The organism is Rathayibacter sp. AY1E2, assembly GCF_002932325.1.
Classification (GTDB): domain Bacteria; phylum Actinomycetota; class Actinomycetes; order Actinomycetales; family Microbacteriaceae; genus Rathayibacter.
This window is the reverse complement of record NZ_PSVO01000022.1, coordinates 1-53,752: the sequence shown is the minus strand read 5'-3', so window position 1 is coordinate 53,752 and position 53,752 is coordinate 1. Positions and strand designations below refer to the sequence as shown.

The window sequence follows — 53,752 nt, the reverse complement described above, 5'->3', positions numbered from 1 at the left end:
GGCTCGGTGCGGGGGCGGGTGGCCCGGGTGTGGGGCGCGAGGAGGCGCCGCGAGTAGTAGGAGATCAGTCGTGCCAGGGCGAGGTCCGGTGCGGCGGTGGCGAGGGACTCCCCCCCCGCGTGCAGCGGAGCGAGCCGAGGCCGAGGGCGACAGCACCTCCCGAGAGCAGCAGCCAGGAGCCGGTCTCCACCCCAGTGGAGGGGAGGCCGCCGGGGCCGGTCGGCGCGGTGATCGGCGCGGCCGTGGCGGTCGGTCCGGCCGTCGGCACGACGGTGGGCTCCGGGGTCGACGTGGGCTCGGGGCTCGCGGTCGGCTCGGGCGTCACGGTCGGCTCAGGAGTCGCCGTCGGCTCGGGAGTCGCGGTCGGCTCCGGTGAGCCGGTCGGCTCCGGCGTCGGCGTGGGCTCCGGGGTCCCCGGCAGCTCGACGGCGGCGCCCTCCGGCGCCACGGCGAGCAGCGCCCGGGCGACGTCGCTGAACGCTCCGACCGGGTGGTTGCGGAACACCGGCGAGGTGCCGAAGAGGAAGCCCTCGGTGCCCGACTCCGTCGAGAACGAGACGGCCGAGGCCTGCCCGGCCGCGTCGATCCGGGACTGCCCGTCGGAGTCGACCCAGTGACCGGCGACGAACGTGCCGTCCTCCGAGTAGCTCTGCTCGACCGCGACCGACTCGTCGAAACCGGCGAACCACAGTGCCGGCGAGACGAACGCGGTGTCCTGCGGGTAGTCGCCGAGGACTCCGCCGGCGGGCGTCTCGACCGAGACGATGCCGTTGGAGCCGCTGGTGCCGGTCTGTGCCGTCAGCTCGGCCAGGCCGAAGTCGGACACGAAGGCCGCTCCTGCGCCGCCGCGGCCGACGACGTCGCCGCCCGCCGCGAGGAACTCCTCGACCACGGTGCGGCCCACGGTCTGCTCCGCGGTGAAGGAGAGGGCGCGTCCCACGTAGAGCACGTCGGCGCCCTCGAGGGTCGCGGTGCCCGCGGTGAGCGCGGCCGCGTCGACGGCGACCGCGTCGGCGAAGCCGAGCTTGGCCAGCGCGTCGCGGTCCTCGTTCGTGCCGGAGTAGGCGACGCGGAGGGCGTCGAGCGCCTTCCCGTCCTCGGCGCGCACGCGGTCGGCGGTGGTCGCCGTGAAGTCGACGCCGAAGACGGCGGCGGCTCCCTCGGCGGCCGCGAGCCCGGCGGCGTCGGCGCGGAGGGCGATCGTGCCGTCCTCGAACTGCTCGAGGGCGACGCCGTCGGCCAGCAGCGCGTTGACGGCCTGGTACTCCAGGACGCCGCGCGGCTCGAAGGCGAGGTAGTCGGCGCCTGCCGGGACGGAGCCGACCGGAGCCACGGCGGTCACCGGCTCCAGGCCGACGGCCGGGAGGGCGTCGGTGGTGGAGCCGATCGCCTGCACGTCGGCGCCCCAGAGGAGCGAGAGGCTCCAGGCCGAGACGTCGTACATCTCGGGCACGCGGCTCGAGATGTCGCTGCCGTCGGCGAGGAGGACGTTGGCGAGGCCGCGGACCGACTGGTGCATGTCGACCAGGTAGGTGCCCGCGGGGTAGGAGACTCCTCCGACGCTCGTGGCGGCCGTGGTCCGCGACACCTCGACGCCGTGGGCGAGCAGCTGCGCGACGAGGGTCTCGGCGTCCGAGACGGAGCGCTGCGTGCCGTCGACGGGGATGCCGTAGGCGCGCGGGTACTCGGTCGTGTAGACGTCGGTCTCGTCCCAGATCTCGGTCCACTCGGTCGGCACGCCCGCGGGCAGGTCGGCCGCGGAGACGTCGGCGGGGATCTCGATGGCGGGGGCGCCGGTGACGCCGCGCTCGAAGATGGCGACCTGGTTGCTCAGGAGCGCGTCGCGGTTGGCCTCGATGTAGTCGACGGAGGCGTCCATGACGATCCCGGCGACCTCGACGTCGATGTCCGCGTTGGCCTGGCCCTGGGCGATCTCCTCCGGAGTGCTGTTGGCCGTGCGGCCGAGCGGAAGCTCCACCGTGTTGGTGATCGCGCCCTGGAAGGCGACGTACTGCGGGGCGAAGATGGGGGGCCAGTCGTCCCAGCCCGCGCGGATGTCGCGGTAGGGGATGAGGATCTTCCCGGTGTTGTCCGTGGTGGCGCTGCCGTCCTCGGCGAGGTAGGTGTTGCCGGGCACGTCGGCCTCGACGACGCGGCGCTCGATCTCGAGCGCGGTCGCGTAGGCGTGCGGGAGGAAGAGGTCGTACTCGTAGTTCTCGCCGTGCGGCGGGCCGCAGGGCTCGACCTGGAGGATCCCGGTGTAGCCGTGGATGTCGATGAAGTACGTGGGCTGGAGCACGCTCGAGAGGTCGCGGATCACGGCCGCCTCGCTGGTGGCTCCGGTGATCATGTCGCGGTTCGGGTCGTAGCCCGCGGCGACGGCGCGCTGGCCGAGGGCGCGGCCGTCGGGGTTGTTGGTGACGGTGAAGTAGAGGCGGTTGCCCTCGAGCAGCGCCTCGGTCTCCGCGTCCTCGGCGGTGGCGACGCCCTCGATGTACTCGAGGATCGCGTCGCTGCCCTCCCACTCGTTGCCGTGGATGTTGCCGTTGAACCAGACCGGCACCTTGTAGCCGTCCATCAGCTCGGCATCGGCGGCCGCGGCGGCGGGCTCGTACTTGAGCCGGTCGCGCCACTCGGCCTGCTGAGCCGTCTCGGCCTCGGTCTCGGGGGCGGTGACGGTGACCAGGTAGATGTCGCGGCCGAGGCCGGACTTCCCGACCACCTGGGTCGAGACCCGGTCGGAGCGGGCGGCGAGCGCGTTCAGCTGCGGCGCGATGGCGTCGTAGGGGGTGACTCCGCGCAGGAGCGAGGCGTCGGTCGGGTCGACGGGCACCTCGGTCAGCGGGGTCTGCTGCGGGTAGCTGGTCGGCACCGCGATCGGAGCGGACGGCGGACGCACGATGTCCACGCGGGTGTAGTCGGCGGGTGCTGCGGTCGTGGCGGTCGCCGGCGGGGCGACCAGGAGACCGCCGGCGGCGAGCGCGAGCGCGGCGCATCCGGAGGCGAGGGCGGTTCGAGATCTCAAGCGGAGTTCTTCCCTTGTCGAGGCGTGACGGAACGGATCGGGCCCCCGTCGGCGTCTGGATCTCCGAATCGGATGTGAACCCTCTCAGGAAGATAGAGGCTCCATGTTTCCGTCACGTGTCGGCCGGGTCACCTCCGCGAGATGCCTCGTCGGAGGCCTCGCGCGGCGAGTCGAGTGCCGGAGCGGCATCCGACGAGAGGAGGAGGGAGGGCCCGGTCAGAGGAAGAGGGAGAGGACGAGCGTGGCGCCGAGCGCGAGGACGGAGGCGAGGGAGACGCCGACGGTCACGGACTTGAGGGCGCCGCGGACCGACTGGCCGAGGAAGCTCTGCAGCAGCCAGAAGGTGTTCGAGGTGACGTGGATGCAGAACAGCGCGCCGGAGCCCGCGGCGAGTGCGATCAGCAGCGGGTCGAGGCCGAGTGTCGCGGCGACCGGCGCGACGACTCCGGCCGCCGTGATCGCCGAGAGGGTGACCGAGCCGACCGCGATGTGCAGCACGGCCGCCATCACCCAGACGAGCAGCAGCGGCGCGGTCGCCGAGGTCGAGAAGTAGCCCTTCAGGATCTCGCCGAGGTCGCCCTGGGCGATCACCGCGGCGAGCGCCCCGCCGACGCCGGTGAGCAGGAAGATCTGCCCGCCGTCCTGGAAGCCTTTGGCGACCGCCTTCTCCATCCGCGCGGTTCCCACGGTGGACCGGCCGACCACTCCGGTGCCGATCACGGCGAGGAGGAGCGCGATGACGGGGTTCCCGAGGAACTGCAGCACCGGCAGCTCGATCCCGGAGACGGTGAGCACCGCCTGCGCGGCGATGAGCAGGAGGGCGAGGAGCATGGGCGCGAAGAGGAGCAGGAGCGGGCGCTCGCGGGCGGGGTGGGCGTCCTGCGCCTCGGCGGGACCCGCCGCGTCCTCGACGGACGAGCCGGACGAGCCGCCCGATGCCGCTCCGACTCCGCTCGAGGACGCCCCGCCGGTCCCCCGCGCTCCGAACGACGGCAGCCGTCCGCCGTCCGCGGCGGGCGACGCCCCCACCGTCGCGAGCCCGGTCGTGTCGTCGCGCACGACCAGCTGCTCGTCGCGCGCCGGGTCCCAGAAGCCGAGGCGGAACGCGAGCGACATCAGCAGGATCGTGACCACGACCGTCGGCGCCACCACCGCGAATCCGCCGAGCATCATCACGCCCAGCGGCACTCCGAGCAGCCCCGCGAGCGCGACCGCGGCGAAGCCGGGCACCATCATCACGATGCCCGTCTCGAGCCCGACGGCGAAGGTCACGGCGACGATGCCGGTGCCCGCGCGCCCCAGCCGCGGCGCGATCCGGCGCGCGAGCGGGGCCGCGATCACGATCAGCGCGTCGACGAAGATCGTCTGCAGGTAGGTGGCGAAGGAGAGGCCCAGCGCATAGGGGATCCCGCGGCGGCCGAAGACACGCAGCAGGCCCTCGACGAGCCGGACGACGGCGCCCATCTCGTTGAGCATCGCGCCGATGAGCACGCCCCAGCCGATCAGGAGGCCAGCCTCCATCATCACCTCGCCGAAGCCGGTGGTCATCGTGGAGACGGTGTCGACGGGGCCGAGCCCGGTGAGCAGGCCGATCGCGGCGGCTCCCACGGCCAGCGCCAGCACCGGGTTGAACCGGAAGCGCACGATCGCGACGACCACCACGACGATCACGAGGGCGACGACGCCCAGGGTGTACCACTCGGGCATGACGTCCTCCTCCGCCCGCGACTGCGCGTGCCGTCACACCCTAGGGGACCGCCGCGCACCCCCTCGCCCCCGCCGGGCACGGGGCCCTAGCGTGGACGCATGGCACTGACGCTCCCCGAGCCCCGACTCCCCTCCCTCCTCGACTCCCCCGTCCTGCGCTGGGGGGTGATCGCGCCCGGCTCGATCGCCGGCTCGTTCGTCGAGGCGCTGCAGAAGCACACCCGGCAGCGCGTGGTCTCGGTGGGCTCCCGCTCGCTGGAGCGCGCGGAGCGGTTCGCGAGCCGGTTCGGGATCGAGCGGGCCTCGGCCGGCTACGAGGCCGTGGTCGAGGATCCGGAGGTCGACGTGGTCTACATCGCCTCCCCGCACTCGGAGCACGCCCGCCAGGCACTGCTCGCCATCGCCGCGGGCAAGCACATCCTGGTCGAGAAGCCGTTCGCGCCGACCCCGGGCGAGGCCGAGATGATCGTGCACGCCGCGCGCGACGCCGGAGTCTTCGCGATGGAGGCGATGTGGATGCGCTACCTGCCGCACATGGACGTCGTACGGCAGCTGCTCGCCGACGGGGCGGTCGGCGCGCCGGCCGTCGTCTCGGCCGACTTCGGCGCCGCCTTCGACTTCGACCCCTCCAGCCGCATCTTCGACCCGGCGCTCGCGGGCGGCGGCCTGCTGGACGTCGGCGTCTACGCCTCCTCCTTCGTCTCGATGGTGGCGGGCACGCCGCAGAGCACCGTCGTCGCCGGCAGCATGACCTCGACGGGCGTCGACGCGACCGCGACGATCGTCGGCAGCCACGCGCACGGGGTGCAGTCGGTGGCCACCTCGACCGTGCTGGCCGACACCCGCCACGCGGCGAGCGTCGCGGGGCGGGCGGGGCGGATCGACGTGCACCCGTCGTTCTGGACGCCGGGCGGCGTGACGCTCACCCGCGGCTCCGAGAGCGGGTCGTGGATCGACGAGACGCCGCTCCAGGGCGGCGAGGGCCTCGCCTGGGAGGCGCTGCACGTCGCGCAGTACGTGACGGAGGGGCGCACCGAGTCGCCGCTGCACCCGCTCGACGAGGTGGTCGCCGTGGTGCGGACCCTCGACGACGCGCGCCGCCGGCTGGGCGTCTCGGTGTAGGGCGGGCGGCGGGAGACCGCCGCCCCGGCCCTCAGCCCGCCGGCAGCTCGACGCGGAAGCTCGTGCGCCCCGGCTCGGACGCGACGAGGACGCGCCCGCCGTGGGCGTCGACGACCGCCGCCACGATCGCCAGGCCCAGCCCCGTCGATCCGGTCGTGCGCGCTCGGGAGGAGTCGCCGCGGGCGAAGCGCTCGAACAGCACCGGCACCAGCTCCGGCGCGATGCCCGGGCCGGAATCGGTGACCGTGACGACCGCGATCGGCCGCCCCTCCGACACCTCCTCGGCGAGCGCCGCCACGACCCGGGTGCCGGGGGGCGTGTGCACGGACGCGTTCCGCAGCAGATTGGCGACCACCTGGTGCAGCCGGAAGCCGTCGCCGCGGATCTCGATCGGCTCCTCGGGGAGCTCGAGGTCCCACTCGTGGTCGGGGCCCGCGGCGTGCGCGTCCGACAGCGCCTCGATCACGAGCAGCGTCAGGTCGACGGACTCCTTCTCGAGGTCGCGGCCCTCGTCGAGGCGGGCGAGCAGGAGGAGGTCCTCGACCAGCGAGGTCATCCGGGTGGCGGCGGACTCGATCCGATCGAGGGAGTAGGCCGCCGACTCCGGCAGCTCGGTCCCGCCGCGCCGGGGCAGCTCCGCGTAGCCGCGGATCGCCGCGAGGGGAGTGCGCAGCTCGTGCGAGGCGTCGGCGACGAACTGCCGCACCTTGTCCTCGCTCGCCTGCCGCGACTCCAGAGCACCGGTGACGTGGTCGAGCATGCGGTTGAAGGCGGCGCCGACGCGGCCGACCTCGGTGCGGGTGTCGGCGTCCTCCTCCGGGACCCGCTCGACCAGCTCGACGGCGCCGCGGTCCAGCGGCAGCTCGGCCACGCGGGTCGCCGTCGCCTCCACCCGCTCCAGGGGCCGGAGGGCCACGCGGATGATCGCGGTGGCGACGAGGGCGACCAGCAGCATCGCCAGCAGCACCACCACGACGACCACCCAGGTGAGGGAGGCGAGCGTCTCGGCGACCTCGCCCAGGGGGACGCCGACGACGACGACGGAGCCCTCGACCGCCGCCGCGCGCACGCGGTAGGTCCCGAGACTCCCGGGCAGCTCGATGGTCGCCTCCTCGCCCCCCGCGGCGACGGCCGCCGCGAGCACCGAGTCGGCCGGGTCCGAGAACTGCCGGCAGACCCCGTCGGCGTCGACGTAGGCGCCGATGAAGGAGCCGTCCGAGCCCTGGACGGCGGTGATGGTGCTGAGGTTCTGGCTCGGGCCGCCGCCGAAGGATCCGCTGGGGCAGGTCGTGGCCTGCTCGATCGCGCTCGACCCGCCGAAGCGGCTCGGCCCGTCGAAGTCCTGGAGGCGCGTGACCGACTGGCTGAGCGACGCGTCCGTGCTGCCGTAGAGGATCGAGCGGGCGGAGAGCACGCTGACCGCTCCCACGACGCCCGCCGTCACCGCGACGAGCGCGACCACGGCGACGACCATCCGCCGCCGCAGAGTCCACGGCGCGCGCCGGCCGCGGCGGGAGCTGCGGAGGGCGGAGCGGGTCGCGAAGTCGCCGAGCGACGGGCGGCCGGTGCGGCTCACTGGTCGGCGGGCTTCAGGAGGTAGCCGGCGCCGCGCACGGTGTGGATCATCGGCGAGCGGCCGGCGTCGATCTTCTTGCGCAGGTACGAGATGTAGATCTCGACCACGCTCGACTTGCCGCCGAAGTCGTACGACCAGACCCGGTCGAGGATCTGGGCCTTGCTGAGCACGCGGCGCGGATTGCGCATCAGGAAGCGCAGCAGCTCGAACTCGGTGGCGGTCAGCTCGATCTCGTCGCCGCCCCGGCGGACCTCGTGGCTGTCCTCGTTCAGCACCAGGTCCCCCACGACGACCTCGGGGTCGTCCGCGTCGTTGGCGAGCAGGGTGCTGCGGCGGATGAGGCCGCGCATCCGGGCGACCAGCTCCTCGAGGGAGAAGGGCTTGGTGACGTAGTCGTCGCCGCCGGCGGTGAGCCCGGCGATCCGGTCGTCGAGCGCGTCCTTCGCGGTGAGGAAGAGGACCGGGGTCTCGCTGCCGTCCGCGCGGACCCGCTGCAGGACCTGGAGGCCGTCGATGTCGGGGAGCATCACGTCGAGCACGATCACGTCGGGCCGGAACTCGCGGGTGATCGTGATCGCGGCGCGGCCCTCGGCGGCGGTGCGCACCTCCCAGCCCTCGTAGCGCAGAGCCATCTGGAGCAGGTCGGTGAGGGTGCTCTCGTCGTCGACGACGAGGACGCGGATCGGCGTCCCGTCGGCCCGCTTCAGGCGGGTGCGCTGCGCGGGGGCGAGGTGCTTCGAGGGGGCCGGGGTGCTCATGACTCCAGTATCGGGAGTTCCCTATGGATCGGCTATGACCGGCCGATGCCGTCGCTGTGCGCTTCCGATGCGTCCTCCGCGGGATCGGCGTCGAGCTCCTCCGGAGCGATCGCCGCGGTGCGCGCATAGCCGCGGACCCGCCGGTCGATGAAGGTCGCCACCCAGAGCAGGACGCCGATCACGAGCAGCACCCCCGCGATGCCGTACTGGGCGGTGTCGCGTCCCGAGGTGATCGGCAGCACCAGGTAGACGCAGGCGATCGTGCCCAGCACCGGCAGCACGGTGGGGGTCCGGAAGTGACGGTGCTCGACCGGCTGCCGCCGCAGCACCAGCACGGAGACGTTGACGACGGCGAAGACCGCCAGCAGGAGGAGCGACGTGGTCCCGCCCAGGAGCACCGCGATGGGGTCGGAGGGGTCGCGCGACACGTAGGCGGTGAGGAGCAGGGCGATCACCGTCGTGAAGAGGATCGCCGCCCACGGCGTGCGCCGTCCGCGCAGCACGTTCTGCAGGAACGGCGGCAGCACGCCCTGGCGGCTCATCCCGTAGAGCAGGCGGCTGGCCATCATCATGTTGATCAGCGCGCTGTTGGCCACGGCGAAGAGCGAGATGAAGGGCAGGAGCGTCGAGATCGGGAAGTCGGGCGCCGCGGCCTCGACGACCGTGACGAGCGGAGTGTCGTTGCCGGCCAGCTCCCCCACGGGGACGATCGCGACGGCGAGCGTGGACACGAGCACGTAGACCACGGCGGTGATGCCGAGACCCGTGAGCATCACGCGCGGGAAGATGCGGCTGGGCTCCTTCGTCTCCTCCGCCATGTTCACCGAGTCCTCGAAGCCGACCATCGCGAAGAACGCCAGCGAGGTCGCGGTGCTCACCGCGAGCAGCAGCGACTTGTCCTCCGGCGCCTCGAACGCGACCACCCGCGAGAAGTCGGCCTGCCCGCCGAACACCGCGAAGAAGCAGACGAAGATCACCAGCAGCAGGCCCGAGAGCTCGATCAGGGTGAGCACCACGTTCAGCCCGACGCTCTCGGCGACACCGCGCAGGTTCACCAGGGCGATGCAGACCATGAACACCAGCGCGATACTCAGCCGCGTCCCCGCGCCGTCCCCGAGCCCGAAGCCGATCGCGAAGTTGCTCGCGAAGGCGCCCGAGGCGGCGGAGGCCGAGGTGATCCCGCTCGCCATCACGGTGAAGCAGACGAGGAACGTGACGAAGTGGATCCCGAACGCCTTGTGCGCGTAGAGCGCGGCGCCCGCCGCCTGCGGGTACTTCGTCACCAGCTCCAGGTAGGAGCAGGCGGTGAGCGTGGCGACGACGAACGCGATCACGAAGGGGAGCCACGCGGCCCCGCCCACCTCGGCCGCGACCTGCCCGGTGAGGGCGTAGATCCCGGTCCCGAGGATGTCGCCGACCACGAACAGCAGCAGCAGCTTGGGGCCGAGCACCCGCTTGAGCTCGGGCGGGGCGGACGTCTCTCTCGTGGCGGTCATCGTCGGCCCCTCCATTTGCGGATGAGCGCGAGCCTACGACCGCGGGCACCGCCCCGGGAAGAGCGGGCGCCCGGAGAGCAGGAGCCGACGACACCCACCACTCTGCCGTCGCGCCGTGCGCAGCGCAGCCTCCACCTCGCCGGCGGGAGGCTGCGCGAGGCCGGCTGACCGGATGCTGCCACGGCCGGAGCCTGCCCGGACGTCCCGTGGGCCCCCGACCCTCCGCCCCGCGCGGAGCCGAGGGTCCGCCGCATGTCCGGATGCTGCCGTGCCCGGATGCTGATCTGGTGCCGCCGACGGGCCTTCGCGAGGCTCGGAGGACCACGACGAGAGGACGCACCATGACCGCCACTGCACCCGCCGCCACCCCGCACCTCGGCCCCGTCGCCGCCGGAGGCGCCCTCGCCTGGGCCGCGCTGGCCGCGCTGCTCCTGCTCGGGGAGCCGCACCCCGCGGCTGTCCTCGTGCTCGTGCTCGCGGCCGCCGCCGCGACCTCGCTGAGCGTCGTCGCCGTCGCCCGCCGGCAGCCCCCCGCCCGCCGCACCGGCGTCGTGATCGGTCTCCTCGCCCCCCTCCTCGCGAACGCCGGTCTCACTCCGCTCGCCGCGCTGGTCGGCCCGGCCGTGTTCGGAGCGGTGGCGCTGGTCCTCGCCGGTGAGCTCGCCGTCGTCGCGGTTCTCGCGCGGCGGCGCTGAGTGCGCGCCTCCTACACTCGGGAGGGTCGGGAGAACGGGGGGCCGCCGGTGCTGAGCGAGAACGCGATCGCGCTGTACCTGCACGCGTCCGTGCGCGGAGACTGGTCGCTCGAGAGCGCGTCGGACGAGCTCGGCGTCACCGTCGACGGCCTCCGCGAGGCGCGCGACGAGCTGATCGGGCTCCGGCTGCTCGCTCCGCTGCACGCGGGGGCGGAAACGCTTGCCACGGCCGCACCGGACATCGCCCTGGCCGAGCTGATCGCCGAGGACGAGCGGCGCCTCCTCGAGCTGCAGACCGGGATCACCCGCCGCCGCAGCGAGCTGATGGCCCTCGTCCCCGCCTACCGGAGCGCCCGCAGCGCCCTCGCCGCCGCGGAGCAGGTGGAGGTGATCGAGGACCCGGCGACCGTCCTCCGGCTGCTCCTCGACCTGCAGCGCGGAGCCTCGGAGGAGGTGCTGATCGCCGCTCCCGGCACCAGCAGCGTGGAGCGGCACGAGGCGAGCGACGCCGTCGACCGCGAGCTGCTCGGGCGCGGCATCGCGAGGCGGACGCTGTACCACGACCGCCGCCGCGACAACGCGGCCCTCCGGCGCTCGGTCGCGGAGCTCGAGCCGCTGGGCGCGCGGTTCCGGACCCTCCCGACGCTGCCCTTCCGGCTGGTGGTCTTCGACCGCTCCCTCGCGATCGTCGCCCGCTCCCGCGACGAGGACGACCGCGCCGCCCTGATCGTCCGCTCCCCCGAGCTCGCGGCGACCCTGGCGCGCGTGTTCGACGCGGCGTGGGAGTTCGCAGCGCCCCTGCACGCGGCAGGTGCCGAGGAGGAGCCCTCCCTCTCCGCGGTGCAGCGGTCGATCCTGCAGGGCCTCGCCGCCGGGCTCACCGACGAGGCGCTCGCGGCACGGCTGGACCTCAGCGTGCGCACCTGCCGTCGGCACGTCGCCGGTCTCTTCGATCTGCTCGGCGCCGAGAGCCGCTTCCAGGCGGGCGTGCTCGCGGCCCGGCGGGGCTGGCTGCCGGTCCGACCGCGCTGACTCAGGCCGTCGGCGAGCTCAGCGCCGCGGAGCCGGGCGCCGTCCGTCGAGGGCCCGCTCAGCCCGCGTGCGCTCCGAGGAACGCGAGCGCCCGCGGCCAGGCGTCGGTCGCCGCCTCGGCCTGGTAGGTCTGCTCGTTCGCGTCGTTGAAGAAGGCGTGGCCCGCTCCTGGGTAGACGACGACCTCGACGTCCTTGCCCTCGGTCGCCTCGCGGATGCGCGGCACCTGCTCGACGAGGGGAGCGTCCTGATCGCCCAGGAACGCCAGCACCGGCACCTGCAGCGCGCCGAGCTCCTCGGCGGACGCGGTGACGTGCCCGTAGAACGGCACGGCCGCCGCCAGCCGCGGCTCGGCCAGCGCGAGCGCCCACGAGAAGGTGCCGCCGTAGCAGAACCCGGTGACGGAGACGCTGGTCGCGCCCTCCTGGCGCAGGAGCCGCTCGACGAGGGCGCGGAGAATCGCGACGGTGCGCGTCGCGTGCTCCGGAGTGAAGACGGGGGCGAAGAAGGTGCGCAGCTCGACCTGGCGCGGCAGGCGCCGCACCGGGTGGTCGTAGTCGGCGCGCTGCTCCTCGTCGAGCTGCTCGAGCAGGCCGCTGTCGGCCAGGAGCTCGGGGGCGACGACGCTGTAGCCCTCGGCCGCGTAGCGGTCGGCGACCGAGCGGATGTGCCCGTCGACCCCCCAGACCTCGTGGATCAGGATCAGCGCGCGGCCGCCCTCACCGCTGCGGTACACCGGTACGTCGTGCTCGGCCAGGGTCCAGGTCTCATCGCTCGTGGGCATGCTCGAACCCTAGCCCCGGACCCCGGGAGCACGCGTCGTCAGAAGTCGTACTCGCAGTTGCGGAGGTTCGCCACGTCCTCGGTGAGCGTCGGCTCCCCGCCGAGCAGGAACGCGTAGTTCTTCGAGTTGGAGGCCAGGAAGCGCAGCGTCGAGTCGTGCACGCAGTCGCGCTCGGTCAGCAGCACGGACGAGCCCAGGGCCGCCGCCGTCGTCGCTCCCGAGAGGGCGTCGGCGAAGGAGGACCCCGCGGCGAGGAAGACGCTGTCCTGCAGCAGCGACTGGGGGTAGGCGCTGTTCAGCTCGACGCTGGTCTCGTAGCGGTCGCGGCCGGCGATCCTCGAGACCGAGGGGGCGAGGCCGCGACGCGCGAAGTCCGCCACGTACTTGTCCCGGATCGAGGGGTCGCCCCCGAGGAACTCCACGTGCTCCGGCGCCAGGGCGCGCACCGCGGTCGCGGTCGCGGAGTCGGCGCCCGAGGTCGCACCGTCGACCAGCAGCACGGGCTGCGCACGCCAGCCGGCGATCGGCGCGGCCGACAGGGCGTCAGGGAAGTTCGTGCCGGTCGCGACGAACATGTTCGAGTAGGGGCCGGTGCCGAAGGCGTCCGCGACGATCCGGCGGGAGGTGTCGTAGCGGTCCGTCCCGCCGATCCGCTCGGTGCCGCCGACGATCGAGCGGATCTCGGACAGGACCCCGGGGCTCACGCTCAGCTCGCTGCCGACGACCACGACCCGCTCCGGGCGGAGGCGGCGGATCTCGTCGGAGACGACCCGAGGCAGGCGGTCGGGATCGGTGAGCAGGAGCGCGCCTCCGAGGGCGGCGGCGGCCGGGCCGGCGCTCAGCGCATCCGGCCAGTTCGCCCCGCTGGCCACGTAGAGCACCGGGATGCCCGGGGAGAAGTAGCCCGTCGCCTCCACCGAGGTCGCGTAGCGGTCCGATCCGGCGAGGCGGCCGGTGTACTGCTGGTAGTCGCTGCTCAGCGAGAGGTCGATCCCGGCGGCCGATCCGCCCACCGGGACGCGCACGTCGCCAGCGTCGCCCGAGCGGAGGACGTGGTCCCAGTAGCTGTCGTCGATCACGTCGTCGCGGCTCGACGCCCGGACGAGGTAGTCGCCGGGGACGACCTGCTGGAACGAGTACGGGTTGTCGCCGCCCGTGATCAGGTCGAGCTCGCCGGTGCGGAAGTAGCCGTCGGTTCCCGGGTCGCGGTACCAGATGTCGACGCGCTGGTCGCCCGCGACGCCGCTCAGGCGTCCCTCGAGCGAGCCCAGCCGTGCGGTGCGCAGCTGCACGCCGGCCGCAGGGGCCTGGAGCGGCTCTGCGCTGCGGGCGACGGCGCTGCCGCCGGACCAGAGGTCGGCGTACAGGTCGGCGTCGTCCTTGATCAGCAGGTAGTAGGTCTGCCCGGCGGTGAGCCCGTCGATGCTGAAGGTGAGGTCGCCGGCGACGGAGTGGTTCCCGAGGAGCCCCGCCTCGCTCGACCAGACCTCGACGTTCAGGAGGGCGCCGCGGGGAGTGGTGGTCGCGATCGAGCCGTCGGCCTCCTCGACCACGACACGGCCGCTGATCGACGCCGCAGCGCTCGCACGGGCGGCGCTCGGCGCCTCGTCCGGCACGGCGGGCAGGGGGGACTCGGCGCTGGGCTGCCAGAGCGGCTGCCCCTCGGGGAGCACGATCGAGCGGGGCGCGTCGGAGGCGGCGCCGAATGCGGCGACGGGGGCGGCCGACGGCGCGGCCGCCGATGCGGCGGAGGCGAGCGGGCTGGAGGTGATCGCCAGGGCGGCGACGAGGACCGCGGAGGCGGCGGACCTCAGAACGAGCGGGGACACGGCGGAGTGCCTGCTTCCAGGAGGAGGTCGCCCTGCGGCCGACCCGGCGGAGGGGATCGCGCTCATGCTAGCGGCGGCCCGCGCCCCGTCGTCCTCCCCGATCAGGGGTCAGGAGACAGGCGGCGCGACGAGGATGTCGTCCCACTCCAGAGCGCGCTCGAACCGGAAGCCGTGCCGCTCGTAGAGGCGGCGGGCGTCGCTGCGCTTCAGCACGTCGAGCCGGAAGGGCAGACCCGGCCGCGCCTCCTCCGCCATCACCCGGCGCAGGACGGCGCCGCCGACTCCGCGTCCCTGTGCGTGCGGCGCCAGGTAGAAGTGCTCGATCCAGACCGCGTCCGGCTCGACCCGCGCGGCGATGCTCCCGGCGAAGGCGCCGTCGAGCTCGATCACCCGGGTGAGCTCGGGCCGGTAGCCGTCGAGGAAGCGGTGCCGCACGCGGTGCTCGTCGTAGCGGTCGAGCGTCTCGAGCGACGGGCGCATGACGACCGCGCGCAGCTCGGCGATCGCTGCGGCGTCCTCCGCGGTGGCGGGGCGGAGCGACCAGCCGGCGTCGTCGGCCACGGTCAGCGGCCGCGGGGCTTGCGGGTGCGCCGCACCGCCGGCGCGGACGCCTTGGCGCGGGCCGGCTTCTTCTTGCCGCCGCCGGCCCTCTCCGCCTTCTCGCGCGCCTCCCGCGCCTTCGCCTTGGCGGCCTTCGCCCGCGACTCGACCTTCGGCGTCGCGGCGGTGCCGCGCGTGGTGTTCGCGCTGCGGCCGCGGACGACTCCGATGAAGTCCTCGACGTCGTCGCCCTTGTCGTCCGTCACCCAGGCGAGGCGGACGGAGGAGGGAGCGACGCCGGTCACCGGCACCGCGGTGACGTCCTTGCGGCTGTGCACGCGCGCCACCGACTGCGGCACGATCAGCACGCCCACGCCGGCCGCGACCTGCTCGACCGCGTCGTCGAGACCGGCCATGCGCGGCAGCGGGCGCCGCGAGCCGTCCGCGAGCTCCTCGGCGACCGCGGCCCACTCGGGCACGTCCTCCGGGTCCTGGAGGAGGTGCTCGCCGGCCAGCTCGGCGACGTCGAGCTCCTCCGCGGCGGCCAGGGCGTGCTCGCGGCCGAGGACGGCGACGGGCTGCTCGTCGTAGAGGTGGATGGAGCTGAGGGCGGAGGAGGAGACGTCGCCGCGGACGAACGACAGCTGCGCGCGGCCGTCGAGCAGCGCCTGCTCCTGATCGCGCTCGGCGACGACGGTGATGCGCAGCGGGAGATCGGAGCGGCGCTGGCCCCAGACGCGGGTCCACTTGGTGGGGGTGACGCCGGGCACGAGGGCGACGGCGAGCACGGGGCCGGCGGGGACGGCGTCCTCGGCGTCGGAGTCGGCGTCGTCGGAGTCGGCGGCGTCGTCGACATCGCTGTCCCCGGCGTCGCTGTCCTCGGCGTCGAGGTCGGCGGAGTCGAGGTGGTCGGAGTCGAGGTCGTCGGAGTCGCCGTCCTCGGAGTCGCCGTCGGCGTCGTCCGACTCGGTTCCGGCTCCGGCGCCGACCGCACCCGATCCGGCCGACGCGTCGTCCGCCGCCGCGTCCGCCCCGCCCTCCGGACGCCCCTCCGCCTCGGGAGCGGCCTGCGGGTCGACGGTCTCGGGCTGCTCGCTCATCCCCTCAGGGTAGGTGGTCCGCGCCGCGCCGGTAGGGTTGCCGCATGGCCAAGGCGACACAGACGATGAAGGCTGCGACCGCGGCGAAGAAGCTGCAGGTCTACCTGCCCGCGACCCCGGAGGAGTTCCAGGAGTCGGCGATCACGCGCGAGCAGTACGACGAGCTCGCCGCGAACCCGCCCGCCTGGCTCGTGCAGCTGCGCGAGGAGGGGCCGCACCCCCGCTCCGTCATCGCCTCCCGGCTGAACGTCTCCATCTCGGGGCTCGCCCGCGGCGGCGTCACCGAGGCGCTGACCACTCCCGAGATCCAGGCCCTGCTCGACGAGGTCCCCGAGTGGCTGCGCGTCGAGCAGAACCGCTACGCGGAGGTCCGCCGCGAGCAGGCCCGCATCAAGTCCGAGCGCGCCGCCAAGGCCGCCGACTGACCCCACCCCCGCCTGCAGGACCCCGATCCGGCGCGGGCGACGTGGCCTGCGGACCGGAGCGGGATCCCGCCGAGGGGAGCCGCGCGGCTACTGGTTCGAGAACGCGGCGTCGAACGACGCGGTCGGGGTCCTCCAGAGCAGCGAGCGGATGAAGCCGACGGCCTCCTTCGCGCCGTGGAGGCGGTCCATCCCGGCGTCCTCCCACTCGATGGAGATCGGGCCGGAGTAGCCGATCGACTCCAGCGCCCGGAACGCGTCCTCCCACGGGACGTCGCCGTGCCCCGTCGAGACGAAGTCCCAGCCGCGGCGCGGGTCGCCCCAGGGCAGGTGCGAGCCGAGCACGCCGGCGCGGCCGTTCTTCGGGCGCAGGCGGGTGTCCTTGCAGTCGACGTGGTAGATCCGGTCCTTGAAGTCGACGATGAAGCCGACCGGGTCGATGTCCTGCCACATCATGTGCGACGGGTCCCAGTTGAAGCCGAAGGCCGGGCGGTGCCCGATCGCCTCGAGGGTGCGCACGCTCGACCAGTAGTCGTAGGCGATCTCGGACGGGTGCACCTCGTGCGCGTAGACCACGCCGTTCGCGTCGAACTCGTCGAGGATCGGGTTCCAGCGGGTCGCGAAGTCCTCGTACCCTTCGTCGATCACGGAGGCCGGCACCGGCGGGAACTGCGCCACGTAGGGCCAGATCTTCGAGCCGGTGAAGCCGACGACCACGTCCACGCCGAGCTTGCGGGCGACCCGCGCCGAGCGCTTCATGTCCTCGGCGGCGCGCTGACGCACCCCCTCCGCGTCGCCGTCGCCCCAGGTGTAGTCGCGCACGAGTGCCCTGTGGCGGAAGTCGATCGGGTCGTCGCAGACGGCCTGGCCGGTGAGGTGGTTCGAGATGGCGAAGACCTCGAGGCCGTAGCGGTCGAGGATCTCCAGGCGCGAGGCTGCGTAGGCGTCGTCCTCGTCCGCGCGCTTGAGGTCGAGGTGGTCGCCCGAGGCCGCGATCTCGAGTCCGTCGTAGCCCCACTCGGCGGCGAGTCGGGCGACCTCCTCGAAGGGCAGATCGGCCCACTGGCCGGTGAACAGCGTCACGGGGTGGGTGGCGGGGTAGGTCTTCTCGTCGCTCATGCGGCGATCTCCGTCCGGTCGTCGGCGGCGGGCACGGTCACCCAGGCGCCTGTCTCGGCCGCGTCGAGCACGGCCTCGGTGATGCGCGCCGCGCGGAGGCCGTCGGCGAAGGTCGGCAGACCCTCCACGGCGGCGCCCGCCACGGCGGCGTAGGTGTCGCGGGCGAACGCCGTGAAGGCGTCCTGGTAGCCCATCGGATGACCACTCGGCACGATCGAGAGCCGGGCCGCATCGGGCGCGAGGATCGAGGCGTCGCGCGGCACCAGCAGGGCGCTGTCGCGCCGGCCGACCCACAGCGTCTCGGGGAGCTCCTGCTCGAAGCGCAGCGACTCCTCCAGCCCGGACACCTCGAGCACCAGCTCGTTGCGGTGGCCCGCGGTGACCTGCGAGACGAGGAGCGTGCCGACGGCGCCGCCCTCGAGCCGGACGATCAGGCCGGCCACGTCCTCGGTGCTCACCGGGCGGCCGCCGCGCTCGGCGTGGACGGTGCTCGTGATCGCGGCGAGCGAGTCGATCCGGTCGCCGGTGACGAACTCCAGCAGGTCGACCAGGTGCGAGCCGATGTCGCCGAAGGCGCGCGAGCGGCCGCCGGCGGCCGGGTCGACGCGCCAGTTGTCGTCGGAGGCGCCCAGCAGCCAGTCCTGGAGGTAGCTCCCGCGGACCGTGACCAGGCGGCCGGTCTCGCCGGAGGCGACGCGGGCACGGGCCTCGCGCACCATCGGGTGGAAGCGGTAGGCGAACGGGACGGTCGCCACCACGCCGGCGGAGGACGCGGCCGCAGCGAGCGACTCCGCCTCCCGCAGCGTCGCGGCGAGCGGCTTCTCGCACACCACGTGCTTGCCCGCCTCGATCGCCGCGAGCGCGAGTGCGGCGTGCGTGGCGTTCGGGGTGCAGACGTGCACGAGGTCGATGCTCTCGTCCTCGATCAGGGCCCGGGCGTCCGGGTAGGCGCGCTCGACGCCGAGCTCGGCCGCCGCCCGCTCGCCCTTCTCCGGGGTGGAGGAGGCGACTCCGGCGAGCACCGCTCCGGCGCTGCGGGCCGCGCGGCTGTGCACGGCCGCCATGAAGCCGCCGCCGAGCACGCCGACGCGCAGGGGCGCGGGCATCAGGAGAGGGTCGCTTCGGTCGGGTCCCAGCTCTCGGGCAGTGCGGGGCGGGGCGTCACGGAGCTGGTGACGAGGACCTTCTCGCCGGTCTCGGCGGCCTCGAGCAGCGAGAGCATCACGTCGGTGACGTGATACGCGAGGTCTCCGGAGGCGGCCTCGGGGCGGTCGGCCCGGATCGCGCGGGCGAGCTCGAGCACGCCGGTGCCGCGGGAGGCGGTCGAGCCGGTCGCCGCGATGACCTCAGGCTCGGCGGACCCGCGGCGGTGCAGGGTGATCTCTCCGTCGTGCTGGTTCGGGTCGGGGAGGACGAGGGTGCCCTCGGAGCCGTTGATCTCGACGAAGCCGGTGCGCGGCAGGCTCGACTCGAAGCTCCACACGCCCTGGGCCGAGGCCCCGGACTCGAAGCGGAGCAGCCCGCCGATGTGCGTCGGGATGGTCACCGGGAACTCGGTGCCCTCCTTCGGGCCGGAGCCCACCACGCGGGTGGCGCGGGCCTGGGACGAGACGGCGGTGACGCTCTCGACGGGGCCGAGGTTCTGCACGAGCGTGGTGATGTAGTACGGGCCCATGTCCAGCAGCGGTCCGCCGCCCTCGGCGAAGAAGAACTCCGGGTTCGGGTGCCACGACTCGGGGCCGGGGCCCTGGAAGAGGGTGAGGGCGGAGAGCGGCGTGCCGATGGCTCCGCTCTCGATCACGCGCTGCGCCGTCTGGAGGCCCGCGCCCAGGAAGGTGTCGGGAGCGGTCGCGACGCGCAGCCCCTTGTCCTTCGCCAGCGCGAGCAGCTCGATCCCGCTGTCGCGGTCGAGCGAGAAGGGCTTCTCGGTCCACACGTGCTTGCCCGCCTCGACCGCGCGGCGCGCGACCTCGACGTGCGCGGCCGGGATCGTGAGGTTCACGACGATCTCGACGCCCTCGTGCGCGAGGAGCTCCTCGACGGTGCCGGAGGCGGGGACGCCGAAGGCCTCGGCCTGGGTCCTCGCCCGCTCGAGGTCGATGTCGGCGACGAAGAGCACCTCGAGGTCGGGGAAGACGGTGAGGTTGGTCAGGTACTGGGTGCTGATGTTGCCGGCGCCGATGACGCCGACGCCCACGCGGCCGGTGCCGCTCATGCGCCGAGCCCCGAGACGTAGCGGTGGGCCGACTCCAGGCCCTCGAAGATGTCGCCGGCGTAGGCGTCGAACTCCAGCACGGGCAGGGCCTGAGGAGCGGCGGCGAGGATCGCCGGGACGTCCATCGCGCCCTCGCCCGCGGGCAGCTGCTCCTGGGTGTCGGCCGAGATCGGGCCGTCCTTCACGTGCAGGAAGCGCACCTGGTCGCCGAGGCGTCCGAGCACCTCGACCGGGTCGTCGCCGCCGACGGCCGCCCAGTAGGTGTCGAGCTCGAGGACCATGCGCGGGTCGAGCAGGCCCGCGAGGTGCTCGAAGGCGCTGCGGCCGTCGACGCGGTTCTCGAACTCGAAGGCGTGGTTGTGGTAGCCGAGCACCAGGCCGCGGGCGGCGGCGGAGTCGACCAGCGCGTTCAGCTCGTCGGCGATGCGGGCGACGTCGTCCGCGGTGGTCCAGCGGGTCGGGTCGACGAAGGGGTCGATCACGGTCTCGACGCCGAGCGAGGCGGCCGTGTCGAGGATCTCGTCGACGGTGGCGTCGCCCTGCGGGCCGAGGAGGCGCGCGTGGGCGCTGGGAGCGCGCAGTCCGCTGGCCGGGAGCGCCGCGCGGTAGGCGTCGGCCAGGTCGACGAACCCGAAGAGCTCGACCGTGGTGAAGCCGATCGCCGCGAGGCGGTCGAGGGTGGCGGGCAGATCGGCCGCGAGCGGCTCGCGCACCGAGTACAGCTGGACAGAGAGGTCTGGGGGTGTGGCCACCGGTGGGGCTCCTGATCGCATCGGAAGGTGTGCCTCGAACCCTACGCGGACTTTTGCTCACGGACAAGCAAAACTAGCCCTGCGCGCCCGCCGAGTCGGGCACCCGCCGCACAGAAGCACGGGCGCTGTGGTTGACTCTGGCCATGTCCCCGCGCCGCCGCATCACCGTCAGCGCGGTCGGCGAGCTGCTGCTCCTGCTGGCCGACGGGGCGCCCCGGACGCGGGCCGACGTGGTCGCCGAGACGGGCCTGCCGCGCGCGGCCGTCTCCGCCCAGCTCGACGTCCTCACCGCCTCCGGCCTGGTCGCCCGGCAGGATGACGCCCCCTCCTCCGGAGGCCGCCCCGCCGCCCGCGTGGCCTTCGACCCCCGGGCGCGCAGCCTCCTCGCCGTCGACCTGGGCGCCGCGCACGCCGTCGTCGCCCTGACCGACCTCGACGGCACGGTCCTCGCCCGCCGCCGCGAGAGCATCGCCATCGCCGACGGCCCCCTCGCCGTCCTCGGCCACGCCCTCGACGTCGCCGCGGCCCTGCTCGGCCGGACTCCGGCGGCCGGCCCGCTCGCGGGAGTCGGCGTCGGCGTCCCCGGACCCGTCGAGCACGCGACGGGCCGCCCGGTGAAGCCGCCGATCATGCCCGGCTGGGACCGCTTCGACATCCCGGAGTTCGTCGGCCGCCGCCTCCCCGTGCCCGTCCTCGTCGACAACGACGTGAACCTGCTGGCGCTCGGCGAGCACGCCGACCACTACGCCGACGTCGACGACCTCCTCTACGTGAAGGTCTCCACCGGCATCGGAGCCGGGATCGTCAGCGGCGGCGCCCTGCAGCGCGGAGCCCTCGGAGCGGCGGGAGACCTGGGCCACGTGCAGGTCCCCGGCGACCGCGGCGAGGCCGACCTCGAGGCGATCGCGAGCGGCTCGGCGATCGCCCGCCGCCTGACCGAGTCCGGGATCGACGCCGCCAGCACCTCCGACGTCGTCACCCTGCTGACCGGCGGGGACCCCACCACCGTCGAGCTCACGCGCGCCGCCGGCCGCGACATCGGCGAGGTGCTCGCCACCTGCGTGAACCTCCTGAACCCGTCCGTCATCGTCGTCGGCGGCAGCATCGCCCAGGCCAGCCACGAGGTCCTCGCCGGGGTCCGCGAGGTCGTCTACCGCCGCTCCCTCCCCCTGGCGACCCGCGCGCTCGACATCGTGCAGGCCGCGGCCCAGGGCGGAGGCGTCCGCGGCGCCGCCCTGATGGTCCGGCGCCACCTCCTCTCCCCCGCGCACGTCGACGCCTTCCTCGACGCCTGAGCCGCCGGCGCGGGCCGTCGCGCCCCGGTGAGACGCCGCGGGTCGGCGTGCCGATTCGACCGGGCGCCGCAGGGGGCAGAGAATGAATCGGTGCCCGACCTGCAGCTCTCCTTCCCCTGGGAGACGCAGCCCGTCTTCACGGACGCCGAGCCCCCGCACCTCCGGAGGGTCGTCGCCGACTCCTCGGACCGCGTCGCCTGGCTCCGCGCCCGCTCGCGCGGCATCACGGCGACCGACGTCGCCCGCCTCTCCTCCCCCGCCGCGATCGGCAGGGCCGCGCTCGACAAGCTCTACGGCACCGGCTTCGGCGGCAACGCCTTCACCGACCACGGCCGCGCCCGCGAGCCCGAGATCGCCGCCTGGGTGCGGAGCGAGCACGCGATCGAGCCCAGCAGCACCCTCTTCCACGCGAGCCAGGAGCGGCGCCACCTCGCCACGCCCGACGGCATCGGCCTCCGCGAGGACGGCCGGCTCGAGCTCTGCGAGATCAAGACCACGACGAAGCCGTGGCGGAGCATCCCGCGCCACTACCTGCGGCAGGTCTTCTGGCAGCAGTACGTCCTCGGCGCCGAGCGCACGCTCGTCGTCTGGGAGCAGCACCGCGACTTCGTGCCGATCGAGGGCGAGCCGAACTCCCGCTGGGTCGACCGCGACGAGGACGAGATCCACATCCTCGTGCGGCTGGCGGGGATGCTGATGGCCGAGCTGCACGAGCGGACGCGCGCCCGGTGACGGTCCTCCTCCTGCACGGCCTGGGCGGCGACCGCTCCCAGCCCCTGGGGCTGCTGCGCTCCGCCCTCCCCGCCGGCAGCGAGGTCATCGCTCCGGACGTCCGCGCCCACGGCGCCTCCGAGCTGCTCGGCGCGCCCGGCGACTTCGCCCTCGAGGCGCTGGCCGACGAGGTGACGGAGGAGGTCGTGCGGGCCGGAGCCGCGCACAAGCCGCTCACGGTGCTCGGCATCTCGATGGGCGCGGCGATCGCCCTGCGCCTCGCCGTCCGACGCGTGCTGCCGATCGACCGCGCCGTCTTCGTGCGCCCCGCCTTCACCGCCGAGCCGCTGCCCGAGAACCTCACCGTGTTCCCCGTCATCGCGCAGCTGCTGCACGACCACGGAGCGAAGCGCGGCGAGCGGATGTTCCGCACCTCGGGCCTGTTCGCGCGCGCCGCCGAGGTGTCCCCCGCGTCGGCGGAGGCGCTGACGCTGCAGTTCCGCTCCCCGCGGGCGGCCGAGCGCGCCGTCCGGCTCGCCCAGATCCCGCGGAACGCCGCCTACCGAGACTCCGGAGAGCTGGGCGAGGTCATCGCGCGCACCCTGGTGATCGCGGCCGAGCGCGACCCTGTGCACCCGGTCGAGGTCGCGGAGGCGTGGGCTAGGGCTCTTCCGGATGCGGACTGCGAGCGGGTGCCGTCGCGGGACGAGGGCTTCGCCGCTCAGCAGGACCGGATCCGCGGGCACGTCCGCGGCTGGCTCGCTCAGCGCTGAGGTCCTCGAGCGCGAGCACCAGGCCGACGAACGCGAGCCAGAGCACTGCGATCGCCGTCGCCACGAACTCGAGCGTCCCGCCGAGCCGCAGCCACACGCGCAGGAGCGACAGGATCCCGCCCGTCCCGGCGACGACCGCCACCGAGATCCCGGCGGCGAGCGAGAGCCGCGCGACCGCCGGGCGCCCCCGCACGGTCGCCAGCTGGAGCATCGCGGCGCAGGCGGCCCCGAAGCCGAGCACGGCGGCCGAGGTGTGGATGAGGTCCTGCCAGCGGAAGGCCGGCCCGACCGGCAGCGGGCAGCCCGCCGTGCAGGTCACCTGCGAGGCGAGCGCGAAGCAGGCGGCCGCCAGGAGGATCGCGCCCGCCGGGCGGAGGGCGGGGAGCAGGCGGGCGCGCACCGGCCAGGCGCCCGCGGCGATCAGCGCGCCGCCGGCCGCCACGAGCAGAAGAGCGGCCTCGAAGGCGCCCGCCGTCGGCAGGTCCGGCGCGCCCATCTCGCTGACGTAGACCCAGCGGCTGGTGCCGATGCTGATCCGGGCGGCCAGGAGGACCACGAGCCCGGCCAGGACAAGGAGGGCACCGCCGACCAGCAGGGTACGTCGGCGTCGCATCCCCTCATCGTGCCAGACCGGGCGCCCGCGGCTCCGCGCGCCAATCTTCTCCCGAGGGTGACACCCCCGTAACAGCGCCGACTCATTGCCTCGATTGACTGGTCGCGGCGTCGGATGCGGGGATCGGGGGCGACGTCCTCGGCACGCTCCACCCGCACGCCTCAGCGACAGGAAAGGCGACGATGCACACCAGCGCGCTCGGGCACGGCCTCGCGATCGGCGAGATCCCGGAGGAGGTCGTCCTCCCCGACACGATGACGGCGGCGGTGATCGACGCGCCGGGCGACGCCTCCGCCCTGCACCTGGCGACCGTGCCGACACCCTCCGCCATCAACGCCGAGTTCACCGTGAAGGTGGTCGCGGCCGGCGTGAACCCGCTCGACGCGAAGACGCGCGCGGGCCAGGGGGTCGCCTCGCAGATCGCCTCCTACCCGGCGGTCCTCGGCCACGACTTCTCGGGCGTCGTCGTCTCGAGCCCCTATCCGGCGCATCCGCTGCGGCCGGGCGACGAGGTCTACGGCTTCGTCATGGTGCCGCGCTACTCGGGCTCCTACGCGGAGTACGTCAGCGTGCCGAGCGTCTCCATCGCGCGGAAGCCGTCGACGCTCTCGCACGTCGAAGCGGCCGGCGTCCCGCTCGCGGCGCTCACCGCCTGGGGCATGGTCGTCGAGCTCGCCAAGGCGCACGAGGGCCAGCGGATCCTCATCCACGCCGGGTCGGGCGGAGTCGGCCACTTCGCGGTGCAGTTCGCCGCCTACTTCGGCGCCTCGGTGATCGCGACCGGCTCGACCCGCAACCTGCAGTGGCTGCACGAGCTCGGCGCCGCGCAGGTGATCGACCACACCGCCGAGCGCTTCGACGAGCTGCTGTCCGGCGTCGACGTGGTCATCGATCTGGTCGGCAACGTCCACGACGACACGGGCTCGCGCTCGCTGAGGGTCCTCCGCCCCGGGGGCCTGATCGTGAACGCGCCCACCGGGAGCTGGCCCGGGTTCTTCGAGGAGGCGGCCGCTGCGGGCGTCCGCGCCTCCACCTACCGCGTCGCTCCCGACGGGGCGACCCTCGGCGTGGTCTCGCGCCTTCTCGAGTCGGGCGACGTCCGCGTCTTCATCGACGGCATCTTCCCCCTCGCCCGCGCCTGCGAGGCGCACGAGCAGCTCGAGACGGGCCACACCCGCGGCAAGATCGTCCTCACCGTCTCCGAGGGCTGACCTCGGCGAGATGCCACTCGGATACGCCACGCGGAGCGGGTCGCGTACTCGGGTGGCGTCTCGCGGGGAGGGTCAGGCGAGAGAGCGCTCGAGGACGAAGTCGTCCTCCCAGCGGTCGCCGACGAGGAAGCGCTTGCGGCCGACGACCGCGAAGCCGTGCTTGGAGTAGAACCGCTGAGCACGCGCGTTCTCCTCGTTGACGCCGAGCCAGACGCCCGCGGCACCGTGATCCAGCGCCTCCTCGAGGGTCGCGGCCATCAGCGCGGCCGCCGCTCCGGAGCCGTGCCGGCCGGGCAGGAGGTAGAACTTGCTGAGCTCGACGGTCGGACGCAACCGGATCGCCGCGACGACGTCGGCGTCGGCGGGCTCTCCGCGCACGAGCATCGCGTAGCCGGTCAGCGCGCCGGAGTCGTCGTCGACCAGGAGCGAGCGGAGCGGATCGGCGAGGTGGTCGCGGAAGCGCTCGACCGAGAGCACGGTGCGCACGAACTCGGCCTTCGCCTCCGCGGTGGTGTGCGGCGGGCAGGCCAGCGGGAAGGTCGCGGCGGCCAGCTCGGCCAGGGCCTCGGCATCGGCGGCCGACGCGCGGCGGACGGTCACGGGAGGCGCGGCGGAGTGGAGCGGCGGATCACCGGTCCAGTATGCCGGGACGACGAAGGAGGGGGCCCGCCGAAGCGGACCCCCTCCTCACGTCAGTGCGTGCCCGGCTCAGGCCAGGACGTTGACGTCCAGCGGGATGCCGGGGCCGAAGGTCGTCGAGACGGCGGCCTTCTGGATGTAGCGGCCCTTCGAGGAGGACGGCTTGAGGCGGAGGATCTCGTCGAGCGCGGTCTTGAAGTTCTCCTGGAGCTGCTCCTCGGTGAAGGCGGCCTTGCCCACGACGAGGTGCACGTTGGCGTGCTTGTCGACGCGGAACTCGATCTTTCCGCCCTTGATCTCGGTCACGGCCTTCGCCACGTCCGGGGTCACGGTGCCGGTCTTCGGGTTGGGCATGAGGCCGCGGGGGCCGAGCACCTTTCCGAGACGGCCGACCTGGCCCATGAGCTCCGGGGTCGAGACGGCGGAGTCGAACGAGGTGTACCCGCCCGCGACCTTCTCGATGAGCTCGGCGCCGCCGACCTCATCGGCACCGGCGGCCAGCGCGGCCTCGGCGGCCGGACCGGTCGCGAACACGATGACGCGGGCGGTCTTGCCCGTGCCGTGGGGCAGGATGACCGTGCCGCGGACCATCTGGTCGGCCTTGCGGGGGTCGACACCGAGCTTGAGGGCGACCTCGACGGTGCTGTTGAACTTGGCGGAACCGGTCTCGCGGGCGAGCGCGACGGCCTCGTCGGCCGTGTAGAACTTGCCCTCTTCGAGCTTGGCCGCGGCGGCCCGGTAGGCCTTCGACTTCTGTGCCATGTTGTTTCTCCTTGAAACGAGAATGTGGTTCTAGAGCCTGGCGGGCTCTCCCACGGGGGTGATGGAGTTCTGGTGGTGCCGCGATCGCGGCCGTGACTGCTGCTCGCGGGAGGCGGAGAGGTCCTGCGGAGGCGTATCCGGACCGGGCGTGCGACCCCGCTGAGGGGCCGCCGTCGGGTTCTCGAGGCTTCCGCGGTGGGTCCGCGCCGGTGGGCGCGTCGCTCCCGCCGTCGAGCAGCGCGTCGCGCTACTCGACCGTGATGCCCATCGAGCGGGCGGTGCCGGCGATGATCTTCGCGGCGGCGTCGATGTCGTTGGCGTTCAGGTCGACCTGCTTCGCCTCGGCGATCTCGCGGACCTGCGCCTGGGTGAGCTTCGCGACCTTCACGGTGTGCGGGGTCGAGGAGCCCTTGGCGACGCCGGCTGCCTTCTTGATGAGCTCCGCCGCGGGCGGGGTCTTCAGCACGAAGGTGAACGAGCGGTCCTCGTAGACGGTGATCTCGACGGGGATGACGTTGCCGCGCTGCGACTCGGTCTGCGCGTTGTACGCCTTGCAGAACTCCATGATGTTGACGCCGTGCTGACCGAGCGCCGGACCGATCGGGGGCGCGGGGTTGGCCGCGCCGGCCTTGATCTGGAGCTTGATCAGGCCGGTGACCTTCTTCTTGGGGGCCATTCTGATTCCTTTTCTCAGGGTTCGAGCGGTCGGGGGCTCCCGGCCGCTCTCCCGCGCATCCGACGGTGCCGGATCGCGGTGGAGGAGGGTCGTCCGGCGCGCACAGAGGCGGGCGCCGACACGAAAACCCGTACGAGCTTACACGAGCGGGGCCACCCCCGACAGGGCGGAGGCGACGCGTCAGAGCTTGGTGACCTGGTCGAACGACAGCTCGACCGGGGTCTCGCGCTCGAAGAGCGAGACGAGCACGGTGAGCTTGCCGCTCTCGGGCTTGATCTCGCTGATCGAGCCGGGAAGACCCGCGAACGAGCCCTCCTTGATGGTGATGGTCTCGCCGATCTCGAAGTCGACCTCGGCGGGCAGCACGCGCTGGGCCTGCTTCTGGCCCTTGGCGCCGGAGATCTTCGAGGGGGCGACGTCCTTGATCTCGACGAGGCTCTTCAGCATCGTGAAGGCCTCCTCGAAGCGCAGCGGGGTCGGGTTGTGGGCGTTGCCCACGAAGCCGGTGACGCCCGGCGTGTGGCGGACGACCGACCACGAGTCCTCGTTGAGGTCCATGCGCACCAGCACGTAGCCGGGGATGCGCACGCGGGTGACCATCTTGCGCTGGCCGTTCTTGATCTCGACCACGTCCTCCATCGGGACCTGGACCTCGAAGATGTAGTCCTCGGCCTCGAGCGAGACCTTGCGGTTCTCGATGTTGGACTTCACGCGCTTCTCGAAGCCGGCGTAGGAGTGGATGACGTACCACTTGCCCGGCTTGCCGCGCAGCTCGGTGCGGAAGGCCTCGTACGGGTCGATGTCGGCGAGGTCCTCACCGGCGGCCTCGGCGTCCTCGGCGGCGACCTCGGCCTCGTCCTCGACGGCCTCGAGGGCCGCTTCGGCCTCCTCGACGGTGTCGATGTGCGCGGCCTCGTCGACGGCGGAGTCGGCCTCGGGGTCGTCGACGGAGCCGATGGCGTCCAGCGCTGCCTCGAGGTCGGAGGCGAGGTCGTCCTCGGACTCGTTCTCGTCGATGATGCTCAGCGCACCCTGCTCGGCGGGCTCGACGGCGTCCTCAGCCTGCGACTGGACGTCGCCCTCCTGCTCCTCCTCGACCTCCGACGACTGCTCGGCAGCCGTCGCCCAGTCGACGTCGTCGCGGTTTCTGTCAGACACTCGTCACAACTCTCTCTCGATCGATCGGTCGCGCCCCTCGGGGCGCGTCCCGCTGTCGCCGGCACCCTCCGCTCGCGCGGCCCGGATGCTCTCGGGTCAGGCGGCGGGGGTGCCGAACACGTACGTCACGGCCAGGGCGAAGACCCAGTCGAGGAAGGACACCAGCGCCATCATGATGACGACGAAGATCAGCACGACCACGACGTAGTTGCCCAGCTCCTTGCGGGTGGGCGTCACGACCTTCTTCAGCTCGGCGATGACCTGCCGGATGAAGAGGGCGATGCGCGCGAACGGGTTGCGCCGCGCGGCTCGCTGCTGATTGGCGATCGCGACGACGTCCTCGCTCGGCTCGTCGACTGCTTTCCCGGCCACCTGCACGCACCTTTCCCGCACCGGAACCTCCGGTGTGGCCGACCGCCCGTCATGGGCGGCCCTGGACCGATGACCGCAGCGTCGCGGGGACCGCGTGCGACGGGCATCGATGTGCAGGGCGGACAGGGCTCGAACCTGCAACCTGCGGTTTTGGAGACCGCTGCTCTACCAATTGAGCCACCGCCCTATGGATGCCGTTGCGAGCATCCGAGGAGGAGACCGACCCGCCGCCCCACCGCCGCGACCCTCGCGGGCGCTGCGGATGAGGGCAGAGATCGACTACCTCGGACGAGTGTACGTGGACCCGAAGGGCGTGTCCAGCCGAGCGGCGGGGGGCCTCGGAGCCCCGTGTGCGCGCAGGATACGCTGGCCGTCGTGTCCTCCACCACGCGCATCTCCGCCCGCATCGCCGCCATCGCCGAGTCCGCCACTCTGAAGGTCGACGCCAAGGCGAAGGCCCTCCAGGCCCAGGGCCGCCCGGTCGTCTCCTACGCCGCCGGCGAGCCCGACTTCCTCACTCCCGAGCACATCGTCGAGGCCGCCTCGGCCGCCGTGCTCGACCCGGGGAACTACCGCTACACCCCCGCGGCGGGCCTCCCCGACCTCCGCGCGGCCATCGCGGAGAAGACGGCGCGCGACTCCGGATGGGCCGTCGACCCCTCGCAGGTCGTGGTCACCAACGGCGGCAAGCAGGCCGTCTACCAGGCCTTCCAGACCCTCCTCGACGACGGCGACGAGGTGCTGGTGCCGACCCCGTACTGGACCACCTACCCCGAGGCGATCAAGCTCGCCGGCGGCGTGCAGGTGGACGTGTTCGCGGGCGCCGACCAGGGCTACCTGGTCACGGTCGAGCAGCTGGAGGCCGCGCGCACCGAGCGCACCAAGGTGCTCCTGTTCGTCTCCCCCTCCAACCCCACCGGCGCCGTCTACTCGGCCGAGCAGACCCGCGAGATCGGCGAGTGGGCCGAGGAGCACGGCCTCTGGATCATCGCCGATGAGATCTACCAGAACCTCGTCTACTCCACCGGCGACCAGGACGACGCGAGCCCGCTCGAGCACGCGACCTCGATCGTCGAGGCGGTGCCGGCCCTGCGCGACCGGACGATCCTCGTCAACGGCGTCGCGAAGACCTACGCGATGACCGGCTGGCGCGTCGGATGGATGGTCGGCCCGGCCGACGCGATCAAGGGCGCCTCGAACCTCCAGTCGCACCTCTCGAGCAACGTCTCGAACATCTCGCAGCGCGCCGCGATCGCCGCCCTCACCGGCCCGCAGGAGCCGGCCGAGGAGATGCGCCTGGCCTTCGACCGCCGCCGCCGCACCATCGTCGCCGAGCTGAACGCGATCGACGGGATCGAGTGCCCCACCCCCGGCGGCGCGTTCTACGTCTACCCCGACGTGAACGGGCTGCTGAACCGCGAGTGGAACGGCACCACCCCGACGACCTCCCTCGAGCTCGCCGACCTCATCCTCGAGCAGGCCGAGGTCGCCACCGTCCCCGGGGAGGCCTTCGGACCGAGCGGCTACCTCCGCCTGTCCTACGCCCTCGGCGACGACGCGCTCCTCGAGGGCGTGCGCCGCTTGCAGCGGCTCTTCGGCACCGATTAGCCCTCCTCCTCCTGCGCCGTCGATCGGCAGCGGCGGCTCGACGACGGGGGTGCGTCGCAGAGAGCGGGATGCGCAGCGCGGATGACGATCCGCCGACACGCGGATCGCCGGTCGCCCCTCGACCGTGCCTCACGGTGACCGGCGGGTACTGCGACGGGCCTGTCCGACAGGTGAGGGCTGCCTGGCATCTCGGGGCGGGGAGGGCAAGAGGGAGGCGGAAATCGGGGATCACTGTCGCCGGAGGGGTGCGACAGGGCACGCTGTGACGATGAGCGAAGACCACGCCGTCCGAGTCCGCGACCTGCGGAAGGACTACGGGGGCGCTCCGGCGGTCGCGGGAGTCTCCTTCGACATCCACCGGGGCGAGACCTTCGCGCTCCTCGGCCCCAACGGCGCCGGCAAGTCGACGACCATCGAGATCCTCGAGGGCTACCGCGACCGCTCCGGCGGCGAGGTGTCGGTGCTCGGGGTCGACCCGCGCCACGGCGACCTGGCGTGGAAGGCGCGTCTGGGGATCGTCCTGCAGTCCAGCGGCGAGTCCGGCAACGCGACGGTCCGCGAGCAGATCGCGCACTTCGCCAGCCTCTATCCGCGACCTCGCGACGTCGACGAGACCATCGAGGCCGTCGGGCTGACGTCCAAGGCCCGCTCGCGCATCGGGCGCCTCTCGGGCGGCCAGCGCCGCCGCGTCGACGTCGCCCTCGGCATCATCGGCCGCCCTGAGCTGGTGTTCCTCGACGAGCCCACCACGGGCTTCGACCCCGAGGCCCGCCACTCCTTCTGGGACCTGATCGCTCTGCTCAAGAGCGAGGGCACGACCATCCTGCTCACCACCCACTACCTCGACGAGGCCGCCCGCCTCGGCGACCGCGCCGCCGTGATCTCCGGCGGGCGGCTCCTGGCCATCGGCCCGATGAGCGCGATCGGAGGGGACGAGGCGCGCGTCCCGATCGTGCAGTGGCGCGAGGACGGCGTGCTGCACCGGCTGCGCACCACCGAGCCCGCCCGGACCGTCGCCGAGCTGCACTCCCGGATCGGTGAGCCGACGGCCCTCGAGGTCGTCCGCCCCAGCCTCGAGGACATCTACCTCGACCTCATCCGCGAGGACCGCGACGCGGTCGACCTGATCGGAGAGCCCGCGTGACCGCCGTCGCCACCCGCCCCCGCACCCTCTCCACCGGCCCGGGACGCACCGTCCGCCTCGGACTCGCCCGGGCCCGCTACGAGATCCGCTCGTACTTCCGCGCTCCGGACCAGGTGTTCTTCACCTTCCTCTTCCCGGTGCTGCTCCTGACGATCTTCTCGGTCGCGTTCGGCGACACCGCGGTGATGCAGGCGAACCCGCAGGACCCGGGCATCCCGATGGCGGAGTACTACGTGCCGGGCCTGGCCGCGGCCGGGATCCTGCTCTCGGGCGTCCAGAACCTGGGCGTCGACATCGCGGTCGAGCGCGGCGACGGCACGCTCAAGCGCCTCGCGGGAGCACCGCTGCCGGTCTTCAGCTACTTCATCGGCAAGTTCGGCCAGGTGCTCGTGACGAGCCTCGCGCAGACGGCCCTGCTGCTCCTCGTCGCGGCGACGGTGTTCTCGGTCGAGCTGCCCACCGACAGCGGGCGCTGGGCGACCTTCGCCTGGGTCTACCTGGCAGGAGTCGCGACGTCGGCCATCCTCGGCATCGCCGTCTCCGCGCTGCCCCGCTCGGGCAAGAGCGCGACCGCCGTGATCGTGCCGCCGCTGCTCGTGCTGCAGTTCATCTCGGGGTCGTACCTGTCGTTCACGACGCTGCCGGACTGGCTGCAGAACACGGCGAGCGTCTTCCCGCTCAAGTGGATCGCGCAGGGCATGCGCGCCGTGTTCCTGCCGAGCGGATTCGAGGAGGCGGAGGTGAACGGGTCCTGGGACCTCGGCGGCGTCGCGCTGGTGCTCGGGATCTGGCTCGTCGTGGGGCTCGTCGCCTGCCGCTTCGGCTTCCGCTGGATCCGCCGCGACAGCTGAGCCGGAGGAGGCCGCGGCCGGAGGGCGCGCGTCCCCGGGAGCGCGGCGCCTGCCGGCGCAGACCGCGCGGACTCAGACCGTGGTGCCGACCACGACGGGCTCGGGGTGCAGCAGCACGCCGAACTCCGCCAGGACGCGGCCCTGGACGTACCGGGCGAGCTCGGCGACCTGCTCGGCCGTCGCTCCTCCGCGGTTGGTCAGGGCGAGGGTGTGCTTGCTCGACACGGCGGCCCGCGAGCCGGGCAGGGCGAAGCCGCGCGAGACGCCGGCGTGCTCGATCAGCCATGCGGCGCTGAGCTTCACCAGGCCGTCGGCGCGGGGAGGCACGGGCAGCCCGACGGGCGCTCCGGCCTCGACCGCGGCGAGCGGAGTGATGACGGGCGCCTCCGCCGTCGGCTCGACCGGCCAGCGCGGCGCCTCGGGCGGCAGGGAGTCGGCGAACGCGCTCGTGACGAGGGGGTTGGTGAAGAAGGAGCCGGCGCTCGCGGTGTCCGGGTCCTCCGGATCGAGGACCATGCCCTTGCCCGCACGCAGCGCCAGCACGGTCTCGCGCACCCGCGCGAGCGGCACGCGGTCGCCGAGCGCGACTCCGAGCGCCGACGCCAGCTGACCGTAGGCGACGGGAGTGCCGTCGCCCTCGGCGCCGACCTCCTCGAGCGCGAACTCGACGGCCAGCACCGCGCCCCGGCGGCCCTGCTTGATCACGGAGGTGCGGTAGGCGAACTGCAGCTCCTCCGCCGTCAGCCGGACGGGCTCGCGGGCGCCCTCGTCGAGGAAGTCGACCGCGACCAGCGTGTCCGAGAGCTCCTGGCCGTAGGCGCCGATGTTCTGCACCGGCGACGCACCGACCGTGCCGGGGATGCCGCTGAGAGCCTCGAGGCCCGCCCAGCCGCGCTCCACGGTCGTCGCGACGAGGCCGTCCCACGACTCGCCCGCCTGGACCCGCAGGAGCACGCGCCCCGGCTCGTCGGAGGGGAGCCGCTCGACGCCGGTGGTGCGCACGCGCACGACCGTGCCCTCGACCCCGTCGTCGCCCACGAGGAGGTTGGAGCCGCCGCCGAGCAGCAGCCACGGCTCGTCGTCCGACCACAGGCCGACGAGCGTCTCGACCAGCTCCGCCTCGGTGGCGGGCTCGACGAGGCGCTCGGCGGGTCCGCCGACGCGGAGGGTGGTCAGGGCGGAGAGCAGCGGCGCGGAGGTCACGCGAGTCGGACCCGTGCCTGGGCCTTGCCGAGGACGGACTGGCCCTCGACCGTGACGGCGAGGTCGACGCGGACCCAGCCCTCCTCGGCGTTCACAGCGCCGATCCTGGCAACCACGTCGATCGCGGCGCCGTCGCGCGGGTCCACCACGACGGGGCGGGTGAAGCGCACCTGGTAGTCGACCACGCGTCCGGGGTCGCCGACCCAGTCGACGACGACCTGCACCGCGGTGCCCATCGTGAGCATGCCGTGCGCGAGCACGCCGGGCAGGCCGACCTCGGCGGCGACGTCGTCGCGGTAGTGGATGGGATTGAAGTCGCCCGAGGCGCCCGCGTAGCGCACCAGGGTGCCGCGGTCGATCGGGAAGCGGCTCTCGGCGACGACCTGGCCGACGCTCAGCTCGGCGAGAGCGGGCAGTGCGGTGCTCATTCGTCTCCCCTGACCACAAGGGTCGAGATCGCGGTGACGACGTGCTCGCCGCTCGCGTCGACCATGCGGGACTCGGTGGTGACCATGGAGTGGGCGCCGAGCTTCTTGATGGCGGCGACCGAGAGGGTCGCGGTCAGCTCGTCGCCGGCCACGACCGGACGGGACAGCACGAAGCGCTGGTCTCCGTGCACGACGCGGCTGAAGTCGATCCCGCCGTCGGGCTCGGCGAGCAGCTGCTGGAGCGTGAACTCCTGCACGACGACGGCGAAGGTGGGCGGAGCGACGAGGTCGGGGTGCCCGGCGGCGCGGGCGGCTTCGACGTCGTGGTGCAGGGGGGAGGTCGCGGAGACGGCGCGGGCGAACTCGCGCACCTTCTCGCGCCCCACCTGATAGGGCTCCGTGGGCGCGAAGACGCGCCCGACGAGTTCGGGGTTCACTGGCACCCGGCCATACTAGGCGCTGCCGTCGCGGGGCCCTCGGGGCTCCGGAGGCGCCGCCGGTGGTCACCCGGGTATGACCACCGGGAATTTCCCATCCCTGTATGGCTGACCCGCGGCCGAACTTCTCCGAAGCTGGCGGGCATGTCGACACCCACTCCCGAGCGCGACTGGGCGACCTACGCCCGCGAGCTCGGCACCAACATGCACCGGGCCCGCATCGCCAAGGGCGCCAGCCAGGAGCGGATCGCCCACGCGGCCGGGCTCGCGGGCTACACCTACCAGAAGTTCGAGAAGGGCGAGTCGAAGCCCGGCTCGCCCGCGAATCCCACGCTGCACACCCTCCTCGCGCTCTGCGAGGCGCTCGAGATCGAGCTGACGGACCTCCTGCCGCCCGACCCGCCGCGCACCTCACGAGGCGCCGAGTAGCCGGAGCACCGCGCCGGCCAGCCGCGACCCCGAGCTGAGATCGAGGTCGACCTCGCCGAGCCCGTCGGCCTCCAGGCGGAGCCTGTCCTCCCCCGACTCCCCCGGGCGGCACAGGGAGACGTGCACCGTCGCGCCCGCGGCCCCGTCTCCACCCGCCCAAAGCACCACCGGGAGCGAGCTCGCCGCGGAGCGGTGCAGCCGCTCCCCCGCCGCGACCAGCTCGTCGTGCTCGCCCGCGCACCAGCGCGGGCACCCCTCGTCGTTCCTGCCGTCCATCCGCTCCTCCACGTTCCGCACCCCTCGGTCGAGGAGACCAGCCCACCAGGCGGTACCGACACCGAGGGCCCGCCGCGCCCCGATCCCGACCGGGGTGTGGACAGGAGACGGTCGTCCGCCCGTTGTGGAGGAGCGAGGACCAGGATCCCATACGCAGGTGGTGCCGCCAGGGGTCCGGCGCGAAGCACCGGCGCGGTGTCAGCGGTGGACGATCAGCCAGGTCGCGATCGCCGTGGTCGAGCCCGTGTTGACCATGCGGTGCGGCCGCTCGCACGGGAACGTGATGGCGTCGCCCGGCCCGAGGACGACCGTCTCGTCCTCGAACTCGACCGTCAGCTCCCCGAGCGTCACCGTCCCCATCTCGAACCCGTCGTGGCGGAGCAGCTGCCGGTGCGCCGTCGAGGTCGAGCCCGGCGGGTAGGTCGACTCGAAGAAGTCGACGGCGTCCAGCGGACGCGGCGCCAGACGGCGGAACAGCACTCCGCCCTCGAGCGCCACGGGCGCCGACTCGCGCGCCCGGACGACCGCGGTCTCGACCGGCGCCGACGCGCCCTGGTCGAACACGGCGGACAGCGGGACCCCCAGCGCGTCCACGAGGGCGATCAGCCGGCCGACCGAGGGCTGCATGGCTCCGCGCTCGATCTGCGAGACGGCGCTCACGGAGATGCCGAGTCGCCCGGCGAGGGCCTTCAGCGACAGGCCCGCCGAGAGCCGCAGCTCCCGCAGCCGGGCGCCGAGTCCGGCCCGGTCCGCGATCGCCCGGGCGGCCGCCTCGTCGGGCGCGGTGTCGTCGGAGGGCATGGCCCGTCCCCTCTCGCGGATCGTCACACAGCCGTAACGGAGCCGAAACGAGCGGCGGCCTCCCGACTCGTAGCGTGGCCCGCGTGAAGTGATCACTTCACTCGGAACGCTCTCCGCGACGCCCCGCCTCCTCGGCCGGACGTCCCGACCACCCTGACACATCCGCTCCGTGCCGCTCTGCGCACGACCGCCCGAGAGGTGGATCCACCCATGTCCGACCGCGTCACCGCACCCCGAGTCACCGCTCCTCCCGTCGATCCGGATCCCGCCGCCGCGGCGAGCGCCGGCTACGACGACCGCCTCTCCAACGAGGACCTCGCCCCGCTCCGGAAGCAGCGCTGGTCGAGCTACAACATCTTCGCGTTCTGGATGTCGGACGTGCACAGCGTCGGCGGGTACGTGACCGCGGGCTCGCTCTTCGCGCTGGGCCTGGCCGGCTGGCAGGTGCTCGTCGCCCTGGTGGTGGGCATCGTGATCGTGCAGGTCTTCTGCAACCTCGTCGCCAAGCCCAGCCAGGTCACCGGCGTGCCCTACCCCGTCATCAACCGGGCGATCTTCGGCATCCGCGGCGCGAACATCCCGGCGATCATCCGCGGACTGATCGCGATCGCCTGGTACGGCGTGCAGACCTACCTGGCGGCGCAGTCGCTGAACATCGTCTTCCTCAAGTTCTTCCCGGGCATGGCCGCCCTGAACACGCCCGAGGCGTCGTTCCTCGGCCTCTCGGCCCTGGGCTACCTCTCCTACGCGATCCTCTGGGTCGCGCAGGCCGCGCTGTTCTGGCGGGGCATGGAGTCGATCCGCCGCTTCATCGACTGGGCGGGACCGGCGGTCTACGTGGTGATGCTCGTGCTGGCCGTCTACCTGGTGTCGCAGGCGGGCTGGGAGAACATCTCGCTCACCCTCGGCTCCGGCGAGCCGCTCGACCTCGCCGCCGCGGTGCCGGTGATGATCTCGGCCGTCGCCCTGGTCGTCTCCTACTTCTCGGGCCCGATGCTCAACTTCGGCGACTTCTCCCGGTACGCCCGCAGCTACGGCGCCGTGAAGCGCGGCAACCTGCTCGGCCTCCCGATCAACTTCCTCTTCTTCTCCCTCCTCACCGTGATCACCGCCTCGGCGACCGTGCCGGTCTTCGGCGAGCTGATCACCGACCCGATCGAGACCGTCGAGCGGATCGACACCTGGTTCGCCGTGCTCTTGGGCGGGCTCACGTTCGTCATCGCGACGATCGGCATCAACATCGTCGCCAACTTCATCTCCCCCGCGTTCGACTTCTCCAACGTCAACCCGAAGAAGATCAGCTGGCGGATGGGCGGCATGATCGCCGCCGTCGGCTCGGTGCTGCTCACCCCGTGGAACTGGTACTCGAACGACACCGCCATCCACTACACGCTCGGCATCCTCGGCGCGCTGATCGGACCGCTGTTCGGCGTCCTCATCGCGGGCTACTACCTGATCAGCCGCCAGCGCGTCTGGGTGGACGACCTCTACACGATGAGCGAGAAGGGCCGCTACTGGTTCTCGCGCGGCTTCAACCCCAACGCCGTCTGGGCGACCGTGATCGGCGGAGTCCCCTCCGTCGCCTCGGTGCTCGTGCCGCGCTGGATCGCGGAGGCGGGAGGCGCGGAGTTCACCTGGCTCGGCGACTACAGCTGGTTCCTCGGCTGCGGGCTCGGGTTCGTCGCGATGGCCGTGCTCGAGCGGCGCGCGCCGCGGATCGGGCGCCTCGACGAGGACCTCGAGCACGTCAGCGACGGCTCGACCGTCTGATCCGGCCGGCACGGAGGAGGGATCCGCCCCGGCCGCTCCGCATCCCGCGGACCGGCGGCCGGGCGGGTCCCTCCCCCTCCCGGCACCCGAACCGAGGAACCACCATGCGCATCACCGTCGTCAACCCGAACACCAGCACCGCGATGACCGCGGCGATCGGCCGGGCCGCCCGCTCCGTCGCCTCGCTCGGCACCGAGATCACGGCCGTCACCCCGCCGATGGGTCCGGCGTCGATCGAGAGCCACTACGACGAGGCGCTCGCCGTGCCCGGCGTCCTGCACGAGATCGCCCGGGCGGAGGCGGCCGGCAGCGACGGCGCGGTCATCGCGTGCTTCGGCGACCCGGGCGTCGACGCCGCGCGCGAGATCGCGAGCGGCCCGGTCGTGGGGATCGCCGAGGCCGCCATGCACATGGCCGCGCTCGTCGGCCGGGGCTTCAGTGTGGTCACCACGCTCTCGCGCACCAGCGGCCGCGCCTGGGACATCGCCCGCCGCGCCGGGTTCGGCGACGCCTGCCGCCAGGTGCGCGCCTGCGACATCCCGGTGCTCGAGCTCGACGACCCCCGCTCCGACGCCCGCCGCGCGATCCTGGCGGAGTGCGCCGAAGCGCTGGCCGTCGACGGGTCCGACTCGATCGTGCTGGGCTGCGCCGGGATGGCCGACCTGTGCCGCGACCTCTCGCGGGAGCTGGGCGTGCCCGTGATCGACGGCGTCGCCTCGGCGGTGCGCCTCGTGGAGGGGCTCGTCGCGATGGGCGTCAGCACCTCGCGACGCGACGAGTACGCCGCGCCGCGGACGAAGGCGATGGCGGGGCTGCTCGCTCCGTTCGAGCGGGTCTGAGGCTCCGCGCCCCGTGCGGTCGGGCGTTCTGCCGGACCCCCGACCCGGACCCACCTGCGAGGATCGGGGGATGAGCGTCCTCCGCGATCTCGGCCTCGGTGCCCGGCTCTTCCTCCGCGGCTTCCGCACCTGGGTCCGCTCACCGCGGGCGATGCTCCTCGGCGCGATCCCGCCCCTGATCGTCGGCCTGGTCTTCGTCGGCGTACTGGTCCTGGTGCTCACGCGGGTGCAGGACGCGGTGACCGCGCTCACCCCGTTCGCCGGCGGCTGGGACGAGGGCACGGCCGCCACCGTCCGCCTGGTGCTCTCGATCGCGGTGGTCGGCGCCGTGCTCGCCCTCGGCGTGGTCCTCTTCGCCGCGGTGACCCTGCTGGTCGGCGACCCCTTCTACGAGCGGATCTGGCGGCGGGTCGAGGACGACCTCGGCGGCGTGCCCGACGAGCGCGAGAGCACCTTCTGGCAGGGGGTCGGCCGCGGCCTCCGCGACTCCGCCGTGCTGGTCGCCACCTCCCTCGGGATCGGCGTGGTCCTGGTGCTGCTGGGCCTGGTGCCGGTGGTCGGCTCGATCGTCGGCCTCGTCGCGGGCGCCCTGGTCGGCGGGAGAGCCCTCGCGCTCGAGCTGACCGGGTTCGCGGGCGACGCCCGGGGGCTCTCCCTCCGCGACCGCCGCCGCCTCCTCGGCGAGCACCGCGCGGTCTCGCTCGGCTTCGGCGTCGCCGTCTACCTGGCGTTCCTCGTCCCCGGAGGCGCGGTCGTCGCCACCCCCGCCGCGACGGCCGGCGCGACCCTCCTGCTCCGGACCCTGCGGGGCGAGCCGACCGAGCGGCCGGCCGCCTGACACCGCTTGGCCGCCGCCCGGCTCTCCCCTAGACTCGCCGCGTGCGCACGTCGATCCGAAGCCCCTGGTGGCCCGCCTCCTAGGCGGACCGACGCGCAGACCCCTCGCACGCGACCGCCTCCTCCGGGCGGTCGTTCTGCATGTCAGGGCCCGGGTGGGGCACGACCCGATACAAGGACCACGATGACCTCGCTCCTCTCCCGCATCCTCGCCTCCGACGGGACGCTGCCGTTCGCGGTGGTCCTCCGCCAGGGCCGCGACGCCGTCGACGTGTTCACGGGCGACGTGCTCGACGTCGAGGGCCTGGCCGACATCCCGCTCGACGGCGACGACGTGCTGACCCTCGTGCCCTACCGGCAGGTGCGCGAGCGCGGCTTCGCGGCGAAGGACGACGGAGCCCCTCTGCGCAACCTCGTGGTGCGCGAGCGCGAGAGCGTCCCCCTGGCCGAGGTGCTGCGGCTCCTGCCCGAGCGGGAGATCCCGGTCGAGGAGCGCGGCTTCGACGTGCCGGACGACGAGTACGCCGACATCGTCCGCCGGGTGATCGAGGACGAGATCGGCCGCGGCGAGGGCGCCAACTTCGTCATCAACCGCGCCTTCGTCGCGCAGACCGACGCGCCGCCCGTCGAGGCGGTCCTCGCCTGGTTCCGCCGCCTGCTCACCGACGAGTCCGGCGCGTACTGGACCTTCGCGATCCACACCCCCGGCGTCGACGGCGCGCAGACGGTCACCGCCGTCGGCGCGACCCCCGAGCGCCACGTCTCGGTGCGCGACGGCGTCGCCATGATGAACCCGATCAGCGGCACCTTCCGCCACCCCGCGGCCGGACCCACCGGGGAGGAGGTGCTCGCGTTCCTCGCCGACGTGAAGGAGAGCGAGGAGCTCTTCATGGTCGTGGACGAGGAGATGAAGATGATGAGCGCGGTCTGCCCGGACGGCGGCCGCATCCTCGGGCCGTTCCTCAAGCAGATGTCGCGGCTCAGCCACACCGAGTACCTGCTCGAGGGCCGCACCGGACTCGACGTGCGCGAGGTCCTGCGGCTGACGATGTTCGCGCCCACGGTCACCGGCTCGCCGATGGAGAACGCGTGCGCCGTGATCGCCGAGTACGAGAAGGAGCCACGCGGCTACTACTCCGGCGTGCTCGCCCTCTTCGAGCCGGAGGAGCACGGCTACACGGTCGACGCCCCCATCCTCATCCGCACCGCCTACCTCCGCGCGGACGGCCGCCTCACCGTGCCGGCCGGCGCGACGCTCGTGCGCCACTCCACCCCCGAGGGCGAGGTCGCCGAGACGCGGGCGAAGGCGTCGGGCGTCCTCTCCGCCCTCGGCCTGCTGCCGCACCGCGAGGTGCCGCCGGCCATCGACCTGAACGCGCAGCCGGGCGTGCAGGAGGCGCTCGAGGCGCGCAACGAGCGGCTCGCCTCGTTCTGGCTCCGGCCCCAGGCGCCCGAGCACATCGCCGGCCTCGCCGGGCACACCGCGCTGATCGTCGACAACGAGGACCAGTTCACGACGATGCTCGCCCACCAGCTGCGCCACCTCGGGATGGACGCCCGGGTCGAGCGCTGGTCGGAGGTCGCCGACGTGCTGAGCGACGACCTCGTCGTCTTCGGCCCCGGCCCGGGCGACCCCCGCGACGAGTCCGAGCCGCGGATCGCGCACCTGCGCTCGCTGATGACCACGCGCCTCGAGGCGGAGCGGCCGATGCTCGCCGTCTGCCTCAGCCACCAGATGTTGTCGCTGCTGGCGGGCCTCCCGGTCGAGCCGCTGCCCGCGCCCCGCCAGGGCGTGCGCCTGGCGGTGGACGTGTTCGGCGAGGACGCCGCGATCGGCTTCTACAACACCTTCTCCTCCGTCGCCCCCGGCGTCGCGCGCACGCCCCGGCTGGGGCTCGAGGTGTCGGTCGATCCGGAGACGGGAGTGGTCAACGCCCTGCGCGGCGAGCACGTCGCGTCGGTGCAGGGGCACCTGGAGTCGGTGCTCTCCTCCGACGGCCTGCGCACCCTGGAGCGGCTGGTCCGCACCGCGACCGCTCAGCCCGCGCGCGCATGAGCGGCCTGCGGCTGATCGCGTCGCCCGCCTACCCGGCCGAGCTGCAGGAGGCGGTGGCCGCCGCCGTGCGCGCGGCGGCCGAGGCGGCGCGCGGCTGGTACGGGCGCGGCGACAAGATCGCGGCGGACGAGGCGTCGGTCGCGGCGATGCGCGCCGTGCTGGCCGACGCTCCGTTCGACGGCGTCGTCGTGATCGGCGAGGGCGAGAAGGACGAGGCCCCGATGCTCGCGAACGGCGAGCGCCTCGGCCGCGCCTCCGCACCCTCCTGCGACGTGGCGGTCGATCCGCTCGACGGCACCCGGCTCACGGCGGAGGGGCTCCCCGGCTCGGTGAGCGTGATCGCGCTCGCCCCGCGCGGCACGCTGTTCGACCCGCGCGACGTGTTCTACATGGACAAGCTGGTCTGCTCCGCAGCGGGCCGGGGCGCCGTCTCGCTCGACCTCCCTCCCGCCGAGAACGCCGCACGGCTGGCGGCGGCGCTCGGGAAGCCCGTCGCGGAGCTGGTCGTCGTCGTGCTCGACAAGCCGCGCCACGCCGGGCTGATCGCAGCTCTGCGCGCGGCCGGAGTCGCGCTCGAGCTGCGCGGCGAGGGCGACGTGTCGGTCGCGATCGAGGCGGCCGACCCCGCGGGCCGCGTCGACCTCGTCCTCGGCGTCGGCGGCACCCCGGAAGGAGTGGTCGCCGCGTGCGCCGTCCGCGCCCTCGGCGGGGTGATGGAGGGGCGCCTCGCCCCCCAGACCGCACCGGAGCGCGCCAACGCCCTGGCCGCCGGCCACGACCTCGACCGCCTGCTGACCCTGGAGGATCTGGTCTCCTCGGACGACGTGCTCTTCGCAGGCTGCGCGGTCTGAGACCTCTCCCGCGGGCAGGACCTCGCCCGGGAACGCCGAAGGCCCCGGCTCGACGCGCGAACCGGGGCCTTCTCGCTGTAGCGGGAGCGGGACTTGAACCCGCGACACCACGATTATGAGCCGTGTGCTCTAACCACCTGAGCTACCCCGCCGCGCGTTCTTCGCAGGTCTGGCCTGCGGGGAACGGAGCCCCCTGTGGGAATCGGACCCACTACCTCTTCCTTACCAAGGAAGTGCTCTACCAATGAGCTAAGGGGGCGCACCTGCGGGTCTGACAGCCCCTCTCGGGGCGTGCCCGCGATTTGGCACCGTTAGACGATAGCACCTCCGCGGAGCGTCGATGACCGCGGGGGACGCGCCCCCGCGGCCGCCCGTCTGCGGCTACGCCCGGCTCGCCTCGTCCAGCGCGGCGAGCTCCTCGGCGCTCAGCTCGAGGGAGGCCGAGGCGATCAGCGCCGGCAGCTGCTCCATCACGCGGGCGCTGGCGATCGGCGCGACCACTCCGGGCTGCGAGCGGAGCCACGCGAGCGCCACCGTCGCCACCTCGGCGCCGTGCGCCTCCGCCGCCGCATCGAGCGCCGCCAGCACCCGGCGGCCGCGGCCGTCGAGGTAGCGGGAGGCGCCGTCGGCGCGCGGACCCTCGGGCGTCGATCCGTCGCGGTACTTGCCGGTCAGGAATCCTGACGCCAGGGCGGAGTAGGGGACGACGGCCAGCCCCGCCTCGCGGGCGAGGGGCAGCAGGTCGGCCTCGATCCCGCGCTCCACGAGGTTGTAGTGCGGCTGCAGCGCGACGGGCGCGTGCAGGCCCTCCTCGCCCGCGATGCGCAGCCACTCCGCGACGCGCTCGGCGCTGAAGTTCGACACTCCGATCGCGCGGACCAGGCCCTGGTCCACGAGCTCGGAGAACACGGCGGCGATGTCGGCCATCGGCACGGCCTCGTCGTCGAAGTGGGCGTAGTAGAGGTCGATCCGGTCGGTCGCGAGGCGCTCGAGGGAGGCGCGGGCGGCCGCGCGCACGGTGTCGGGCGCGAGGCCGGTGAACTGCGGGTGGCGGCCCGCCTTCGTCGCGATCACCACGTCGTCCCGGTCCCCCGAGCGCTGCGCGAGCCACTCGCCGATGATCGTCTCGGACTCGCCGCCCGTGTTGCCCGGGACCCAGGCGGAGTAGGCGTCGGCGGTGTCGATGAAGTCGCCGCCCGCGGCCGTGTAGCCGTCGAGGACGTCGAAGGAGGTCTGCCGGCCCGCGGTCCAGCCGAAGACGTTGCCGCCGAGCGAGAGCGGGAAGACGTCGATGCCGGAGTCGCCGAGCGGCGAGCGGGTGACGGAGGAGGATGCTGCGCTGTCGATGCTCATCTCCCGATTCAAGACCCGCTCCCCGCCGTGATCGATCCCCCTCCCGCGCATGCGCGGCAAGGACTCAGGCTCTCAGCGCCGCGGGTAGTCGGCGTAGGCGAAGCGCGTCGAGTCCGGCGCCCAGCCGGAGACGTTGATCGTCCCCTGCCCGCCGTGGAGGCGCTCCAGCACGCGGCCGGGCTCGAGCGTCGAGCGCCCGGGGAGGTCGAGCAGCCGCAGCTCGACGTCGACGTTCTCGGGGTGCCCGGCCGTCCCCTCCGGATAGGCGAGGTAGAGCAGGTGCGCGCCGTCGGGCGACTCGTGCGGGAACCAGTCGACCGTGCCCGACTCGACCAGGCGGGAGAGCGCGGAGCCGTCGAGGCCGATGCGGAACAGCTGCGCCCCGCCCCCGGCCCGCTCGGAGTTGAAGACGAGGGTGCGGCCGTCGGCCGAGACGTCGACGCCGTCGTCCGCCGCCTCGTCGTCGGTCAGGGCGGTGAGCGGGCCTCCCCCGGCCGGCATCGTATAGACGTCGGTCCGCCACCGCCCGGAGGCGTCGCCGCCGCCGATCAGCGCGAGGGTCGCGCCGTCGGGCGAGACGCCGTGCAGGTAGTGCTTGAAGCGCGCGCCCTCGCGCTCGGCGGTCAGGCGGCGGGCGGGGGCGGAGCCGTCGAGCTCGACCGCGTAGAGGTGCCCGTCGCGCGCCGAGACGTAGGCGAGCCCGCCGGACGGGGCGAGCACGTGGTCGTTGTTGAGCTCGGCCGGCACTCCGTCGAGCGGGATCGGCTCGAGCACGGGCGCCCCCTCGAGCGGCAGCCGGAAGAGGCCGCCGTCGCCGTTCACGATCAGGGCGGAGCCGTCCGGAGTCCAGTTCGGCGCCTCCACGAGGACGGAGTCGGACTCGAAGACGGTCGTCGACTCCCCCGACGCGAGGTCGTGGACGCGGAGTCGGCAGAGCTGGTCGGGGAGGAGCGAGCGGGCCATGCTCCCCACGGTAGGGCCCTGGCGGATCACGACGGGGCCGTCAAGCCTCCGCGCACTCAGGTTCCGCGGGAGGGCGCTCCGATATTCTTGACCGACTTGTGCGCTGGGTACACCTTGGGAGGAACATGTGATGCTCCTCATCCTCGTGATCTCGTTCGCGATCGCCGTGGTGACCCCCTGGCTGGTGGACCGGTTCGGGCCGAAGACGTTCTACGCGCTGGCGCTGATCCCGGCCGCGAGCTTCGTCGCCACCGCGACCGCCCTGCCGACGATCCTCGACGGCGGCGAGATCCGCGAGTCCGTGCCGTGGATCCCCGCGCTCGACATCGCCCTCTCCTTCCGCCTGGACGCGCTCTCGATCGTCCTCGCCCTCGTGGTCAGCGGAGTCGGCGCCCTGGTCCTCGCCTACTGCGCGACGTATTTCAGCCGCGACGAGCCCTCGCTGGGCCGGTTCGCAGCGCTCCTGTCCGCGTTCGCCGGAGTGATGTACGGGCTGGTCACGGCCGACGACGTGATCATCCTCTTCGTCTTCTGGGAGGCGACGAGCGTCCTCTCCTATCTCCTCATCGGCCACTACAGCGGGCGCAAGGAGAGCCGGGGTGCCGGTCTCCAGGCGCTCCTGGTCACGACTCTCGGCGGGCTGGCGATGCTGGTCGGAATCATCGTCCTGATCGTGCAGGCCGGTACCACCAGCCTCTCCGGGATCGTCGCCGCCGCCCCCTCCGGCCCGATCGTGTCGACGGCGCTGGTGCTGGTGCTGCTCGGCGCGTTCTCGAAGTCGGCCCTGGTGCCGTTCCACTTCTGGCTGCCGGCCGCGATGGCCGCTCCCACGCCGGTCAGCGCCTACCTGCACGCCGCCGCGATGGTGAAGGCGGGCATCTACCTCGTCGCGCGCCTCGCGCCGGGCTTCGCCGACGACTCCGTCTGGCTGCCCGTGGTGGTGAGCGTCGGAGTCTGGACCATGCTCGTCGGCGGCTGGCGCTCGCTCCGGCAGTACGACCTCAAGCTCGTGCTGGCCTACGGCACCGTCAGCCAGCTCGGCTTCCTGACCGTCGCCGTCGGCTTCGGCTCGCGCGACGCCGCGCTGGCCGGACTGACCCTGCTCGTCGCCCACGCCCTCTTCAAGGCGCTGCTCTTCCTCACCGTCGGCATCGTCGACCACCGCGCCGGCACGCGCGACCTCCGCAAGCTCAGCGGCCTGGGACGGCAGGCGCCGGTGCTCGCGGGCGCCGCCCTCGTCGGCGTGCTGTCGATGGCGGGCATCCCGCCGCTGCTGGGCTTCGTCGCCAAGGAGGCCGTGTTCACGAGCCTGATCTCGGCGATCGAGCAGGGCTCGTTCTGGGCCTGGGTCGCGCTGGTCGGCCTCGTCCTCGGCTCGATCCTCACCGTGGCCTACTCCGCGCGCTTCTTCTGGGGCGCCTTCGCCCGGAAGAAGGGGCTCGAGGACACGCACCTGCACGCCGAGCCGTGGACCTTCACCGCCGCCCCGGTGCTGCTGGCCGCCGCCAGCATGATCGGCGGGATCGCCGCCTCCGTGCTCGACCCGCTCGTCGCCGTCTACGCGGACACCCTCCCCTACGCCGCCCCGGACGCCGACCCGGAGCTCGCCGCCGCCGCGGAGGCCTCCGACCACGGCGGCTACCACCTCGCGCTCTGGCACGGCTTCGAGCCCGCGCTGGCACTCAGCGCCCTCGTGATCGCCGTGGGACTCCTGCTCTTCGCCAAGCGCGTCGCCGTCGCGCGCGCCCAGTCGATGCTGCCCAACCGGATCGACTCCGCCGAGGGCTACTGGGCCACCGTCCGCTGGCTCGACCGTGTCGCCAGCACGGTCACCGAGTCCGTCCAGCGCGGCTCGCTCCCCCGCTACCTGACGGTGATCTTCGCGGTCTTCGTCCTCGGCGTCGGCGGTGCGGCCGCCCTCAACCGCACCTGGCCGGGCGATCTCGTCTTCTGGGACAGCCCGGGCCAGCTCGCGGTCGCGGCCGTGATGATCCTCGCGGCGGTGCTGTGCGCGATCGCCCGCAACCGCGTCGCCGCCGTGCTGCTGGCCGGCGCCACCGGCTACGGGATGGTGGCCCTCTTCGCCCTGCAGGGTGCACCGGACCTCGCCCTCACCCAGGCGCTCATCGAGACGGTGACCCTCGTGGTCTTCGTCCTGGTGCTGCGCCGCCTCCCGACCCGCATCGCTGCGAAGCACCAGCCGATGCGCAAGCGCCTGCGCGCCGTCATCGGCATCGCGGTCGGAGCAGTCATGGCCCTCGCCGCCACCATCGCCCTCGGCGCCCGGACCGCGACGCCGATCTCGGCCGAGCTGCCCCGCCTCGCCTACGAGGAGGGCAAGGGCCGCAACATCGTCAACGTCCTGCTCGTCGACATCCGCGCCTGGGACACGATGGGCGAGATCTCGGTCCTCGTCGTGGTCGCCACCGGCGTCGCGAGCCTGATCTTCCTCTCCAGCCGGGCCGGAGGCGCTCCCCGCCTCGAGTCGCAGAGCGCCGACGACCGCCGCGAGCGCGCGATGGACCTGACCACCTCCTCCACCGACGCCGAGCGCGACGGCGACCGCGGCTCCTGGCTCGTCGCCGGGCGCACGCTCCGGCCGGAGAACCGCTCGATCGTGCTCGAGGTGCTGGTGCGCCTGCTCTTCCACCCCGCGATGATCGTGTCGGTCTACCTGCTCTTCACCGGACACAACACCCCGGGCGGAGGCTTCGCGGGCGGCCTGCTCGCCGGTCTCGCCCTCGTCGCGCGCTACCTCGCCGGCGGCCGCTTCGAGCTCGGCGAGGCCGCGCCGATCGACGCGGGCAAGGTCCTCGGACTCGGCCTCTTCTTCGCCGTCGGCACGGCCGTCTCCTCCCTCGCCTTCGGCCTCGAGGTCCTCGAATCGAGCTGGCTCGACCTCGAGGTGCCGGTGCTGGGCGAGCTCCACCTGGGCACGTCCACCCTCTTCGACATCGGGGTGTACCTGATCGTGATCGGCCTCGCCCTCGACATCCTCCGCAGCCTCGGCGGCGAGGTCGACCGCCACGGCGAGGAGGCCGAGCAGGGCTCCCCCTCGGGCGACGGCGTCACGCACTCGACCGACAGCACCCCCGGCCCCGGCCAGGGCACGGTCGACGGGCTCGAGACCTCGCTCCCCACCGGCTCCACGGTCGTCGGCGGACCGGGCAGGGGGGACGGCGCATGAGCATCACCCTCGTCCTCGTCGTCGTGATGGCGGTGATGTACGCGGCGGGCGTCTACCAGATGCTCGAGCGCAGCCTCACCCGCATCCTGATCGGGTTCCTGCTCGTCGGGAACGCGACCAACATCCTCATCCTGCTGATGGCCGGCCGCTCGGGCATCGCGCCGTTCGTCACCGACGACGGGCGCTCCTACGAGCAGATCGCCGCCGAGATGGCCGACCCGCTGCCGCAGGCGCTGATCCTCACCGCGATCGTGATCACCTTCGGGGTGTCCGCCTTCCTCCTCGCGATGATCTACCGGCGCTGGCGCCTCGCCAACGCCGACCAGGTGGAGGACGACGAGACCGACGCCTCCGTCCGCGAGGACGCGGCGGGCATCTCGGCCCAGACCACCGCCGACGACCGGGCGCTCGACGTCCTGCTCGAGTCCAGCGACGAGGGCACCGCCGCCAAGCACGGGGAGAGCGCCATGACCGACGACAGGAAGGAGGACCGATGAACGCCCTGATCCCGCTCGTCGTCACCCTCCCCCTCCTGGGAGCGGCCGTCGCGCTGATCCTCGGACGCCACCGGCGCGCGCAGATCACCGTGAACATCGTGACGCTCTCGAGCGTTCTGGTGATCTCCTCGGTGATGCTCGTGCTGGTCCTCACCGGCGACGGAGGCGGCAGCGCCGTCTACGTGGGCGGCTGGGAGCCGCCGTGGGGCATCGTGCTGGTCGTCGATCCGCTCGCCGCGCTGATGCTCGTGATCACCTCGATCACTCTGCTGGGCGTCCTGCTGTTCTCGGTCGGCCAGGGCCTCGTCGACGGCAACCGCGAGACGCCGGTCACGATCTTCCACCCGACCTACCTGATCCTCTCGGCGGGCATCCTCAACGCCTTCGTCGCGGGCGACCTCTTCAACCTCTACGTCGGCTTCGAGATCCTGCTGGCCGCGAGCTACGTGCTGATCACCCTGGGCGGCACCGCGCCGCGGATCCGCGCCGGCACGACCTACGTGGTCGTCAGCCTGGTCTCGAGCGTGTTCTTCCTCTCGGCCATCGGCCTGCTCTACGGCGCCACCGGCACGGTCAACATGGCGCAGCTCTCGATCCGCATCGCCGAGCTCCCCGCCGACGTGCAGCTGGTGCTCCACGTGGTGCTGCTGCTCGGCTTCGGGATCAAGGCGGCCGTGTTCCCCCTGTCGTTCTGGCTCCCGGACTCGTACCCCACGGCTCCGGCGCCGGTCACCGCCGTCTTCGCCGGACTCCTCACCAAGGTCGGCGTGTACGCGCTGATCCGCACCGAGACCCTGCTCTTCCCCGGCGGGAGGCTGAGCGAGGTGCTGCTGGTGGTGGCGCTGCTGACGCTGATCGTCGGCATCCTCGGCGCCGTCGCGCAGGCCGACATCAAGCGGATGCTGTCCTTCACGCTGGTCTCGCACATCGGCTACATGGTCTTCGGGATCGCCGTGGGCACCCCGGCCGGCTACGCGGCGACGATCTTCTACGTCATCCACCACATCACGGTGCAGACGACGCTCTTCCTCGCGACCGGCCTGATCGAGCGCGTCGGCGGCACCACCTCGATCCTGCGCCTCGGCGGGCTGCTCAAGGCCTCGCCGCTGCTGGCGCTGCTCTACTTCATCCCCGCGATGAACCTCGGCGGGATCCCGCCGTTCACCGGCTTCCTCGGCAAGGTGGGGCTCTTCGTCGCCGGCACGGAGTCGGCCGTCGACCAGCCGTCGTGGCTGATCTGGGCCGTCATCGCCGCCGGGGCCGTGACCTCGCTCCTGACCCTCTACGCCGTCGCGCGCGTCTGGAACATGGTCTTCTGGCGCCGCCAGGAGGAGGTGCCCGGCTACGAGTCGCCCCTGATCGACCAGCTGCAGGAGGACCCCCACGACACGGGCAGCATCCGCACCCGCCACTCGCCGCCGATGATGGTGCTCGCCACCGCGGGGATGGTCGTCGTCGGCGTCGTGCTGACCGTCGGCGCCGGTCCCCTCTACGACGCGAGCGAGCGAGCGGCGAGCGCGGTCGCCGACCCCGCGACCTACATCGCGACCGTCTACCGCGACTCGTCCTTCGGAGAGGAGGGGCCGCGATGAGCCCCCGCCGCCGCGTCGACATCTGGAACCGCGTCGCGATGTTCGTGACCCTCGTCGGCATCTGGGTGCTGCTCTGGGACGACGTCTCGGTGCTGTCGATCGTCACCGGCTTCCTGGTCGCCCTGCTGATCACCCGGGTGTTCTACCTGCCGCCGGTCGAGTTCTCGAACCGCATCAACCCGTGGTTCGTGCTCCTCTTCCTCCTGCGCCTGCTGGCCGACATCGCGGTGGCCTCGGTGCGGGTGTCCTGGCAGATCCTGACCCTGCCGGTCCCGGTGCACAACGCCATCGTCGCCGTGCACCTGCGCAGCCGCTCCGAGGGGATGCTCGTCTGGACGACGGAGGCCGTCTCGCTCGTCCCCGGCTCCCTGGTGATCGACGTGGACCCGCAGCTGAACGTCCTCTACCTGCACGTGCTCGGCGTGACCCACGACGAGGGCGAGCGGATCGACGAGGTGCGCCGGACGGTCCTCCGGACGGAAGCGCGCATCGTCCGGGCCATCGGCTCCCGCGAGGACGTGCAGCGCGTGAATCGGCCGATCGAGGCCGGATCGGGGGTGGTCCGGTGATCGACTGGCTGATCTGGATCCTTGTGCCGGTCTTCGGCGCCGCCTGCCTGCTCGCGCTCGTGCGGATCCTCCGCGGTCCGTCCGTGCTCGACCGGGTCGTCGCGGCCGACGTGCTCGTCGCGACGATCATCTGCGGGATCGGCGCCGAGATGGCGGTCAACCACCACGCGCGGACCCTGCCCGTCGCGCTCGGGCTCGCGCTGTTCGCCGTCTTCGGATCGATCAGCGTCGCCAAGTTCATGGCCAACCGCGAGGAGGACTGACATGGACCTGTTCTTCGACGTGCTCACCGCTGTGCTGCTGCTGGTCGGCGCCCTGCTCTCGCTGCTGGCCGCGATCGGCTTGATGCGGTTCGACGACCTGCTCTCCCGGATGCACGCGGGCACGAAGCCGCAGGTGCTCGGACTGATCTGCGTGATGCTCGCGGTCGCCATCCGGAACCCCGGCTTCGCCGCCGCGGGGACCATCGTGCTGGTGATCGGCTTCCAGCTGCTGACCGTGCCCGTCTCGGCGCACATGGTCGGCCGGGCGGCCTACCGGGCCGAGGCCGTCTCTCCCGGGTACCTCGTCGCCGACGAGCTCGCGGAGGCGGTCACCCGCGCCGACGAGCAGGCCCGCGCGACCGGGCCCGAGACCGCGCACGCGTCCGAGGAGCGGGCGCGCACCTCCTCCGCGCCCCCGCCCGAGGACGAGGACGGCCCGGCCGCGACCGCCTAGGCGACGAGGACGAGCTGCACGGCGGACGCGCCGGTCATGCTGCGCAGCGCGAATCCGCCGATCGCGAGGGTGACGGCGACCAGGCCGCCGACCAGCAGCACGAGCAGCGGCACCACCCACAGCAGCGCCCGTCGGCGTCGGGCTCGGGCCTCGTCCGGTGTCTCATCGATCACCCGTCGACTGTACGGGACGGCGGAGGGCGTGCCCCCGGCGCCCCCGGGGCGCCCGATAAACTCGACCCCATGACCCTGGACTCCGCTCTCTCCGGCGCGCCCGAGAACTCCCCCGGCCCCGACTCCGAGGCCGAGCACCGCCGGGCAGCCGAGTGGTGGCGCACCGCCGTCATCTACCAGATCTACCCGCGCTCCTTCGCGGACGCGGACGGCGACGGCATCGGCGACCTGCCCGGCATCGCCTCGCGCCTCGAGAGCCTCGCCGAGCTCGGCGTCGACGCGATCTGGCTCTCGCCCTTCATGACCTCGCCGCAGAAGGACGCGGGCTACGACGTCGCCGACTACTGCGACGTCGATCCGCTCTTCGGCACCCTCGCCGACTTCGACGCGATGCTCGCCCGCGCTCACGCCCTGGGCATCCGGATCATCGTCGACCTCGTCCCCAACCACTCCTCCAGCGCCCACCGCTGGTTCCAGGAGGCGCTCGCCGCTCCCGCGGGCAGCGCCGAGCGGGCGCGCTACCTGTTCCGCGACGGCCGGGGCGAGTCGGGCGAGCTGCCCCCGAACAACTGGGAGTCTGTCTTCGGCGGCCCCGCGTGGACCCGCGTCATGGAGCCCGACGGCTCGGCCGGCCAGTGGTACCTGCACCTCTTCGACACCTCGCAGCCCGACTTCGACTGGACGAACGAGTGGGTGCGCGAGCGCTTCCGGGAGGTCCTCCGCTTCTGGCTCGACCGCGGCGTCGACGGCTTCCGCGTCGACGTCGCGCACGGGATGATCAAGGCCGAGGGGCTGCCCGACTACACGCCGCCCGCCGATAGCGGGTCGATGGGCGGAGTCGCTCCCGCCGACGGCGAGGAGCCCGCCACCGCCCCCTACTGGGCGCAGGACCGCGTCCACGAGATCTACCGCGACTGGCACTCCCTGCTCGCCGAGTACTCGGACGACCGCGTGCTCTGCGCCGAGGCGTGGGTGCAGCCCCTCTCCAAGCTCGCCCGCTGGGTCCGCCCCGACGAGATGCACCAGGCCTTCAACTTCGCCTACCTCGAGACCCCGTGGAGCGCACCCGCCCTCCGCGACATCATCGACTCCTCCGTCGAGGCCTTCGCCGCCGTCGGCGCCCCGTCGACGTGGGTGCTGTCGAACCACGACGTCGTGCGCCACGCGAGCCGCCTGGCCCTGACGTCCGACAACCCGCAGGGCTACGGCATCGGCCCGCGCACGCCCGGACTCCCCGACCCCGTCCTGGGGCTGCGCCGCGCTCGTGCCGCGACCGCCCTCATGCTCGCGCTCCCCGGCTCCGCCTACGTCTACCAGGGCGAGGAGCTCGGGCTCCCCGAGGCGATCGACCTGCCGGACTCGGCGCGTCAGGACCCGACCTGGTTCCGCACGGGCGGCGAGCGCTACGGCCGTGACGGCTGCCGGGTGCCGATCCCGTGGGAGGCGGACGCGCCCGCGTACGGCTTCAGCGGCTCCGGCGACTCCTGGCTGCCGCAGCCCGGCGACTGGGCGCCGCTCGCCCGCGACCGCCAGCGCGGTGTCGAGGGCTCGACGCTCGAGCTGTACCGGTCCCTGCTCGCGGTGCGCCGCGCCGAGGACCTGGGCTCCGGCGCCGTCGAGTGGCTCGAGGGCTACCCGGAGGACGTCGTGGCGTTCCGCAACGGAACGGTCACGGTGATCGCGAACCTCGGCGAGGCTCCGGTCGAGCTGCCCGTCGGCTCCGTGGTGCTGTCCTCGGAAGAGCTGCACGAGCCGGCGCTGCCGGCCGACACCACGGTCTGGCTGCGCGCGGAGTAGCGGGCCGCGGGGTCCGCCCGGCGGCTCCCGCGTCCCGCCGCCGGGTCAGCGCCCGGCGTTGGCCTTGAGCCAGAGGTAGGAGTCGACCTTCGTCACGCCGTCGAGGCGGATCTCGAAGTGCAGGTGCGGGCCGGTCGACATGCCGGTCGTGCCCACCAGGCCGAGCAGCTGGCCGACCTTCACCGGGTCGCCCTCGTTCACGGCCGCCGAGCCGTGCTGCATGTGCGCGTACACGCTCGAGACGAGCTGCCCGTCGATCTCGTGGTCGACGATCACGTGCACGCCGAGCGAGCCCTCGCCGTCGATGACCGTGCGCACGACGCCGTCGGCGATCGCTTGGATGGGCGAGCCGTCGCCCGGGTTGAAGTCGGTGCCGCCGTGGTTCACCGAGCAGCCCGCGCAGTTGCGGTAGCCGAAGCGGTCGCCCACCGGCACACCGACGGCGAAGGGCCACTGGATCGACGCGTTCGGGTCGTTCGTGAAGCCTGTGTCGGAGGTGCGGACGATGTCGGCGACGTTGGTCTGCGTCTTGCGCTCCTGCACGCCGAAGCCGTCGCGGGCGACCGTCTCGGCGCTGACCTCGCCTGCGACGAACGACTGCGCGCCGCGGCGGGCGTCGGCGCCGAAGGGGGTCGAGAGGCTCTGCGCCTGCACGTCCTCCGCGGTCAGGAGCGATGTGGCCGGCAGAGAGGTCGCCGCCACGATGGCCGCGACGAAGGAGAGGGCGACGAGTCCGCCGACCCGGGCCCGGCGCACGGGCCGGAGCGGCGTCGCGCGCGGAGCGGGGACGGGCGCCGGGGCACTGCGGACCGAGGCGACGCGGCGCTCCGCCTCGCGCAGCTGCTCCGCCGTCGGAGCCGCGAGGAGGTCGTCGGAGCCGCTCGCCAGCGAGACGTCGGAGGCGAGGGCCAGAGCGCGCTCGCGCTCGCGGAGCTCGCGACGGGAGAGGGGTGGAGTCGATTCGCCGGGGGTCGATGCAGGGGCAGCGGGGG

General features: G+C 73.1%; 52 protein-coding genes and 3 tRNA genes. 24 read left to right on the top strand and 31 right to left on the bottom strand.

Annotation, left to right across the window (positions count from 1 at the left end):
* Window positions 1-64: 64 nt before the first annotated feature.
* Window positions 65-3,025, bottom strand: coding sequence for a M14 family zinc carboxypeptidase (locus tag C5C49_RS14045; protein WP_104346371.1), 2,961 nt, complete (start codon window positions 3,023-3,025; stop codon window positions 65-67).
* Between the two features lie 216 nt (window positions 3,026-3,241).
* Entirely contained in the window at window positions 3,242-4,732 is a 1,491-nt protein-coding gene (locus C5C49_RS14040) for a GntP family permease (protein WP_104346370.1), read from the bottom strand.
* A 99-nt stretch (window positions 4,733-4,831) separates the two neighbouring features.
* Between C5C49_RS14040 and C5C49_RS14035 the strand changes: the two genes are divergently transcribed.
* Entirely contained in the window at window positions 4,832-5,854 is a 1,023-nt protein-coding gene (locus C5C49_RS14035; protein ID WP_104223651.1) for a Gfo/Idh/MocA family protein, read from the top strand.
* Between the two features lie 31 nt (window positions 5,855-5,885).
* On the opposite strand, the gene C5C49_RS14030 is transcribed toward C5C49_RS14035, so the two are convergent.
* The 3 genes from C5C49_RS14030 to C5C49_RS14020 are packed head-to-tail and all read right to left on the bottom strand — an operon-like array spanning window position 5,886 to window position 9,684.
* Complete coding sequence (locus C5C49_RS14030; protein ID WP_219814596.1) at window positions 5,886-7,430, bottom strand: cell wall metabolism sensor histidine kinase WalK; 1,545 nt, start codon at window positions 7,428-7,430, stop codon at window positions 5,886-5,888.
* The gene (locus C5C49_RS14025; RefSeq protein ID WP_104223650.1) at window positions 7,427-8,188 is read right to left on the bottom strand and encodes a response regulator transcription factor; all 762 of its coding nucleotides are present in this window, start codon (window positions 8,186-8,188) and stop codon (window positions 7,427-7,429) included. The genes C5C49_RS14030 and C5C49_RS14025 overlap by 4 nt, the downstream gene beginning before the upstream one ends.
* 32 nt (window positions 8,189-8,220) lie before the next feature.
* Complete coding sequence (locus C5C49_RS14020) at window positions 8,221-9,684, bottom strand: APC family permease (RefSeq protein ID WP_104346369.1); 1,464 nt, start codon at window positions 9,682-9,684, stop codon at window positions 8,221-8,223.
* Window positions 9,685-10,025: 341 nt separating this feature from the next.
* Here C5C49_RS14020 and C5C49_RS14015 point away from each other — a divergent pair, with 341 nt between their 5' ends.
* Together C5C49_RS14015 and C5C49_RS14010 are read left to right on the top strand one after the other, a co-directional pair.
* Entirely contained in the window at window positions 10,026-10,379 is a 354-nt protein-coding gene (locus tag C5C49_RS14015) for a hypothetical protein (protein ID WP_104247765.1), read from the top strand.
* Between the two features lie 48 nt (window positions 10,380-10,427).
* On the top strand, window positions 10,428-11,411 hold the full coding sequence (locus C5C49_RS14010) for a LuxR C-terminal-related transcriptional regulator (protein WP_104346368.1): 984 nt from the start codon (window positions 10,428-10,430) through the stop codon (window positions 11,409-11,411).
* A gap of 58 nt (window positions 11,412-11,469) precedes the next feature.
* Here the strand turns inward: C5C49_RS14010 and C5C49_RS14005 are convergent, their stop codons facing one another.
* From C5C49_RS14005 to C5C49_RS13990, 4 genes are all read right to left on the bottom strand, one after another.
* Window positions 11,470-12,195 (bottom strand): dienelactone hydrolase family protein, encoded by a 726-nt coding sequence (locus tag C5C49_RS14005; protein WP_104223644.1) that lies wholly within the window; start codon window positions 12,193-12,195, stop codon window positions 11,470-11,472.
* A gap of 38 nt (window positions 12,196-12,233) precedes the next feature.
* The gene (locus C5C49_RS14000) at window positions 12,234-14,024 is read right to left on the bottom strand and encodes a cell wall-binding repeat-containing protein (RefSeq protein WP_104346367.1); all 1,791 of its coding nucleotides are present in this window, start codon (window positions 14,022-14,024) and stop codon (window positions 12,234-12,236) included.
* 108 nt (window positions 14,025-14,132) lie between these two features.
* Window positions 14,133-14,585, bottom strand: a complete 453-nt coding sequence (locus C5C49_RS13995) for a GNAT family N-acetyltransferase (RefSeq protein WP_258061255.1) — start codon at window positions 14,583-14,585, stop codon at window positions 14,133-14,135.
* A gap of 2 nt (window positions 14,586-14,587) precedes the next feature.
* On the bottom strand, window positions 14,588-15,664 hold the full coding sequence (locus tag C5C49_RS13990; protein WP_104346366.1) for a LysR substrate-binding domain-containing protein: 1,077 nt from the start codon (window positions 15,662-15,664) through the stop codon (window positions 14,588-14,590).
* Window positions 15,665-15,708: 44 nt separating this feature from the next.
* Between C5C49_RS13990 and C5C49_RS13985 the strand changes: the two genes are divergently transcribed.
* On the top strand, window positions 15,709-16,089 hold the full coding sequence (locus tag C5C49_RS13985) for a DUF5997 family protein (RefSeq protein ID WP_104223641.1): 381 nt from the start codon (window positions 15,709-15,711) through the stop codon (window positions 16,087-16,089).
* Window positions 16,090-16,176: 87 nt separating this feature from the next.
* Here the strand turns inward: C5C49_RS13985 and C5C49_RS13980 are convergent, their stop codons facing one another.
* The 4 genes from C5C49_RS13980 to C5C49_RS13965 are packed head-to-tail and all read right to left on the bottom strand — an operon-like array spanning window position 16,177 to window position 20,172.
* On the bottom strand, window positions 16,177-17,205 hold the full coding sequence (locus tag C5C49_RS13980; protein WP_181135784.1) for a sugar phosphate isomerase/epimerase: 1,029 nt from the start codon (window positions 17,203-17,205) through the stop codon (window positions 16,177-16,179).
* Window positions 17,202-18,311 (bottom strand): Gfo/Idh/MocA family protein, encoded by a 1,110-nt coding sequence (locus C5C49_RS13975; protein WP_104346365.1) that lies wholly within the window; start codon window positions 18,309-18,311, stop codon window positions 17,202-17,204. Before C5C49_RS13975 ends, C5C49_RS13980 begins: the two co-directional genes overlap by 4 nt.
* Entirely contained in the window at window positions 18,311-19,420 is a 1,110-nt protein-coding gene (locus C5C49_RS13970) for a Gfo/Idh/MocA family protein (protein ID WP_104274300.1), read from the bottom strand. Before C5C49_RS13970 ends, C5C49_RS13975 begins: the two co-directional genes overlap by 1 nt.
* Window positions 19,417-20,172: a sugar phosphate isomerase/epimerase gene (locus C5C49_RS13965; protein WP_258059739.1), complete on the bottom strand. Its 756-nt coding sequence runs from the start codon at window positions 20,170-20,172 to the stop codon at window positions 19,417-19,419. Before C5C49_RS13965 ends, C5C49_RS13970 begins: the two co-directional genes overlap by 4 nt.
* Window positions 20,173-20,315: 143 nt before the next feature.
* Here C5C49_RS13965 and C5C49_RS13960 point away from each other — a divergent pair, with 143 nt between their 5' ends.
* From C5C49_RS13960 to C5C49_RS17120, 3 genes are all read left to right on the top strand, one after another.
* Window positions 20,316-21,467, top strand: a complete 1,152-nt coding sequence (locus tag C5C49_RS13960; RefSeq protein WP_104223637.1) for an ROK family transcriptional regulator — start codon at window positions 20,316-20,318, stop codon at window positions 21,465-21,467.
* A gap of 99 nt (window positions 21,468-21,566) precedes the next feature.
* Window positions 21,567-22,199, top strand: coding sequence for a YqaJ viral recombinase family protein (locus C5C49_RS17125; protein WP_104238303.1), 633 nt, complete (start codon window positions 21,567-21,569; stop codon window positions 22,197-22,199).
* Complete coding sequence (locus C5C49_RS17120; RefSeq protein WP_181135783.1) at window positions 22,196-22,951, top strand: alpha/beta fold hydrolase; 756 nt, start codon at window positions 22,196-22,198, stop codon at window positions 22,949-22,951. The genes C5C49_RS17125 and C5C49_RS17120 overlap by 4 nt, the downstream gene beginning before the upstream one ends.
* On the opposite strand, the gene C5C49_RS13950 is transcribed toward C5C49_RS17120, so the two are convergent.
* On the bottom strand, window positions 22,839-23,564 hold the full coding sequence (locus C5C49_RS13950) for a DUF998 domain-containing protein (RefSeq protein ID WP_104223635.1): 726 nt from the start codon (window positions 23,562-23,564) through the stop codon (window positions 22,839-22,841). The two genes, C5C49_RS17120 and C5C49_RS13950, sit on opposite strands and share 113 nt — an antisense overlap.
* 182 nt (window positions 23,565-23,746) lie before the next feature.
* On the opposite strand from C5C49_RS13950, the gene C5C49_RS13945 reads away from it, so the two are divergent.
* Window positions 23,747-24,775 carry an NADP-dependent oxidoreductase gene (locus C5C49_RS13945; protein WP_374952914.1) on the top strand — a complete coding sequence of 343 codons (1,029 nt, stop codon included), beginning with the start codon at window positions 23,747-23,749 and terminating at the stop codon, window positions 24,773-24,775.
* A 72-nt stretch (window positions 24,776-24,847) separates the two neighbouring features.
* On the opposite strand, the gene C5C49_RS13940 is transcribed toward C5C49_RS13945, so the two are convergent.
* The 6 genes from C5C49_RS13940 to C5C49_RS13915 form a co-directional block, all read right to left on the bottom strand.
* Window positions 24,848-25,375, bottom strand: coding sequence for a GNAT family N-acetyltransferase (locus C5C49_RS13940; protein ID WP_104249802.1), 528 nt, complete (start codon window positions 25,373-25,375; stop codon window positions 24,848-24,850).
* Window positions 25,376-25,483: 108 nt separating this feature from the next.
* Window positions 25,484-26,176 carry a 50S ribosomal protein L1 gene (rplA, locus tag C5C49_RS13935; protein WP_104223633.1) on the bottom strand — a complete coding sequence of 231 codons (693 nt, stop codon included), beginning with the start codon at window positions 26,174-26,176 and terminating at the stop codon, window positions 25,484-25,486.
* 247 nt (window positions 26,177-26,423) lie between these two features.
* Window positions 26,424-26,852, bottom strand: a complete 429-nt coding sequence (rplK, locus tag C5C49_RS13930; RefSeq protein WP_104223632.1) for a 50S ribosomal protein L11 — start codon at window positions 26,850-26,852, stop codon at window positions 26,424-26,426.
* A gap of 180 nt (window positions 26,853-27,032) precedes the next feature.
* The gene (gene nusG, locus C5C49_RS13925; RefSeq protein ID WP_104346363.1) at window positions 27,033-28,010 is read right to left on the bottom strand and encodes a transcription termination/antitermination protein NusG; all 978 of its coding nucleotides are present in this window, start codon (window positions 28,008-28,010) and stop codon (window positions 27,033-27,035) included.
* A gap of 96 nt (window positions 28,011-28,106) precedes the next feature.
* Window positions 28,107-28,382, bottom strand: a complete 276-nt coding sequence (gene secE / locus C5C49_RS13920; protein WP_068208793.1) for a preprotein translocase subunit SecE — start codon at window positions 28,380-28,382, stop codon at window positions 28,107-28,109.
* 114 nt (window positions 28,383-28,496) lie between these two features.
* Window positions 28,497-28,569: transfer RNA gene (locus tag C5C49_RS13915), tRNA-Trp, on the bottom strand.
* 179 nt (window positions 28,570-28,748) lie between these two features.
* Here C5C49_RS13915 and C5C49_RS13910 point away from each other — a divergent pair.
* From C5C49_RS13910 to C5C49_RS13900, 3 genes are all read left to right on the top strand, one after another.
* Entirely contained in the window at window positions 28,749-29,990 is a 1,242-nt protein-coding gene (locus tag C5C49_RS13910) for a pyridoxal phosphate-dependent aminotransferase (protein ID WP_374953143.1), read from the top strand.
* 268 nt (window positions 29,991-30,258) lie between these two features.
* Window positions 30,259-31,134, top strand: a complete 876-nt coding sequence (locus C5C49_RS13905) for an ABC transporter ATP-binding protein (protein WP_104254889.1) — start codon at window positions 30,259-30,261, stop codon at window positions 31,132-31,134.
* The gene (locus C5C49_RS13900; RefSeq protein ID WP_104223629.1) at window positions 31,131-31,985 is read left to right on the top strand and encodes an ABC transporter permease; all 855 of its coding nucleotides are present in this window, start codon (window positions 31,131-31,133) and stop codon (window positions 31,983-31,985) included. Before C5C49_RS13905 ends, C5C49_RS13900 begins: the two co-directional genes overlap by 4 nt.
* Before the next feature lie 72 nt (window positions 31,986-32,057).
* Here C5C49_RS13900 and C5C49_RS13895 read toward each other — a convergent pair whose 3' ends face one another.
* The 3 genes from C5C49_RS13895 to C5C49_RS13885 are packed head-to-tail and all read right to left on the bottom strand — an operon-like array spanning window position 32,058 to window position 34,059.
* Entirely contained in the window at window positions 32,058-33,188 is a 1,131-nt protein-coding gene (locus tag C5C49_RS13895) for a UDP-N-acetylmuramate dehydrogenase (protein WP_104346362.1), read from the bottom strand.
* A complete protein-coding gene (locus C5C49_RS13890) occupies window positions 33,185-33,616 on the bottom strand; it encodes a MaoC/PaaZ C-terminal domain-containing protein (protein WP_104346361.1) in 432 nt (143 codons plus the stop codon). Before C5C49_RS13890 ends, C5C49_RS13895 begins: the two co-directional genes overlap by 4 nt.
* Window positions 33,613-34,059 (bottom strand): MaoC family dehydratase N-terminal domain-containing protein, encoded by a 447-nt coding sequence (locus tag C5C49_RS13885; protein WP_104227045.1) that lies wholly within the window; start codon window positions 34,057-34,059, stop codon window positions 33,613-33,615. The genes C5C49_RS13890 and C5C49_RS13885 overlap by 4 nt, the downstream gene beginning before the upstream one ends.
* Before the next feature lie 138 nt (window positions 34,060-34,197).
* On the opposite strand from C5C49_RS13885, the gene C5C49_RS13880 reads away from it, so the two are divergent.
* Complete coding sequence (locus C5C49_RS13880) at window positions 34,198-34,482, top strand: helix-turn-helix domain-containing protein (protein WP_104223625.1); 285 nt, start codon at window positions 34,198-34,200, stop codon at window positions 34,480-34,482.
* On the opposite strand, the gene C5C49_RS13875 is transcribed toward C5C49_RS13880, so the two are convergent.
* Both C5C49_RS13875 and C5C49_RS13870 read right to left on the bottom strand, forming a co-directional pair.
* Window positions 34,465-34,758, bottom strand: coding sequence for a DUF6907 domain-containing protein (locus tag C5C49_RS13875; RefSeq protein ID WP_104277363.1), 294 nt, complete (start codon window positions 34,756-34,758; stop codon window positions 34,465-34,467). The genes C5C49_RS13880 and C5C49_RS13875 overlap by 18 nt on opposite strands.
* A 198-nt stretch (window positions 34,759-34,956) precedes the next feature.
* Window positions 34,957-35,559, bottom strand: coding sequence for a helix-turn-helix domain-containing protein (locus C5C49_RS13870; protein ID WP_104346360.1), 603 nt, complete (start codon window positions 35,557-35,559; stop codon window positions 34,957-34,959).
* A 210-nt stretch (window positions 35,560-35,769) separates the two neighbouring features.
* Between C5C49_RS13870 and C5C49_RS13865 the strand changes: the two genes are divergently transcribed.
* The 5 genes from C5C49_RS13865 (at window position 35,770) to C5C49_RS13845 (ending at window position 41,912) form a co-directional block, all read left to right on the top strand.
* Window positions 35,770-37,329 carry an NCS1 family nucleobase:cation symporter-1 gene (locus C5C49_RS13865; RefSeq protein WP_104227042.1) on the top strand — a complete coding sequence of 520 codons (1,560 nt, stop codon included), beginning with the start codon at window positions 35,770-35,772 and terminating at the stop codon, window positions 37,327-37,329.
* A gap of 104 nt (window positions 37,330-37,433) precedes the next feature.
* Entirely contained in the window at window positions 37,434-38,168 is a 735-nt protein-coding gene (locus C5C49_RS13860; RefSeq protein WP_104238288.1) for an aspartate/glutamate racemase family protein, read from the top strand.
* 70 nt (window positions 38,169-38,238) lie between these two features.
* Window positions 38,239-39,006 (top strand): EI24 domain-containing protein, encoded by a 768-nt coding sequence (locus C5C49_RS13855; RefSeq protein ID WP_104346359.1) that lies wholly within the window; start codon window positions 38,239-38,241, stop codon window positions 39,004-39,006.
* Window positions 39,007-39,189: 183 nt separating this feature from the next.
* The gene (locus C5C49_RS13850; RefSeq protein ID WP_104223619.1) at window positions 39,190-41,061 is read left to right on the top strand and encodes an anthranilate synthase family protein; all 1,872 of its coding nucleotides are present in this window, start codon (window positions 39,190-39,192) and stop codon (window positions 41,059-41,061) included.
* Window positions 41,058-41,912 carry a fructose-bisphosphatase class II family protein gene (locus C5C49_RS13845; RefSeq protein ID WP_104346358.1) on the top strand — a complete coding sequence of 285 codons (855 nt, stop codon included), beginning with the start codon at window positions 41,058-41,060 and terminating at the stop codon, window positions 41,910-41,912. Before C5C49_RS13850 ends, C5C49_RS13845 begins: the two co-directional genes overlap by 4 nt.
* A 78-nt stretch (window positions 41,913-41,990) precedes the next feature.
* On the opposite strand, the gene C5C49_RS13840 is transcribed toward C5C49_RS13845, so the two are convergent.
* From C5C49_RS13840 to C5C49_RS13825, 4 genes are all read right to left on the bottom strand, one after another.
* A tRNA-Met gene (locus C5C49_RS13840) sits at window positions 41,991-42,064 on the bottom strand.
* Window positions 42,065-42,099: 35 nt separating this feature from the next.
* Window positions 42,100-42,171: transfer RNA gene (locus C5C49_RS13835), tRNA-Thr, on the bottom strand.
* 122 nt (window positions 42,172-42,293) lie between these two features.
* Window positions 42,294-43,265 carry an aldo/keto reductase gene (locus C5C49_RS13830; protein WP_104260450.1) on the bottom strand — a complete coding sequence of 324 codons (972 nt, stop codon included), beginning with the start codon at window positions 43,263-43,265 and terminating at the stop codon, window positions 42,294-42,296.
* Between the two features lie 72 nt (window positions 43,266-43,337).
* Window positions 43,338-44,228, bottom strand: coding sequence for a PD40 domain-containing protein (locus tag C5C49_RS13825; protein ID WP_104346357.1), 891 nt, complete (start codon window positions 44,226-44,228; stop codon window positions 43,338-43,340).
* Between the two features lie 130 nt (window positions 44,229-44,358).
* Here C5C49_RS13825 and C5C49_RS13820 point away from each other — a divergent pair, with 130 nt between their 5' ends.
* Genes C5C49_RS13820 through mnhG form a run of 6 tightly spaced genes read left to right on the top strand, consistent with a single transcriptional unit; the run spans window position 44,359 to window position 50,790 of the window.
* Window positions 44,359-47,415, top strand: a complete 3,057-nt coding sequence (locus C5C49_RS13820; RefSeq protein WP_104346356.1) for a Na+/H+ antiporter subunit A — start codon at window positions 44,359-44,361, stop codon at window positions 47,413-47,415.
* On the top strand, window positions 47,412-47,912 hold the full coding sequence (locus C5C49_RS13815; protein ID WP_104223614.1) for a Na(+)/H(+) antiporter subunit C: 501 nt from the start codon (window positions 47,412-47,414) through the stop codon (window positions 47,910-47,912). Before C5C49_RS13820 ends, C5C49_RS13815 begins: the two co-directional genes overlap by 4 nt.
* Window positions 47,909-49,504 carry a Na+/H+ antiporter subunit D gene (locus C5C49_RS13810; protein WP_104223613.1) on the top strand — a complete coding sequence of 532 codons (1,596 nt, stop codon included), beginning with the start codon at window positions 47,909-47,911 and terminating at the stop codon, window positions 49,502-49,504. The genes C5C49_RS13815 and C5C49_RS13810 overlap by 4 nt, the downstream gene beginning before the upstream one ends.
* The gene (locus tag C5C49_RS13805; protein WP_104234245.1) at window positions 49,501-50,073 is read left to right on the top strand and encodes a Na+/H+ antiporter subunit E; all 573 of its coding nucleotides are present in this window, start codon (window positions 49,501-49,503) and stop codon (window positions 50,071-50,073) included. Before C5C49_RS13810 ends, C5C49_RS13805 begins: the two co-directional genes overlap by 4 nt.
* Window positions 50,070-50,336: a monovalent cation/H+ antiporter complex subunit F gene (locus C5C49_RS13800; RefSeq protein WP_308470711.1), complete on the top strand. Its 267-nt coding sequence runs from the start codon at window positions 50,070-50,072 to the stop codon at window positions 50,334-50,336. The genes C5C49_RS13805 and C5C49_RS13800 overlap by 4 nt, the downstream gene beginning before the upstream one ends.
* Before the next feature lies 1 nt (window position 50,337).
* Window positions 50,338-50,790: a monovalent cation/H(+) antiporter subunit G gene (gene mnhG, locus C5C49_RS13795; protein ID WP_244229587.1), complete on the top strand. Its 453-nt coding sequence runs from the start codon at window positions 50,338-50,340 to the stop codon at window positions 50,788-50,790.
* Here mnhG and C5C49_RS17115 read toward each other — a convergent pair.
* Window positions 50,787-50,963, bottom strand: a complete 177-nt coding sequence (locus C5C49_RS17115; RefSeq protein WP_159939698.1) for a hypothetical protein — start codon at window positions 50,961-50,963, stop codon at window positions 50,787-50,789. The two genes, mnhG and C5C49_RS17115, sit on opposite strands and share 4 nt — an antisense overlap.
* Before the next feature lie 69 nt (window positions 50,964-51,032).
* Here C5C49_RS17115 and C5C49_RS13790 point away from each other — a divergent pair, with 69 nt between their 5' ends.
* Complete coding sequence (locus tag C5C49_RS13790; RefSeq protein WP_104346355.1) at window positions 51,033-52,760, top strand: glycoside hydrolase family 13 protein; 1,728 nt, start codon at window positions 51,033-51,035, stop codon at window positions 52,758-52,760.
* A 45-nt stretch (window positions 52,761-52,805) separates the two neighbouring features.
* On the opposite strand, the gene C5C49_RS17465 is transcribed toward C5C49_RS13790, so the two are convergent.
* Window positions 52,806-53,752, bottom strand: a 947-nt coding sequence (locus C5C49_RS17465; RefSeq protein WP_104346354.1) for a M23 family metallopeptidase, incomplete at its 5' end; no start/stop codon positions are given.

Excerpts from the sequence above, each read along its gene's own strand:
- C5C49_RS13855 (WP_104346359.1), top strand. The coding sequence starts at position 38,239 with ATGAGCGTCCTCCGCGATCTCGGCCTCGGTGCCCGGCTCTTCCTCCGC.
- C5C49_RS13975 (WP_104346365.1), bottom strand. The coding sequence starts at position 18,311 with ATGCCCGCGCCCCTGCGCGTCGGCGTGCTCGGCGGCGGCTTCATGGCG.
- C5C49_RS13880 (WP_104223625.1), top strand. The coding sequence starts at position 34,198 with ATGTCGACACCCACTCCCGAGCGCGACTGGGCGACCTACGCCCGCGAG.
- C5C49_RS13960 (WP_104223637.1), top strand. The coding sequence starts at position 20,316 with ATGTCCCCGCGCCGCCGCATCACCGTCAGCGCGGTCGGCGAGCTGCTG.
- C5C49_RS13865 (WP_104227042.1), top strand. The coding sequence starts at position 35,770 with ATGTCCGACCGCGTCACCGCACCCCGAGTCACCGCTCCTCCCGTCGAT.
- C5C49_RS13815 (WP_104223614.1), top strand. The coding sequence starts at position 47,412 with ATGAGCATCACCCTCGTCCTCGTCGTCGTGATGGCGGTGATGTACGCG.
- rplA (WP_104223633.1), bottom strand. The coding sequence starts at position 26,176 with ATGGCACAGAAGTCGAAGGCCTACCGGGCCGCCGCGGCCAAGCTCGAA.
- rplK (WP_104223632.1), bottom strand. The coding sequence starts at position 26,852 with ATGGCCCCCAAGAAGAAGGTCACCGGCCTGATCAAGCTCCAGATCAAG.
- C5C49_RS13810 (WP_104223613.1), top strand. The coding sequence starts at position 47,909 with ATGAACGCCCTGATCCCGCTCGTCGTCACCCTCCCCCTCCTGGGAGCG.
- C5C49_RS14035 (WP_104223651.1), top strand. The coding sequence starts at position 4,832 with ATGGCACTGACGCTCCCCGAGCCCCGACTCCCCTCCCTCCTCGACTCC.
- C5C49_RS13805 (WP_104234245.1), top strand. The coding sequence starts at position 49,501 with ATGAGCCCCCGCCGCCGCGTCGACATCTGGAACCGCGTCGCGATGTTC.
- C5C49_RS13825 (WP_104346357.1), bottom strand. The coding sequence starts at position 44,228 with ATGGCCCGCTCGCTCCTCCCCGACCAGCTCTGCCGACTCCGCGTCCAC.
- C5C49_RS13905 (WP_104254889.1), top strand. The coding sequence starts at position 30,259 with ATGAGCGAAGACCACGCCGTCCGAGTCCGCGACCTGCGGAAGGACTAC.
- C5C49_RS13970 (WP_104274300.1), bottom strand. The coding sequence starts at position 19,420 with ATGAGCGGCACCGGCCGCGTGGGCGTCGGCGTCATCGGCGCCGGCAAC.
- C5C49_RS13830 (WP_104260450.1), bottom strand. The coding sequence starts at position 43,265 with ATGAGCATCGACAGCGCAGCATCCTCCTCCGTCACCCGCTCGCCGCTC.
- C5C49_RS14025 (WP_104223650.1), bottom strand. The coding sequence starts at position 8,188 with ATGAGCACCCCGGCCCCCTCGAAGCACCTCGCCCCCGCGCAGCGCACC.
- C5C49_RS13875 (WP_104277363.1), bottom strand. The coding sequence starts at position 34,758 with ATGGACGGCAGGAACGACGAGGGGTGCCCGCGCTGGTGCGCGGGCGAG.
- C5C49_RS13845 (WP_104346358.1), top strand. The coding sequence starts at position 41,058 with ATGAGCGGCCTGCGGCTGATCGCGTCGCCCGCCTACCCGGCCGAGCTG.
- C5C49_RS13860 (WP_104238288.1), top strand. The coding sequence starts at position 37,434 with ATGCGCATCACCGTCGTCAACCCGAACACCAGCACCGCGATGACCGCG.
- C5C49_RS13945 (WP_374952914.1), top strand. The coding sequence starts at position 23,747 with ATGCACACCAGCGCGCTCGGGCACGGCCTCGCGATCGGCGAGATCCCG.
- C5C49_RS13985 (WP_104223641.1), top strand. The coding sequence starts at position 15,709 with ATGGCCAAGGCGACACAGACGATGAAGGCTGCGACCGCGGCGAAGAAG.
- C5C49_RS14015 (WP_104247765.1), top strand. The coding sequence starts at position 10,026 with ATGACCGCCACTGCACCCGCCGCCACCCCGCACCTCGGCCCCGTCGCC.
- C5C49_RS13790 (WP_104346355.1), top strand. The coding sequence starts at position 51,033 with ATGACCCTGGACTCCGCTCTCTCCGGCGCGCCCGAGAACTCCCCCGGC.
- C5C49_RS13820 (WP_104346356.1), top strand. The coding sequence starts at position 44,359 with ATGCTCCTCATCCTCGTGATCTCGTTCGCGATCGCCGTGGTGACCCCC.
- C5C49_RS13980 (WP_181135784.1), bottom strand. The coding sequence starts at position 17,205 with ATGAGCGACGAGAAGACCTACCCCGCCACCCACCCCGTGACGCTGTTC.
- C5C49_RS14020 (WP_104346369.1), bottom strand. The coding sequence starts at position 9,684 with ATGACCGCCACGAGAGAGACGTCCGCCCCGCCCGAGCTCAAGCGGGTG.
- C5C49_RS13870 (WP_104346360.1), bottom strand. The coding sequence starts at position 35,559 with ATGCCCTCCGACGACACCGCGCCCGACGAGGCGGCCGCCCGGGCGATC.
- C5C49_RS13990 (WP_104346366.1), bottom strand. The coding sequence starts at position 15,664 with ATGAGCGAGCAGCCCGAGACCGTCGACCCGCAGGCCGCTCCCGAGGCG.
- C5C49_RS13950 (WP_104223635.1), bottom strand. The coding sequence starts at position 23,564 with ATGCGACGCCGACGTACCCTGCTGGTCGGCGGTGCCCTCCTTGTCCTG.
- C5C49_RS14040 (WP_104346370.1), bottom strand. The coding sequence starts at position 4,732 with ATGCCCGAGTGGTACACCCTGGGCGTCGTCGCCCTCGTGATCGTCGTG.
- C5C49_RS13850 (WP_104223619.1), top strand. The coding sequence starts at position 39,190 with ATGACCTCGCTCCTCTCCCGCATCCTCGCCTCCGACGGGACGCTGCCG.
- C5C49_RS14005 (WP_104223644.1), bottom strand. The coding sequence starts at position 12,195 with ATGCCCACGAGCGATGAGACCTGGACCCTGGCCGAGCACGACGTACCG.
- mnhG (WP_244229587.1), top strand. The coding sequence starts at position 50,338 with ATGGACCTGTTCTTCGACGTGCTCACCGCTGTGCTGCTGCTGGTCGGC.
- C5C49_RS13890 (WP_104346361.1), bottom strand. The coding sequence starts at position 33,616 with ATGAGCACCGCACTGCCCGCTCTCGCCGAGCTGAGCGTCGGCCAGGTC.